Raw genomic sequence first — 57,671 nt, 5'->3', positions numbered from 1 at the left:
CAAATTGGAGTGGACTCCTCAGAGTTTTGGTATTTTATAAGGAACAATATAGAAAGGTTTTCTGAGGTGGCCAAGTGGTGGAAAATATGCAAATCTGATATAGAGCCTGTGATTCTTGATAAGGAGCTTATAAAAATTGCGTTCAATGCATTGCCCCAAGGTGATTGTAATGAAAACACGTTGTCAGAATGGGTCAAAACTATTCGACAAACAGTGGATATAAAGGCAAAAAACCTATTTACGCAGTTGCGTTCAGCTTTAACAGGAACAGAAACAGGACCAGAGCTCGCTAAACTATTAATTTTTATCGGCAAAGAAAATATCATTGCAAGGTTAAAAGAAAAGTGAAAACTAAAGAATTATAGCTAATGCAATCCCTACGTCATACCGCGATTCATTCGCGGTATCCCTTAGCCGCTAACAAGCAGCGGGATGACGATTGTCAGGGTGTCATCCAAGTAGCCTCTTTCTTGTCATCCCAGTGCCCAGACACTGGGATGACAAAAAAAGGAGCACTGGAATGACAGCAATCTACGTCATACCGCGATTCATTCGCGGTATCTCAGCCGCTAACAAGAGATCCCGCTAACAAGCAGCGGGATGACGGTTGTCGTTTAGCCATAAACATTAAGAAATTTACCAAATAAAAAAAAGGCAAAAGAAGCCCCGTGGTTATTATCCGCTTTAAAATATTGGCGTTTTTTATGTTTTAAACGCTTGACAAGCGAGATTCAGCCGCTTTTAATTGCAACTAACTTACGCTGCAAATGTTTAAGAAATTTACTAAGCAGAAAAAAAGACAAAGAACCCCCGAGTTAGCTAGTCTTTTACTATCTCTGTCGAGTATTGGCATTTTTTGATGTCTTGTAACGCTTTATAAGCGCGTTCAGCTTATTTAGATAAAAATCTAGATGTAGATGAAGTTTTGTAAAGACATACAGTATCTATATACTGCAAAAAATTGAACATAAGACGCCGATACATTAAGTAATCCTTACCTTTTAATCTGCAGATTGGCGAAAGCAAATACAATAGCTTCACTATCATGATAAGGGAGCTGGCGGAGTTTGTCAAGTAAGTTTTTGTATTTTAATTTTAGAATTTTATAGGCTTTTGTTCTCATGAAAATTATGTTCTCATGAGTAAATTAATGTTATCCTTTTTTGTTGATCTAAAGTTTCTTATGTTCATACACTTACGTGTTCATAGTGTTTATTCGCTGCTTGAAAGCTCGGTTAAAATTGAGGAGCTGATCGGCCTTTGTTTGCGAAATAAAATGCCAGCGGTTGCAATTACTGATTCAGGTAACTTGTTTGGCTCACTTGAATTTGCAGAATATGCGGCAAGTAGGGGAATACAGCTAATAATAGGATGCAATATTATAGTTAAACATTCAGAACAAAATTTACCTATATTATTGCTTGCAAAAAATGAGCAAGGGTACACTAATTTAGTCACTTTGGTGAGTGAGTCTTTTAGAAAGCGCAAGAATAACAGCGATATTCCTTACGTTGATTTTGATGAGCTATTGAATTTAAGTACGGGTCTGATCGCTTTAACCGGTGGATGTTTGGCTCAACCATTGTTGGGGCAAGATAAAGAAACGGTTGAAAAACTGCTTTCAGCATTCAATGGTCATTTATATGTTGAATTGCAGCGTCATGGGCTGAATAAAGAGCTAGAGCTTGAAGAAGCTTTGATAGACTTTGCTTATCAGCGCAATATACCACTAGTTGCAACGAACGATGTGTTTTTTCCAAATAGGTCTGACTATGAGGCTTATGATATATTAACGTGTATATCGGAGGGGAGTTATGCCCTGGAGAATAACAGAAAGAAGTTAACTACCGAGCATTACTTCAAGTCTGTGGCAGAAATGGAGGAGCTGTTCAGCGACATTCCCGAAGCAATTCATAACACTTTAGTGATAGCTAAGCGGTGCTCTTACATGCCAAGAAGCAGGCAGCCTATTTTGCCTAAATTTCCTTGTCGAGAAAATAAAACTGAGAATGAAGAACTGAGGGAGCAGGCAGTTGCAGGATTAGAATTCCGTATTGCGAATGAGACAGACATAGACCTTAAACAATACTACGATCGGCTGAATTACGAACTGAGTGTGATAACTTCGATGAACTACGCTGGCTACTTTTTGATAGTTTCTGATTTCATTCGTTGGAGCAAAGCAAATGGCATTCCAGTTGGTCCAGGAAGAGGCTCTGGTGCTGGATCAATTGTTGCTTGGGGCTTGCAGATTACAGACCTTGATCCAATAAAGTTTGGCCTAATATTTGAAAGATTTTTGAATCCTGATCGTGTATCGATGCCTGACTTTGATATCGATTTCTGCCAAGAGAAAAGGGACCTGGTTATTGATTATGTTCAGAAAAAGTACGGTTATGTTGCTCAAATAATCACTTTTGGTAAATTGCAGGCAAGGGCAGTATTGCGTGATGTTGGTAGAGTATTGCAAATGCCTTACTCTCAAGTGGATAAAATATCTAAAATGGTTCCATTTAATCCAGTAAATCCTGTAACTTTATCACAAGCGATAGAGTTTGATCAAAACCTGCAGAAAGAGCGGGATAGTGATGAGGTAATTGCAAAGCTTCTTGATATATCTCTTAAGCTTGAAGGAATATATCGTCACGTTTCAACTCATGCTGCTGGAATTGTAATATGTGATCAAAAGTTGGAAAATTTTGTTCCTGTGTACTACGATCCAAATTCGGCTCTGCCAATCACTCAATACAGCATGAAATATGTGGAGAAAGCTGGGCTAATAAAATTTGATTTTCTTGGACTTGGTACGCTAACGCTAATAGATCATGTGTGTCGTTTAATTAATCGTGATGGAAAAAAGATTGATATTTCTTCAGTTCCTTTGAATGACCAAAAAACCTATGAGATACTCTCAAGCGGTGATTCAATTGGAGTGTTTCAGCTTGAAAGTTCGGGAATGAGAGAAGCTTTAATTAAACTAAAACCGGACTGTATTGAGGATATTATCGCTTTAATTTCCCTTTATCGTCCAGGACCTATGGATAACATTCCAACTTACGTTGCAAGAAAGCATGGACTTGAGAAGCCAGATTATATTCATCCGTTACTTGAAGGAGTGTTAAAAGAAACATTTGGGGTAATAATTTACCAAGAACAAGTGATGGAAATAGCCCGTATTCTTTCCGGGTATAGCTTAGCGGAAGCAGATCTGCTAAGACGTGCCATGGGTAAGAAAATTAAGGAAGAGATGGATAAACAACGTGAACTTTTCATCCAAGGGGCAACGAAGAATGGCGTTGATTATGACAGGGCAAGTTATATCTTTGACCTTGTTGCAAAATTTGCTGGTTATGGGTTCAATAAATCTCATGCTGCAGCATATGCGGTTATATCTTATCAAACGGCTTACCTTAAAGCTAATTATCCATTAGAATTTTTTACAGCACTAATGAATCTGAATATTGATGATAGAGATAAACTGAATTTATTTTATCATGCAGCAAAGTTTAGTGGCGTTACCGTTCTTTCACCTGATATAAACAAGTCTCAAGCTGAATTCTCAATAGAGGATGAACGCATACGTTATGGTATTGCTGCCTTGAGGAATGTTGGTTTTTCTATAGCGGAAGGAATAGTGAACGTACGTTCAAGCGCTTGTAAGGACATATGGGAATTCATTCAAAATTCAGGTCATATAATAAATAAGAGAGCGCTAGAAAGCCTGATTAAATCCGGAGCATTCGATAGCGTGCATAAGAACAGAAAGCAGCTATATGAGTCAATGGACACGCTGATTTACTTTGCAAATAAAAACAAACAGGATAGAGAATCAAGTCAAGCTGCTTTGTTTGGTAGTCTTGATGTCCTCAAACCGAAACTTGAGAATGTGGAAGATTTTGATGAAGAGGAAAAATTAGAACATGAGTTATTTTCACTAGGATTTTATTTAACTAATCATCCGCTTGAAAAATTTAGAACTCTTCTGGAAAAGTTAAATATTGGGTTTATCGGAGAAAATAGAACAGCAAAAACTGCTGGGGTAATATTAAATGCACGTATGAGAACTTCAGAGCGTGGAAGGTTTGTTATCCTCACACTTTCTGATCCCCATAACGTTTCTGAAATAGCATTCTATAATAATGAAATAATAGAAGAAAAAAGAGATTTATTTTCACCAGGAACATTTGTGATAATTGATCTTGAAGCTTCGGAAAATACAACAAGATTAGCAGGCAAGGATATATCTGAGTTTACAAAAAGAGTCACTTCTACAATAAAAGAATTAGTTCTCACCACTGAGTGCACGGATTCGCAAAAAGCCGCTATGGAATTAAACACAATATTGAAAGATGAAGGCAGAACCAAAATAATGCTAAAACTTCTTCTCGAAAAACATAAAGTGAGCATCTTATTACCAGGTGCATACTCAATTGCTCCTCAAGTAATTTATGAAATATCTAATTTAAGCTGGATTAAAGGCGTAGAAATTAATACAAATAACTTGCTTATATAAAAAAGCTTTATATAATGAAATATTTAATCGGTATTAAAGGAAGATATAGTGAATCTTTATGAATTTACTTTTATAGCACAACAAGGATTGTTACAGCAAGAAGTAGAGGAGATGGTCCAAGAGCTAGCTGTTTCATTGAAAAATATTAAAGCAGATATTATGTTCCAGCAAATCAGGGATATTCTGAAAAAAGGAAATGACAAGCTTACAAAACAAGAGTTAGAAGTGCGTGCTGAGGACATTAAAGAAAGTCTAGTTGCTTACTCTGATTTCTTGGAAGATCTTACAAAAATTTTATGGGTTGAATTAGAAGAAGATCTTTCAAATTTGAAAGAAGTGAAGTCAAAAATCGATAAAGAGTTGAAAGATGACCTAAAAGATTTAGGAATAACGCAAGATTTTACAAAATTTCTAGGAGGCAGTACTAAAAGTGCGTTTATCCATAACGCAGTAAATGCTTTGAAGAGAAATATTTCAGAACATCTAATAAAGATTTTTCAAGATATTTTGAAAGATTTTAGAATAAACGGTCCAACTCAATCGAGCAAAGCGTTGGAAATGCTTTTGAAAAACATTGAAGCATCAGGATTAATCAAGTATGAACATTGGGGTCTTTTGGGTTTTGCATATCACAAAAATAAAATGAAGAGCGGTCATTATTGTATAATGTGCATAAGTTCTACTGCAAGCATTCTGGATGAATTTATGCGTAGAATGAAACTTAATGAGAACGTTATTCGCCACTTTCCTGTGCAGGTTGATAAAATTTTTGAAGGTAAATCTCATATGATGAATAAACAAATTGAGGAGCAAAGCGCATAATGATGAAAAGACGAAATAGTTTTAATAATTCTTACGTATCTGTAAATAATAGGACTGGCTTTAGGCGTTCTAAAGTTTGCCCTCTTGCTGCGTCTAAAGATGAAGACATAGATTATAAGAATATAGATTTATTATCCAAGTTTACCTCTGACTATGGTAGGATATTACCTAGAAGATTAACAGGCGTATGTGCAAAAAAACAAAGGAAGTTACGCTTAGCGATCATAAGGGCACGTTTTTTAGCTCTTATTCCTTACTGTACTAAAAAAGTTTAGGTAATTTATGTTGATAATTTTAAAGGAAAATATAAGGACTTTAGGTAAGCTTGGTGAAGTTGTCAAAGTTAAACCAGGTTATGCACGTAATTTTCTTTTTCCACAAAGAAAAGCGGTGAAAGCTACCAAGGAAAATTTAACAAAGCTAGAGGAGCAACGTTTATTACTGGAAGAAGAGAATATAAAAAGATTAAATGTAGCAAAAGAGCTTGCGTTGTCACTACATGATAAGTTTGTGGTATTAATAAAGCAAGCTTCAGAGGATGGTAAAATTTTTGGTTCTGTAACAACACGTGAAATTGCGAAAATTTTACTACAAGAAGGACATGTGATAGATCACCGTAGTTTATCTTTTGGTGGAGTAAGCATCAAAAACTTGGGTGAATACCAAGTAAACGTAGAATTACATAGTGAAGTAGTAGTACCAATTACTATATACGTCGTGAAATCCGAAACAGATGCAAATGAGCTAAGGCAAGTAAAATTGCAAAATCAGAAGTCTGAGCAACAAGAGGCAGAGCAAGATGCGAATAAAGAAGCTACTGATGGTGATGATAGCTGATCAAAGATGATCCCTTGTTATAGTCGTAAAGAAATGTCTGCCATGGCTAAGCTGGTGTCATCCCAGTGCTTCCCTCATGTCATCCCAGTGCGTGACACTGGGATCCAGTTTATTTCATCATGGACATTATTTTATGCTTCTAGAATCCGTTGTCCATTGAATAATTTGCAAATACTTTTATATCTGGATTCCAGTGTCACGCACTGGAATGACACCATTATTGGAATAAATCAAAAATGATTCCCCGCTATAGCAGAAAAGAAATGTCTTCCATTTGGGAGGAAAATAATAAATTTAATATATGGCTTAAAATAGAAAAATTAGCGTGTGAAGCTCAAGCAAAGTTAGGAGTGATTCCGAATAATATTGCTGAGAACCTCTCTGGTGCTATTGAATTTGATGTTGAATGTATCAACGAAATTGAATCCATTGTAAAACATGATGTTATAGCTTTTCTGACATATATTGCTAAAAAAGCGGGAGTTGATGTTCGTTATCTTCATTATGGAATGACAAGTTCTGATGTTTTGGATACATGCCTTGCGGTGCAACTGAAAGAGTCCTGTGATATTTTGCTCGAGAATCTAAAAAATTTACTTGCAGCATTGAAAAAAAAAGCTGAGGACTATAAAGATATTGTTTGTGTTGGACGCAGTCACGGAATGCATGCAGAACCAACAACTCTTGGAATAAAATTTGCCAGATTTTATGCTGAATTTAAACGCAATTATCAGAGATTAATTAGCGCGCAAAAAGAGATCTCAATTTGTAAAATATCAGGTGCAGTAGGCAATTTTGCAAATGTTGATCCGTTTGTTGAAGAATATGTAGCGAAAGAAACGGGACTCATACCTGAAACCATATCATCTCAAATCATTCCTCGTGATAGACATGCCATGTTCTTTTCAGTTTTGGGAGTAATTGCAAGTTCAATAGAAAATGTTGCTGTTGAAATTCGTCATTTGCAAAGAACTGAAATCGGCGAAATTTCTGAGCATTTTTCCACTGGGCAGAAGGGAAGCTCTGCTATGCCACACAAATGTAATCCTATTTTAAGTGAAAATCTGACTGGACTCTCACGTTTAATACGCAGTTATGTTTTTCCTGCGTTAGAAAATGTTGCATTGTGGCACGAACGTGATATATCACACTCGTCTGTGGAAAGATGCATTGCTCCTGATGCTTGTATAACAATGGATTTTGCTTTAGTGCGATTAACAGATTTGATAGATAAATTGGTGATCAATAAGGAAAACATTGAAAAGAACTTAAATTCTTCAAAAGGTTTAGTTTTCTCACAGCGTGTATTGCTTGAGTTAGTAAATAGTGGTTTGGCGAGGGAAGAGGCGTATAAAATTGTTCAGAGCAATGCAATGAAAGTGAAACAAAACAACAGTGATTTTCTGGCCGAATTGAAACAAGATAAACCCTTACTTAAGGTTATTAACTCGGAAAAACTTGAATCTTTGTTTGATTTGAAGTATTATACGAAACATATAGATCGTGTGTATAATAAGGTTTTTAATTAGGCTGAGTAGCTCAGTTGGTAGAGCAGGAGGATCATAATCTCTTGGTCGGGGGTTCAAGTCCCTCCTCAGCCACTCGAACTAAACTATGTTTAGCAAAGCAGTGCTATTGGTGAAACCCAGTGTCAGTTACTTGGAATGAGTTGTATATCCACTCAGGTGAGGAGACAATGGATAAGAGATTGTGAAAAGGGTTTAGCTTTTGGCCTATGATCTCTTTAAATGACAGAATTTCACTACAAAACTTAACTTTCTTCTATGCAGTTAGCTAAGTCAAGAAAGGTGAATCTATCTCTTGTTGTAAACGCAAGATCGACCACTTTACAATATTGTTCTTTATTCCAACTGAGGTGCTCTGGTAAGTGTGGAATTGATAGATCTTCAAATATTTTTTGCAGGTGTTTTGCAGGTAGTAAATTTTGCTTAATTAAACTGGAAATATTATGCCATTCTTTACAAATAATCTCTTGGATTTTTTGCTGCATAATTTGCTTCTGTTCAAAAGTTCTTACAAATTCGATATTATCAAAGCACTGAGTTATATGTTTTACATCTAAAGTGGTCGGTTTGATAATCGGGTTTTGTATTGATAATATCTTTTCCTGCAAATTAGCCATGGTAATCGTCGTAACAGCAATTTTTTCGCCATGTAGTAAGGAATGATCTCTTGTTACCATTTCCATTGCGTGAGCTATCATATGCTCTCCTTGGCTTGCAGAATAGCTGCCTTTTGATATTACCATTCCAAGTCCTGAAATTAGTAGAACTTCCATAAGTAATAGGACCACTTTTCTACTTCTTTTAGTAAGCGCCGTATACTCTCTTAGCAAAATTTGCTCCAAATCGCGAACAAGTGTAAAAGGTAATTCATTGTATTCTGTGCTAAGCAACAAATGAGATAGTAGCCAGTCAGCCTGAACTGTTGAACGACAAATGAAATCTGCAAATCCGCTTAATGTGAGGCGCAGTGGCGCATTGGCAAGTATGTCTATATCTATATATATTGCTCTTGGAAGATGTGCTTTGAACGATTTTTTATATCCATTTACTAATATTGAAGCATTTGCGGATGTATATCCATTCATAGAAGCGGCTGTTGGAAAGGATATATAATCTTTTTTCTCGAGGTAGCTTGCATATTTGCAGATATCGTTAACGGTGCCGCTACCAAATGCAACTATTAAGTCACTGTCTTTTACTTTGTTTCTCACTAGATTTACGGTTTCAAGAGAGGCAGCTCTGCTTGGTGTCATTTCTCTACTTGATGTCATCCCAGCGCGTGACACTGGAATGGCAGGTGGGGTTGGAATAATTAAATGAGAAATTTTATTAAATACGTTTTTGTTTAAAAGTTTTGCTGTATTTTCATCTGCAACTAGAAAGATGTCATTTCCGTGTTGTGTGCATATTTCATAGATATCATCAGCAAGGTGGTAATCTGTTATTACTTCCCTTAGAAAAGTTTGTTCGGTTTGATGTAATATTTGTTTTAAATAGTGCATAGAGTGTGTACAATATAGCAGTATAAGTATTTTAAGATTGACATGAAAATTGACCCTGTAGAGCTAACTAGGAAATTGATCTCTTTTGAGAGTATAACACCAGAAGACAGCGGGGCAATAGAGTATATAGCAACAATCTTCAAGAAGAGCGGCTTTGATTGTGAGATTTTAGAATTTGGTGATAAAGTTAAAAATCTTTATGCGAAATATATAAATGGAGTACCAAATTTGTGCTTTGCTGGGCACGTTGATGTTGTACCACCGGGTCAGTTAAAAGATTGGGCATTTGGTCCATTTAAACCAGAAGTGAGGGATGGAATGCTATATGGAAGAGGGGCCGCTGATATGAAAAGCGGAGTAGCTGCATTTATTGCTGCTATGGTAAATTTGATTGCAGAGAAGTTTCAGTTCAATGGTTCAATAAGTGCATTGATTACCAGTGCTGAAGAAAGCATGGAAGAATATGGAACAAAGGCAGTTTTGGAATGGATGAAAAATAAGCAGAAAAAGATAGATTTTTGTGTGGTTGGCGAACCAACCAGTAGTGAGAAATTAGGTGATACCATAAAAATAGGCAGAAGAGGTTCTGTAACATTTGAATTAATTTGCCATGGAAAACAAGGGCACGTTGCCTACCCAGACCTAGCAGACAATCCAATATATAAGGTAATATCGATATTGAGTAAGGTAAAAAATACTACTTTTGATCATGGTAATAAATATTTTCAGCCTTCACATTGCGAAGTTACTACTATCGATGTTGGAAATAATACTAGCAATCTAATACCTGGCTCAGCAACTACACGTTTTAACATTCGATATAACAATGAACAAACACCGGGTGGCTTATATAAGCTGATTGATGAAATATGCTCCAGTGTAACTAACGATTATAAACTTTCTATGCATAGCAGCAGGGACGTTTTCCTCTCTACTCCCGATAGAAATACTGATATTATGCTTGATGCAATAAGTAAGGTTACCAACATTGATGCTATACTTAGCACAAGTGGTGGCACATCTGACGCTGCGTTTATCAAAGATGTTTGTCCAGTGATTGAATTTGGTATAATCAACAAAACTGCACATCAGATAAACGAATGCGTATCAGTAAACGATATACACAAGTTAACAGCTATATATAAGGAATTTATAGAAAATTATTTCAATCCCACTAATAAAATATTGAATCAGGTCAACGTAGTTAGTAATATATCTAGTGGTCCATTGTTAGCTTAGATGTAATCAGATCTCTTGCATAACTGTTGTTTGAATAATAACTTGTATCATTCCAGCAAAATGTGTCAAGTAAGTTTTTTCGTTTCTATAGCTACTTGGATGACAAAAAAAGAAATACTAGACTTTATACCTTTTGCACTCAAATTCACATAAATCATGAATTATGCACGTTTCACACGAAGGTTTCTGTGCTTTGCAAACATATCTACCATGCAAAACTAGCCAATGATGAGCATAAAGCAGGTATTTTTTGGGAACCACATTTAAAAGAGATTGTTCTGTTTTAAACACATCTTTTTCTTTCACAAGCCCGATTCTATTGCTCACTCTAAAAACGTGAGTATCAACTGCCAATGTTGGAATGCCAAGCCCCGAATTTAAGAACACATTAGCGCTCTTTCTTCCCACTCCCGGCAAAGACACCAAATCATCGAAATCAGTAGGCACTTTGCTATTGTACCTCTCAATCAATATTTTGCTGAGCCCGATTATGTTTTTTGCTTTGGAATTATATAAACCAATACTGCTTATGCATTTTCTTAGCTCACTCTGCCCAAAACTCAGCATTTTTTCTGGCGTATCAGTGATACTAAATAGCTCCTTTGTAATTTTATTAACGCTTATATCAGTTGTTCGCGCTGATAGAACTATCGCAACTAATAACGTAAAATCATTGGTATAATTCAGCTCTATTTTTGGTGCAGGATTTGATTGCTTGAATTTTTCAAATATCAGTTCTACTTTTTTTGAGTCCATGCATAGAGCTAAAAGCTTATACTACACTGGTTGCTGTGCAAATTCAATTCCTTTAGGCTTAGATAGTCCTTCAGCATTAACATCAGACATATCAGTTTTTACCTCATCAAAATTCCTCTCAGCAAATTCGCTTGCCACTTCCGCAAAACACTTTTTAATAAGAGGCATAACAATTGGCATTAACAGTTTTCGTGGATCATACCATCCTAACAGGTCAGTTTCCTTTTGTACCCTATCTCTTGGATCCTCTTCTAGTAAATCTTTTGTGTGCTTTTCAGCATATATTTCACAGCCTTTTGAGAAAACAGGAGCTAACATTTCAATTAATACTGCCAATAACAATAGTGAACCAAGTATGGTTCCACCAACAGTTAATCTATTAGCAATGAAATTTGTTGTAAGTAGATAAACAGAAAAAGCAGCTAAAGGATAGTTGATAAGAAGCTTACTGCCTAGCGCGATATAGTTCATTTTACTTATGAATTCATCAGTGGAAATTTCTGAATTTTTATACTTTTCCATATAATAATTCACTAATAAACCAAAGGCTCTACTAATAGCGATGTTAAATGCTATGATCCACCATGAAAAATAGCAACCTATAGTAACTGTAGTTAACAGGCCTAAGGGTAGAACACTAAGAGTCCGAATAAATAGTAAGGCATTTTTACGTTCTATAAATCTTAACGCTAATTCTTTTTTATCCTCATCTACTAGGTTCTTTTTTTCCTTTAGAGGAGAAATATAAAGAAATAGCCGTATACTAGGTTTTGATAAGCGTTTATTAAGCTCGCCAGGGTCTGACGGCCTAAAAAAACTGCCATAAATATCTCCTGAAAAACAGTATTCCACATCCTCTTCAAACGCACTATCATTCTTTTTTAATATAGAAGTCAATTCATCAAAATCTTTACCTATAGCTTCTTCACCAATCCCTAGTGTATCAAACAGCTTCTTTCTATAATGAAATTCACGTGCTGTTAAACGTCCATTACTTTCAGCACCAACACTGACTTTAACACAAGGATTTCCTGACTCTAAAGGTTCAATGTACTTTTTTAGCTCTTGATAAGCTTTATAAATCTGATCAAATCTATTTTTGTCTCCACCTTTGTCAGGATGGTTTACAAGTATCAATTTATTATATTGTTTTTTCAGAAACTTGCTAAGAGCTTGATAATCCTTACCTACAATTTGTTCAGCTTTTATCTCTAGTACGTTAAACAGATCATTATTATCATAAAACTCCTGACCAGTTAGAGGTTGTCCGGAAACAAGTAAAAGGCTATAATATCTGAAATTTTAGTACGGGGTAAAGATGAGAAAAAAGTATCCAACAGATCTAAGCGAAAGGGAATGGGCAAGAATAGAAAAACACTTCAGAGTATCATACAAGAAAGGAGGAAGGCCGCAAAAGTATAGCAAAAAAGAAATATTAGAAGCAATTTTCTATGTATTGCGTACAGGGTGTCAATGGCGGTATTTACCAAATGATTTTCCGCTATGGAAGACTGTGTATGAGCAGTTCAGGCAATGGAAGAAGCAGGGAATTTTTGAGAAAATGAATTATGAAATTACAAAATATAGTAGAAGAAAAATAGGAAGGAATGAGCAGCCGAGTGCCTGTATAGTAGATAGTCAATCTGTAAAGACTACAGAAAAGGGGGGATCAAAGGCTATGATGGAAGTAAAAAAGTAAAGGGTAGAAAAAGGCATATAATTACAGACACTCAGGGTTTTATACTAGGTTGTTACGTAGGCGCTGCTAACGAAAATGATAGAGATGGTATTAAAATAGCATTAAACAATATGAGAACAAAATATACTAAAGTTAAAAAAATGTGGGCTGACATGGGATACCAAGGAAGAAATTTAAAGAATCACATAAAGGAAGAATATGACATAGATATTGAAATTGTTAAAAGGCCTCCATGTAGATTTTGGGTGCACAAAGATACGCCACCTGAGCTACTACCAACAAGAGAACAAGGGTTTAAAGTACAGCCAAGAAGATGGGTTGTAGAAAGGACTTTTGCTTGGGTTAATAGGAATAGAAGGCTATCGAAGGAGTATGATTTACTCACAACATCCACTGAGAATTTCATATACCTAGCTATGAGTAGGGTTATGTTAAAGAGGGAATATGCTTGAATTTACTAGTTTCCCGACAACCTCTTATAGCATTTCTCATAATAGTCCGAATAGGTCATAGGAAGGCAGAATCAACAGCACGACGAAAGGATTCGAATAGAGGAATGTTTTTCCTGGCTCTGTTTTTTATAGCAAACCAATGATGCTCAATTTTGTTAAAATCTGGAGAATAAGGCGGCAGATACAAAATTTCTGCACCGACTCCTTTAGCGAGCTTGATAAGCTTATCAGACTTATGAAAAGTAGCATTATCAAGAATGACAGTTTGTCCAGGTTCTAAGATCGGTGCCAAAAATTGCTCAAACCATCCATTAAAAATATCCATATTACAGTGGCCTTCAAATGTTAATGGAGCAACTATCTTTCTTCTACTTAAGGCTGCAACCATGCTGATTCGTTGAGTTTTTTTTCCAGATTTTAGGGCATAAAATCGCTGTCCTTTCTGGCAATACCCATATGGATAGTCCTCCGTGTTATCAATCCCAGACTCATCTATATACACTAAGTTTTCTGGTTCTTTTGTTGCTATAATTTTTAAGAATTCAGCACGTTTTTCTTCGTTCCTTTCCTTGTATCCATATGTCTTTTTTTGCGCGTAAATCCAATTTTTCTGAGAGCTCGGTGGATCGTTTGGATACTAACGTTGCCCCAAAGTTTAGCCATTTCCGACAGAGTTTTTCTACCGTGTTTTTTAGCAAATTCGATAAACTTATTCCAGTCGATAATTTTCTGATTGTAACCTCCATTACCGAGTTTTTTTGACTGAAAGTCGCCTGTTTCTTTTTTTCTTTGCTGCCACTCCCACAAAGTAGTTCGTCCAATTTTAAATCTTGCTGCCACTGCTTCTCTGCTTTCCCCTTCGTCTAGTGCTTCCATTGCTTTTTTTCTTAAATCATAACTATATGCTGCCGGCATCCAACCTCCTTATCGCCATCTATCCTTAATCTTATCATATCCGGACTTCTGTGGAAAGAGCTATACTTTAGTGATTGTACTTATTTTACTAAATTTTTTAGTATCGGCTTTACATTTATCATCGCAAAATTGTGCTCTGCATGCAGGAGAGTATAATTCTGCTATGCTTCTCTCAAGCTTTGCTGAAAGCCCTCTAATTTCAACAATAAATCTTCCACTACTTAATGTCACTTTACCAAAAATTCCTGAATGTAGATTCATTGTTCCCTGGGTCAAGTCTTTATAATTCACAAGAAATATTTCAATATTTGCAAAGTCGTACTTTCCTGATAAAACATCTTCTTCTTTAATATCAGCACTATTTAATATCCCTTCAATTTCTAGATTATCAGTTTTCAAATCGCTGTTTAATATTATACTACTGGCTGTAAATCCACTTGAAGATTTATAGAGTATATTATCAATATTTAAATCTTCATCATAGTCAGTGAATCCCATTACTTCTCCACCTGCGAGCTTTAATTTCCAGCACGTAGCGGTGGTAAGTAATTCTCCAGCTAAATGATTTTTTAGTGTGGTTTGCATAGGGGCCTCCTGCTTAATTGATTAAATTTGAAAGTAGCTATACGGCCAGTAGAATAAGGGCAGTGTGTTCTTTTCTCATCATCTAAGTAGCCATAAAGCGTCATTCCGGTGACCATAGGGTGTCATTCCAGTGCTTGACACTGGAATCCAGGAAATTTTGCTTGTAAGTAAGCAAACTGATTTGGTGAGCATAAAAAGTGGCTGATCTTATGCTGAATAAACGCTTTTGATGAAGTTGCATGGAAAGCTGGATCCCAGTGTCTGGGCACTGGGATGACATCCTTCTTGGTGGAGTGTCCTCAAATCACAATGTTCGTACAGTTGTGTGTCACGCACTGGGATGACAGGAGAGAGGAACCATATGTTTATTTGATCGACAAATAAACACTAACAGACAAGAATACACCACAGTTAACTGTGGTGTGTACTGGCTGGTTAGAAAGAAAACTTCACACCAGTAAGAAGGAGAATTCCTTGGTTAGAAGGTACATCAGCATCAGACTCATCTTTCAGCTTACCTGTTTCGTTAGTCATAAAATAATGGAGAGCTGCGTAAGGAACAAATTTGCTCTTACTGCATGCAGGAGACAGATCATATTGAACGCCAAGTGCACCATCATGAAGCATATCTTTGTCATTCATTCTGCTGCCAAAATACGTCAAACTTGTGTAGATATTCTCATGTTGATACCCAGCTCCTACAGTCCAATACATGGTATCTATACTATCTTTACCAAATTGAGCTTTCAGCCCTTCCACTCTTTTGCCATCAGTAGCATCTTTACTATCAATTTCCGTATAGGTATCACCAATTAATTTTTTAATACCCTTCGGTTGACCAGATTTGCCCAAGTATGCAAAAGAGGCAGCAAACTTTACGCCTTGATCTTCATTAATCTTATAATCAGCGCTTACACCAAAATTAACACCCATCAGGTCATTATACTCCACAAATTCCTTATAAAGATGCTTATCTTTACTTGGTTGCTTTGGAAAGCCATATTCACCAACTGCAGAAGTTTTAACTTTTATGTTATGTTTATCAAAGTCATATTCATATGATGCACCAGCACTTACTATGTGCTCATAGTCTGGGCCGACATGCTTTATCGTTTCCTTATGTTCTATCTTACCGCCTTTATCTTCTGAAACTGTTTCTTTTACAGTAAACAAACCACTATCATAACGAGGTGAGTAGCTGATACCAAATCTTGCGCCCATATAATTTGGCGAGTAGTAAGCAACTCTAAATGGCAGTGTAGTCATAACGCCTTTGTTATATTCCCCTGCCATGCGGAAAGAGAATTTTTCACTTTCACTCGAAAAACTTTCAGTGTAAAGACGTGGTGTTACATAAAATGGAAAGCTAGCAGCGCTTCCTTCTAAGTTCACTTTTCTGAACCAGTCACTATCTGCAGCTCCGTCAACAGTCGCAATTCTTGTTGCATCAAGCCTCATCAGAGCCTCAGGACCAAATTGGTAACCAAGCTTCACGTCACCATATTTTGAGTTAACAAACACATGCGCACTTCTGCCTTTTGCAGCATAAACACCCTGTGAAGCTCCCTTACCTTCGGTCACTGGAACATGAAACTGCACGTCAGCACCATAAAGAAGACCTAAATCTTCATTCTTATTTTCTGCTCTGAGGTGCAATATCGCGTCAGCAATCATACCCATATCGTTGCTGTAATCACCAATATTTCCTATTCCTTCATAGAATATTGGATTTGCTCCTCTTGTTATATCTGGAGTGGCATTATAATACTCTGTAGATCTGTTTGGCATAACGTTATAACGTTTATAATCTGCGCCACTTGGTCCAGCTTTGCCATAACCTTGAGAATCAACAACACCACCAAAAGTTATTCTTAAATTACTTTGCCCTTGATTGGTATCGATAATATCAACTCCACCAACTGAAACAACAGGGCTTGCCTTACCTTTTTCCTCTGTATTTTTGTTAACAACTTTTATATCCTTCTTTACATCTTTAGCTTCAACTTTAGCATTCTTAGTTTTAGAACGCTTAGTTTTTGAAACTTTACCTTTTTCTATATTAGAATTCTTAGCGTTTAGAGCTTTCGCTTTTGAATCCTCTATAAGCTTTGCTTTTTTCTCATTTGCTAGCCTGATCTCCTCTTTTTTCTTCTGCTCGGCTGCTAATCTTAGCTCCTCTTTTTTCTTAAGCTCTTCAGCTTTTTTTCTTGGATCAGCATTACATATTCTGTCCATCTTTTCTTTCAGTTTTTTATTTGATGTTTTCATAACTTCCACTTTTCCAGAAGTTTTTGTGCTCTCTTGCTTTTTTATTTCCTTCATACTCTCATCAGGAAAGTCAGCTGCAAAACTGCTGAAAGAACATAAAGTTAATAAAGAAACTAGAGCAGTTCTAGTATACATAGACTTTTTCATGAAGTGCCCCCAAAAAATTTCGAAATCATATCTTAAATGTAAATAGTATAAAAATGTTGAAAATTCAACTTAAAGCAACCTTATAACGAAAATAAAAGTAAAATGCAATACCTTAAAAGCAACTTTCTTAATATGCTCAACGTGTATATTAACCAAAATTTAGTACAGAGGTTCGCTTGTTAGTGCATTATAACTCGACTATTTATTCTATGGAAGTAAAATTTTTCCACCACAAGTTATTTGCCATTCTTCTTTAAATTTCTTTAGGTATTCTTTTTTTTCGCACTCTAAAAGCAGCTCTTCCACACTTTTGTTGTAGCTTTCAGTAGTAATCCTTCCCTGATGATGCATGAACCTTAAGTAAATCAAATAAGTGTTAATTACATCTGTTTCACAATAATCTCGAATCTCTTGTATCTTGCCGCTATCGTATAAGTCCATAACTTGTGACCCATCAACTCCAATCTTACCAGGAAGATTAAATGCTGCACAAACTTCGTTCATTTTTACTCTCGCAGAAGCTCCAAAATCAGAGAGGGATTCAAGCAAATCACAATGCCAATCACTGCTATATCTCTGATTGTAACTATTCCACTTATCGCCAGCTTTATGAAAATATTCTGCTTGAATGCCATGGACCATAGCACGATACTTCAGCACTGGTATATCAAAAGTGCGTCCGTTGAACGAAACTAATCTTGGCTTTTTCTCTGATATGTAGTTAAAAAATCCTTTCACTAGCTCCTTTTCACTGGAATTTAGTGTGCCTCCAGATCTTATTTCTTGCAGTGTGAACACCTCATAACCACTCTGGTAGCTTATATTGCAAAGTAAAAAACTAATAACTACAACAAGGTGAAAAGGCTGACGCAGAAAAGAGTTTTGCCCGTTTGTTATTTCAAGATGATATTTTGTTAATGCATCCCTCTTCTCTTCTACACTACTATCATCACTAATATTGAGTAAATTTTTGCAGGAATTTACATCTGGTATAGTTTCAATATCAAATACCAATAAAGAATTAAGCATTGCCTATATACTCCTCCGGACGGTCGATCCAAGGTCGCACTTTCACAAATAAAAAGAGGTGTACCTTGCACTCAAATAATTTTTCTAGTTCAGCACGCGCTTCGATATTAATTTTTTTAATATTACTGCCATCTTTTCCTAGTACTATTTTTTTATGACTATCTTTCAACACAAATATGATCTGTTTGATGACTAAACTCTTATCTTTTTTTTCCTCAAATTGTTCAGTTATAACAGCTGTAGAGTATGGCAATTCTTCACGCAAGTTCAAGAATAATTTTTCTCTCGTAATTTCTGCTGATAAAAAATTTGTCGAGGAATCGGTTATTTGATCTTCTTCATAAAACCAGGGGCTCACCGATGCAACTTCAGACAAGTAATTCATCAAATCAGAAAGTCCATCATTCTTTAATGCTGATATCATAAAAACCTTTTCAAATTTATAAAGCAAATTCAGATGCTCATGCGCCATCTTTAATTCAGGCCTTTTTACCAAATCAGTTTTATTGATAACCAAAATGCATCTGCCTTTTGTGCGCTGCAGCCGCATAAATATAGTCTTAATTCTTTCTATATTTTTCAAATAATTGCTTACATCAACAAGCAACAAAGTGATTTCACTATCCTTAACTGCCGACCATGCAGATTTGACTAAAGCTTTTTCAAGTTTTGTTTCTGCTGAGAAAATTCCTGGGGAGTCAGTAAAGACAATTTGTGTGTTGTTGCATGTTGCAACACCCCTTATTTGCGTCCTTGTTGTTTGCACTTTAGGGGTGACAATTGCAATTTTCTTGCCTATGATGCTGTTAATTAATGTAGACTTCCCAGCATTTGGTAAGCCAGCTATGGTTACAAATAAGCATTTTTGTTCTTTCACAAAGAAAATTATAAAGAAAACTGAATGCCCGCGTCAAGCTACTTATATGACAAGAAGGATGACAGAACCCTTTTTGGTTAGCATGCAAAAAGGAAAAAAACTTATTCTACAAATTAAAAATACAATATACTCAAAAACTTTTCAGAAAATCCATAGGAGGGTTTGCTAATGAAGGCTCTTGAGTTGACGCCATTGCCTGAACGACTGCTTGATTTAAGGGTAACGTTTTAACCATAAGGTCACTAACTCCTTAATATGTGTGTTCATAATTTGATTTTCCACGAAAGACATAATAGCAATAACCAGTGTAAGTTAAAATGATTGGTAAAAGCGGTATTATAACAATGAGCATTAAAGATAAACTTGGCCCAGAAGCAGCTGCATCCAGAATGGTATATTGAAAAGGTATAATCCATGGGTAGATACTAATTCCTAAACCTAAATATCCCATAAAAAAAATAGCAATACTGAGAAAGAATGGACGGTACTCCCGTTTAGTATTCTGAAGATCAAACCACAGCATGAAAAATAGCCAAGATGTGAGTAATGGAATAGAAAATAAATAATAAAAATTTGGCATGCTAAACCAAAAGTTTTTAATACGTTCATTTAAAAATGGTGTCACTACACTCACTAGTCCCATGAAAATACCTACAAAACCAAGCGTATAAGAAGCAACCTTGCGTGCCCATTCTTGTGTTATATTTTCTGTCTTCATTATGAGCCATGTAGAACCTAAAAGTGCATATCCAAATATCACAGCAATGCCTGTCATTACACTAAAAGCACTTGCCCAATCAAATTGGCCACCAGAAAAGTTGCGTCCGTTTACTTCTACACCATGTATAAATGCACCTAAAATCATGCCTTGGCAAAATGCAGCACCAAGTGACCCAAAATGAAAGGCATAATCCCATAATCGCCTGTATTTTCCTTCTGCCTTAAAACGAAACTCAAAGGATACTCCGCGCACTATAAGGCCAAGCAGCATAATAATGATTGGAATATAAAAAGCAGGCATTAATATTGAATATGCAAGAGGAAAAGCAGCAAACAACCCTCCACCACCCAATACCAACCATGTTTCGTTTCCATCCCAAAATGGTGCAATTGAGCTTATCATGTGATCACGGCATTTATCTGACGGTGCAAAAGGAAGTAAAATACCAATACCTAAATCAAACCCATCCATTAAAATATACAGTAAAACAGCTATGGCAATTAGTAATCCCCAGATTAGGGGTAAATTAATTAAGGAAGAAAAATCAAACATGATTGTTGTCCTTTCCAGATGTACCAGCATCAATCACTGAAGCTCCAATACCGTGTTTATAAAATTGCTCTTCTTCTTTAATGACAGGAATTCCTTTGTATATAAGTTTCAGAATATAGTAACTACCTGCTCCAAATATAAGGGTATACATAACGATAAATGCAATCAAAGACCATGCAACCTGAGGACCGGTAATCGCAGATGAAAATGATTCAATTGTGCGCATAATTCCATATACAGTGTAAGGTTGACGGCCAATTTCAGTAGTAAACCAACCTGCAAGTAACGCTATGAACCCAGACGGCATCATTGATATCCACCATCCATGTAAGAAACAACTTTGGAATAATTTGCCACGAAGATACTGTATAACACTTACTGACCCAATTATGATCATTAAAATTCCAACTCCAACCATTATACGGAAGGACCAGAATACCCATACTACAGGTGGTCTATCTTCTTTTTTCCATTCCTTTAATCCTTTTACTTCTCCTAAAAAATCATGTGTTAAGATCAAGCTGGCAAGATTAGGAATTTTTATCTCGTAGTGATTAATTTCATTTTGCTGATCCGGATAAGCAAATAAAAGTAAGCCAGCCCCTTTTTCGGTTTCCCATATACCTTCCATTGCAGCAATCTTAGCAGGTTGATGCTTTAGTGTATTTAATCCATGCCTATCTCCCATGAACAGCTGAAATGGTGCAGCTAAAGCTACCATAATGGTTGCCATACCAAGCATAATTCTTGCTTGAGGAGCATGTCGTTTTCTCCAAAGATAAAATGCTCCTACACCACCAACCACAAAAGCTGTTGTAAGATAGGCTGCTGTTACCATATGAATAAAGCGATAAGGGAAAGAAGGATTAAAAATAATCTCTAACCAATTGGTTGGATATAGGAGACCATTCTCACCAATCGTGAATCCAGCGGGTGTTTGCATCCAACTGTTGGCCGCAATAATCCAAAAAGCTGAAATAAGCGTTCCCACTGCAACAATACAAGTAGAGGCAAAGTGCATACGAGAACTTACTCTATTCCATCCAAATAGCATAATACTCAAAAAAGATGCCTCCAGAAAAAAGGCTGTTAAAACCTCAAAGGAAAATAGAGGGCCGAGAACATTGGCTATGCGGTCAGAAAAAATCGACCAATTGGTACCAAGTTGATATGACATTACAACTCCAGATACCACTCCCATGCCAAAAGCAACGGCAAAAATCTTGATCCAGAATTTATAAACATCACGGAAACGTGTATCACCAGTCTTAAGCCAACACCATTCCAAAAAGGCTAGAAAACTTGCAAGCCCGATCGTGAAAGCAGGAAATATAATGTGAAAGCCTATTGTGAAGGCAAACTGAATTCGAGCTAATAATAAAGGATCAAATTTAAACATTTTACCTAATACCCATGTATTACAAATAATAGCCAAATCTGCCTATAATTCAATCCATTTTTTCACAAAATTGACCTTACCCAGAAAAAGTAGAGAGAAAGTTAAGACGTTTTTGTCATGAGAATAAATTGTGCAGGAATACAACTGTTCTCCCTTGTCATACCCTCACGGTATCTCTAGATCCCGCTAACACGTAGCGGAATGACGAATTACTTAACCATCATTACACCGTCATACCGCGATTCATTCGCGGTATCTCAAAGCATAGATCCCGCTAACACGTAGCGGGATGACGGTTGTTGTTTAGCTATAAATATTAAGAAATTTACCAAATGAAAAAAAAGGCAAAAGAAGCCCTGGGGTTATTATCCGCTTTAAAATATTGGCGTTTTTTATGTTTTAAACGCTTGACAAGCGAGATTCAGCCGCTTTTAATTGCAACTAACTTACGCTGCAAATGTTTAAGAAATTTACTAAGCAGAAAAAAAGACAAAGAATCCCCGAGTTAGCTAGTCTTTTACTATCTCTGTCGAGTATTGGCATTTTTTGATGTCTTGTAACGCTTTATAAGCGCGTTCAGCTTATTTAGATAAAAACCTAGATGTAGATGAAGTTTTGTAAAGACATACAGTATCTATATAGTGCAAAAAATTGAACATAAGAAGCCGATACATTAAGTAATCCTTACCTTTTAATCTGCAGATTGGCGAAAGCAAATACAATAGCTTCAGTTTCATGATAAGGGGGTTGGCGAGGGGTGTCAAGTAACTTTTGCATTTAATCCATTTCTATGGCTTATATAATAATCGTTATTGTAGTATAATTTAGAATAATGCAATAGATACCTAAATGTTTTAGCTATTAATTATATGTTGCACAAAAGCATATATTGCCCTACCATCCAAGTAGGTTAGAAATAAAGAGGTTTTTATGAGTTTTACTTTACCTGAATTACCATACGATAAAACAGCTTTGGAGCCTTATATATCTGCAAAAACCTTAGATTTTCATTATGATAAGCACCATAAAGGATATTTAAATAAACTCAATGAGCTAGTTGAAAATACGGATTATCAACATGTAAAAATTGAGGAATTAATAACAAAAGTGCATGGTAATAGCGGCAACTTGCCTATATTTAATAATGCAGCACAAGTTTGGAACCATACTTTTTATTGGAATTCAATGAAAAAAAATGGTGGTGGTAAGCCTAAAGATGGTAGTCTTCTAGCAAAAAAAATTCAAGACGATATCGGTGGCTTTGATAAATTTTATGAAGAATTTTCGAGTCATGGAGTAAGCCAGTTTGGCAGTGGATGGGTATGGTTAGTGCTCGAAAAAGGTAGGTTAGGAAAGCTCAAAATCACCAAGACTCCAAATGCAGATTTCCCAATAATTTATGGCCAAGTGCCACTACTCACTATGGATGTGTGGGAGCACGCCTATTATTTAGATTGTCAAAACCGTAGAATTGACTACATAAAAGTTTTCCTTGATCATTTGATTAATTGGGATTTTGCAGAAGAGAACTTAGAAGAATATATGAGATGAATATACCCCGGGTAACAAAATTAGATAATGGTCTGCGCATAATAACTGAGCAGGTGCGTGATATTGATTCCGTAGCTTTAAGCATACGAGTTGGTGTTGGCAGTAGAGCAGAAAGTGCAAAGCAAAATGGAATATCCCATTTTTTAGAACACATGGCTTTCAAAGGGACGAAGACAAGAACTGCCTTTGAAATTGCAAAAGCTTTTGATGACATAGGTGGAGTTTTCAACGCTAGCACCGGTAGGGAAAGCACCACCTATTATGCAAAAGTCCTCAAGAAAGACATAAAAACTGGTATTGATATATTAATAGATATATTGATGGATTCCACGTTTCCAGAAGATGAATTGGAACGTGAGAAGGGTGTTGTAATACAAGAGATTTTTCAAACTAATGATTCACCAAGTGACATTATTTTCGACAAATATTTTGAGGCAGCTTATAAAGACCAACCATTTGGTAGGTCAATCTTAGGCACGCAAAATACTGTAAAATCTTTTACTCGAGGAGATCTAGATAATTACATAAATGAGCATTACTTTGGTGAGAATATGCTATTTGCCGTTGCAGGAAATGTTGAACATGAAGAAGTTGTTGCATTAACCAAAGATTTTCTCTCAAAGATTCATTCTAAAAAGCTGAAAAAAAGCCAAAATGCGAGCTGTACTGGTGGTGAGTATTTAGAACATCGTAAATTAGATCAGGTACACTTGCTAATTGGTCTACCTAGTGTTTCTCGCCATGACGATAAATATCACACGTTTCAAGTGCTTGATTCTATATTAGGGAGCGGAATGTCATCACGTTTATTTCAGGAAGTAAGGGAAAAGCAGGGATTAGCTTACTCTGTTTATTCATTTAATTCCAGCTATACTAATACAGGAATGTTTTCCATTTTTGCTGGTACAGACAGTAGTAACTTAGATAAGCTTTTAAAATCTATAACGACAGAGTTGAAGAAGTTGTCTACAGATGATCTGAAGGAAGAAGAAGTAAATAGAGTGAAAGAGCGAGTAAAATCCCAAATTTTAATGTCACGCGAAAGTGTTAGCTCACGTGCTGAAACATTGGGACACTACTACGGTAACTATAATAGGTACATCAGTAAAAATGAATTAATAGAAAAAATTAGTGCAGTTACCACTGCTAACGTAAAAAAAGCAGCAGAAGAATTGTTATCTCAGCATGAAAAAACCACTCTAGCTGCAATTGGAGAAATTGAATCATTGCCAAGTTACGATAAAGTGGTTTCTATGCTTAAAGCTTAGTGTACTTTAATTATGTTGCTTAAGCTCACTAAAAAGTTCAATGAACGGTTGCAAAATCCTTTCTATAAAAAGTTTGCTTTCTGGTTCATCGCGTATATTACTTATCAGTTTATTCAAAGTTTTCTCGCTGTTTCGTAAAAATAAATAGCTTTCTACTGCTTGCACACCAGACAAGACAGTCAAAATTCCTCCTATCACTAGACAAGCAGCTATAGCAGGTACGGTACCCACTGCAATTGCAGTTGCGATTAATGATAACCCAGCTAAGAATGTAACGGCTGAAACGCAAAACGCTATTTGATGTTTTTCTTTATTGTTAACCATAAATACCTCACAAAAACTATATTTTTAACATACCAGTGTTGTCATGTATTGTCAAGTTTTTAAAGAAGATTAAAAAATGCAACGCACATGTGCAAAAAACGCTAACTATGGATTAGCCAAGGAAGAAAGAGTAGGAAGAGGAAGGCTTTTTCTGTTTTAGGGAATATAAAATAAGCGTAGAAAAATATGAACTAGGTGTATAATTCACAGTGTAGTGGTGTCTCACTAATCCAATTATTTTTCTCCCGATCTAGCCTATCATCTAATATAGCCTGCCTTATTGATGCCATTAACTTATTCATAAAGAAAATATTATGAATGGTAACGAGCGTGTAAGCCAGGAGCTCTTTAGCTTTCAGTAAATGGTGTATATAAGCTCTTGAATGTTTTCTGCAGGTAAAACATAAACAGTCACTTTCAATTGGGTTGTTGTCCAGCTCAAATCGTTGATTCCGCAAATTAATATGCTCTTTGCACTTTGAAGAAATAGAATTTCTGTTTTTTACTTTAACAAGTGCGCCACCATGCCTTGCTAAGCGGGTTGGATGCACGCAATCAAACGTGTCAATTCCAAGCTCTACTCCGCGAAAGATGTCCACAATTCCACCAATACCAAGCAAATGAGTAGGCCTGTCTTTTTTCAGGTGGTCCATAGTGAAAGAAACTACATCATGCATCTGCTCTTTACTTTGACCAAGTGATCCACCTATTGCTTGACCAAAAAATGGCAAATCGTTGATAAAATCACAACTTTCTCTACGTAAATCTTGATACACTCCGCCTTGACTAATTCCATACAGTGCCTGCTTGCCATTATTGTTTTTTTCAAATTCATTTAAAGAACGTTCAGCCCATCTGTGGCTCATGAGCATTGATTTTGCTGTGTATTCTTTGCTTACGTGAAATGGAGTGCATTCATCTAAAACTAGGATTAAATCTGCACCTAATTTCTGTTGAATTTGTACAGATTTTTCAGGAGTTAAGCAATAAATTTTACCATTAATGTAAGAACGGAAAATTGCCCCATCCTCATTAATTTTGATCAAAGTTTTTTGTTTTTTTCTTATTCCTTTTATCTCTTCCGAAACTGATCCGTGGCCTAAGCTAAATATCTGATATCCACCTGAGTCAGTTAGCATTGGCCCATTCCATCCTATCATCTTGCGCAAACCACCAAGTTTTGCAACAGTATTCTCTCCTGGTTGAAGCATTAGGTGATAGGTGTTGGAAAGTATGATTTGGGTACCAGCTTCACTTATTCTTTCAATATCTGCAGCTTTAATTGCAGCTTTTGTTGCGCAGAATATAAAAGCGGGGGTTTCTACGCTTCCATTTGGAGTTTTAATTGTTCCAACTCTTGCAGAACCTGATTGCTTGATTCTCTTGAATGAAAATTCTTCTTTCATCTATTTGCCTGAAAGTTCTGTTATGATGTTTTCTACTTTCTCAGGAGTAAGATTTTCATAGAAGTCATTATTGATCTGCACAACGGGAGCATTAACGCATGCACCTAGGCATTCAACTTCTTTTAAAGTGAACAAATTATCTTTAGTAGTCTCACCGATATTGATTCCAAGTTTTTTTTTAAAGGTATTTAAAACTTCTTCACTATTGCACAACCAGCAAGGAGTTGTTCTACAAATTTGTATTAGATATTTGCCTACTGGTTTTAAATTATACATGGTGTAAAAATTTGCCACTTCATATACACGAATATGTGGAATATGCAGCATATCAGCAACATAACGCATAGCAGATTCAGAAACCCATCCGCATTGCTCTTGAACCAGATATAGTAAAGGCATAACAGCACTACCTTCTCTACCTTTGGGATACATCTCTATAAACTTTCCCGCTTTCTTGAGGTTTTCTGATGTAAAACTAAACTGCTCTTCTTTTTCTATCATTCATGAGACTCGTGTAAACTTTAACAGATTATACCTGTAGAACCAATGATTGCAATTGTTGGTTTTTTGAGAAATAGCATAAAGCTTCTTAGCCCTCTTCAAGCTTATATTTACCTTTTAGTATAAAATATTATATTAATTTTTTAATTTTAGTTAAAATTTTCATTGACATTAACACACAGGAGTAATCATAATAGCATTTTATTAATATTTTAAATAAAATTATGTCTATATTAAGAAGATTGCTCGGGATCAACTCAAATACACCGGAAATTAAAGAAGCGATAGGTTTTAATCCAACAAACGTAGAATTAATTGAGGGGAATGGAGTTGCTTACGGACTCAGCTATCAAGATAATGGTAATGGGAGCAGTAAAGTAAAATTACTTATTAGTCCATTATATCAATCAAAAACATACGAATGTGGTACAAATATCAGCGTAGCAAATGAATTCAAAGATCAATTATCTCTCACATTAATAGAAGATTCAGCTGAAATAGATAAAGTTGGAGTTATCTTTCCTGAAGAAGGAATTAGCGAAGAAGGAGAAAAATGCGTTAAAGGCTTATCTTTTAACACTTACGGAATTAAACAATCAGTTAATACTCCTTCAGTTGAACATTTAGATAAAAGAAAATTACAAAAGAATATTGATAATAATAGTCTTGCAAATGTGGGCAATAGTTACTTTCAACCAAGAGCAGTGAAAGTTGGTAATGGTGACGTAATTGTAATCGCCCATAACTTAAAGGATCAAACTTTAGTTTCTTGGTACTTAAAGTCAAGCGAGAGCGGAAAATTTAAGGTATTGACTGGAGAAAAAGGTGTTACAGAAAGAAAATTGTTCAATTTTGATAATCAGGGGCAATTGGCATTAAATGGAAACACGATGCTTTATTCGCAAGTGAGCAAAAGGATTACTAAGGAAAATCAAGAGGTGAGAAAAACACGTATTTTTAAATTTGATATGGCTAAAGTGATTCAGGGTCTGAAGGATAGAGTTAATGGCTTTTTACTTGGTAATCGAAAAGGTCAAATAGATAATAAAGCACTATCTCTTTCTAGAGAACATGAAATAAGCTTTTTGCAGTATGTTGAACAAACGGAAGGAAATGATCTAGTTGCTTTTCTTGAAAATGACCAATCAGCTAATGAGCAGAGGTTACATATAGCAACTCTACTTAAAAATGGATCAGTGTCAGATTTTCCTATCTATCAATTTACAGATCCTATAGAGCAATTATATATTAAAGGCAACGGTCAGGGTGGTTTTATCGTAACTGCGGTAAGTGGAGAAAATATTGTAACTTTTAATCAAAACGGCTCTGGAAAATCTTCTGAAGCAACAATAATACCGGCAAATAGCATCAAAACTCTCAGTGATTTTGTTAATATCATTAACGGTCGATTAACGCCAGATATTATTTCTAGTAGTACCGTGGCTCCTATAACTGTTGCAGAAACGGTTGTGACTTCTAAGAAGACGCCGACTGCTGCAATTACTAGCACAGCAGAAACCGACGCTGTGAAGACTACTAAATTGACAACGGAAGCCGTTGCACCTACTTCTACAATGAATAAACCTTCAACAGAGTCAACGACTCAAACAAGTACAGTAACAGTGGAGCCAACAACAGCAACAAAAACAACTGCTACTTCACAAGCAACCACGATTACTGCAACGTCAACTAATGTGCCTTCGGAAACTGAAATAAGTACTGTAAAACCTACAGCAGCGACTGGTGCGTCGACTTCTACGATGAGTAAACCTTCAACAGAGTCAACGACTCAAACAAGTACAGTAACAGTGAAGCCAACAACAGAAGCCGTTGCACCTACTTCTACAACGAATAAACCTTCAACAGGGTCAACGACTCAAACAAGCACAGTAACAGTGGAGCCAACTGCGCCAACAACAAGCTCAGAGAAAACTACACAAACAGTATTTAGTATACCAAGTACTAGAACAAAAGAGTCAACAACTCCTATATTCACCACGACTTTACTTCCTCAGTCTACTTCTTCACCACAACCTACTCAACTTGCTATAGGGTCTAATAAGGCAGGAATGATAGGGGGATCTTTGGTTGGAGCAATAGGTATTGTTGGAATTATAGGATTCATAGCATATAGATATGTTAAGGGTCGTAATGCTGCTCCTGTATTAGAACTAACTGATTTGGGTTATAGAAGGCGATCATCTTCAAGTAGCGATGAAGAAATTTTTACCACTGGTAACAGAATGCGAACTATATATCAATCTGAAACAGTGCTAAATAGTATATCAGTAGAAAGTAGTAGTCGATCAAGAAGTAGCTCATCGTCTTCAAGCGGTGGACCAGGCTCTTGACTAACTGAAGCGGAGTCTAAAAGTGAAAAAAGCTTATCTTGGGATAGTGATGATGTGCCGGAATATCACCTTTAGCTATTTGTCTAAATGTTTTTAATATGTCTCCTGTTAGGAAATTGTCTTTTGCTTTTGTGATTTTCATGTTAAAGTATAATTCCTAGGTGAAATAAGTAGCTGCTGTTGTGTGATAAACATAGCAGAGGAAAGTCCGGGCTCCAAGGAAAAATAGTGACGGGTAATGCCCGCCGGAGGTAACTCCAGTTATAGGGCTACAGAAAATTACCGCCTAAAATATTTTTAGGTAAGGGTGAAAAGGTGTGGTAAGAGCACACCATGGCAATGGCAACATTGGTAGTCGAGTAACCAACACTAGGAGCAAGATTAAATAGAAGTAGATTTTATGTTTTCCTCATATCTACTCGGGTAAATCGCATGCGGTAAATGGTAACATTTACTCCAGATAAATAGCTACATAAACAGAACTCGGCTTATATTTCACCTAGGCGTTCACATGATACGTGCGATATAAGCCATGCTATATTTAAATGTGTAGGCATTTCATGCGTTGTCCTTCACTTGTTCTGCTTGATAGCCATCACTACTTTCGCCTACATTAACATTAGAATATTCATCATCATCAATATACTCTTTCAGAACATACCCTCTGCCCCAAACGGTTTCTATGTGGCTTTTTCCATCATTTGCACTTTCAAGTTTCTTACGTAATTTGCACATAAAAACATCAACTATCTTGTTATCTGAAGGTTCATCCAAGCCATTGTAAAGATGATTTAAGAACATTTCTTTTGTTAGTACTGTTCCTTTACGCAGTGCTAGCAATTCTATCATAGAATACTCTTTATTAGTAAGGTGAACCGTTTTACCTTTCACCTCAACAACCCTGTGATCAAAATTGATATTTATATTACCAATCTTTATCACCGATTCAGGATGGCCTTTAGTACGACGCACTATGGCCTTAATTCGAGCTAATAACTCGCTTTTATGAAATGGCTTGGTTAAGTAATCATCGGCACCATACCCGAGTCCTTTAGCTTTGTGATTGACAGCGGATATGCATGAAAGTATTAAGACAGGAACTTTGATTTTTGCACTTCTTAGTCTTAACAATATATCATATCCGTCAATATCACCAGGTAAGTGTATATCTAAAATAACTAGGTCATAGTAATCTCCGTTTGAGGAAACCATATTATTGTTATAATCTTGTGCAGAAGTAACAACGTCACAGAAGTGTCCATCAGAAGTTAAGGCGTTAACTACAGTCTTTGCACTTACTTGATCATCTTCAATTAATAATATACGCATATTTTACACCCCATAAATAATTTATAATTTTAGTAATATATATAACTAAGGAAAGTAATAAATCAAATTTTTATTAACAAATGATCAAAATTACACTTATTAATTAATAGTAAATATATTGTTCCAAAGTTATATAAATAGATCTAAAATATAATAGACATACCATGATAGTAATAATATTTTTAGTAAATATTGAATTAAAGTTACTATTATTAAAAGAATACTTCGGTTAATAAATATTTAACTATTCTATATGTCTGTGTTATATTTTTAATTTACTTATCCTACTATTTTAAAGTATAAGTAATATTTTCAGGAATATTGTGTGGCAATATCAATTTTAGGTGCTGGTGCATGGGGTACAGCAATCGCAATTTCATTAGGTAGTAAGAAAGATGTGATTTTGTGGACTCACAATGAAACTACATTTGAATCAATCAACGGGAAAAGAGAAAGTGACAAGCTACCCGGTTGTCGAATTTCTGATAATGTGTCAGTAAAATTGGCTATTGAAGACATAATTAATGCTTCAGTAACAATCCTCGCTGTTCCCACTCAGTCTCTGAGGAAGGTATGTCAGCAATTGCATAATTGTAATCTGAAAAAAGATGTAGCAATAATTTTAGCTTGTAAGGGAATAGAAAAGTCTACATTAAAATTACCTAGTGAAATAGTAAATGAAATTTTACCTAACAATCCTATTGCTATTTTTTCAGGTCCTAGCTTTGCTGTAGAAGTTGCAAGAAAATTACCCTATTCAATGGTTCTTGCATGCCAAAATAACACATTAGGTTCAAAGCTAGTATCAGAGCTGCAACAAGAAAATGTTAAATTGGAGTTTAGTAACGACATTATAGGAGTACAGATTTGTGCAGCGTTAAAGAACGTTTTTGCTATAGCGTGTGGGATTGTTCTAGGTAGTAAACTTGGGTTTAATGCTCATGCAGCATTGATTACGAAAAGTATGAGCGAAATTAAGGCTTTATACTCAGCAAAAATTGGTGACGGTAGTGTGGATATAAATACACTACTTGGGCCAGCATGTCTGGGTGACCTAATTATGACATGCACATCCTTGAATTCAAGAAACTTATCTTTTGGGTTTAAAATAGGTAATAGTGACAATGGCTTTAATGTTCAGCAGATTTTGTCAGAAGGCAAGTCAGTGATTGAAGGTTTTAGCACTGCTGAGTCCATATTTAATTTAGCAGGAAAGCTAAAGATAAAAATGCCTATATGTGAAGCGGTCTATAGATTATTGTATGAAAGCGCCTCTATAGAGGATACTCTTTCTGTTCTTATAAGTTAATTTTGTATTTGGATATATTGTGAAATTTTTATATAAATTAATATCAACGTGGTGGCTGTCTGGAACAGTAAAAAAAATGCCAGGTACTGTGGGTAGTTTGGCTTCTTTTCCGCTTGTTCCTGTAATCCTGAGCAACAAAATTTTAGGTGCAGCAATTATTTCTTTTTTATTCTTAATTGGATTATGGTCTACAGGTAATTATATAAAACATTACAAGACTTCATGTGATCCAAAAGAGGTAGTAATTGACGAAGTGGTTGGTCAATTGCTGACGATACTTTTAGTTTCGATATTGTTAAGCCAAGAGATGGATTGTTCTTCATTGTTGTTGTGCTTTTTTTCTTTTAGGTTTTTTGATATAATAAAAACGTGGCCTATAAATTTAATCGATAAAAATACCAAAGGTCCTTTAGGTATTATGCTAGATGACGTTATAGCTGCAATTTTAGCCTGTGTTCTTATAGGAGCCTTTTATTGTTTATTGTTGGTGTATGCAGGATAAAAAAATTTATTATTCAAGCTTAATTGTTCAAAATCTAAAGGATTATATACTGTACACAGCGAATTTATCTGAGTGGGAAGTACACGATGAATTTGATAACATCATATTTACAATAAATGGTACCAGGGAGTCATTATTTAATTTTGTGTTCTGTGGAGATCAATGTACCGAGCTTTCTATACAAAAAACTCTAGATTATCTCAGAACAAGAGATATAGAAGCAACATGGGTAATAAATTCACATATGAAAATAAGAGATATTTTAGAAAAGTGTGAAATAAAACACGTTAGCACACCAAAAAAAGCTTTACTTAATATGAAAAATTACTTTTTACCTGCTGATGTTATTCCAAACTTGAGGTTAAATGCTGTGAATGGTAGCAACCTCTTAGAACAGTTAGATCTACACACTTCTAAAATTTTTTATCATGGCGTTGGAATTGTCAGCACATTTTTTCGCGGATTATCAAATTATGATGATAAGAACTCAAGATTAAGATTTTTTCTTGTAACACTAAATAATGAAATTATTGGGGCATGCGGTCTTTATGTTCAAGATAGCGTAGCTGGTTTTTATAGTGATGGAGTTTTACCAATTTACAGGAATCGTGGAATAGGTACCCAAATGGTTTTAGAAAGAATAAAGATAGCTAAACAGCTTGAATGCAAATATATAGTAGCACATTGTATGAAATCTTCTGTGAACCTTTATAAGAGATTGGGCTTTCAAATGTTAGGCAATCTTTACTTATATACCTCTTCAGCATAATTCTGAGCGGTTACAAATTTTTACATTTGTTTTAAAAGTGCTATGTTTTTTTTGTATGAAGTGGTTTTAATATTGATTCTAATATTATTCTTTCTCTCTTATTCTAAATTAAAAATTAGTAATAAGATTAAGAACTTACAGCATCAAAATGTTATCATAAATAATTTAATTGATACTGTGAATGATGGGTTTTATATTTGGGATGCAAAAAAACGTATAGAAAAGTTCTCTCCCAATTTACTAATTTTGCTTAATACTGTTTTTTACTCATTTAATGAGTTTGTGAATTTTTTTGAGCAATCAGAAAGCTTAATCAAAAATTTTGTTGAGGCAAAGGAAATAAATAAATCTTTTACTCTAGATTTAAAGTCAAAAGACAGTGAGGTTTATTGCATATGTTACGGTAGAAGCATAATAGATGATTCTAACAATGTGATAGGTGTGCTGTTATGGATAAGGAATGTCTCAGACTGTAAGATAAAGGCTAACGGACTTGAGTTAGAAAATAGTAAGCTTACACAGGAAGTGGAGAGCTATAAAAACGTTTTCAACTCTTTACCATTTCCAATACTAAGATATAACAAGAGTAGAAAGGTGGAATTTTATAACTTGTTTTATGATAAATATGTAGATGGTTCTAAGAAATTTGCTATTACCGGTAGCGCTCATAGCACAAAACCAGTAAGACATGTCATAACTTATAAGAACGAACCTAAGGTTTTCGATTTTGTTAAAATTCCAATACAAGGTTCTGGTAGCATAGTAATGTATGGGAAAGATGTTAGTGATGCAGAGAAATTATATACTGAATTAAACAGTTATTTAGCTACACAGAAAAATTTGCTTGAGAGGTTACCGGTTGCTATAGTAATATATAGTAAGAATCAAAAGCTAAAATTTTATAATAATGCTTTTATAAAAACCTTTCAATTTGACCCAAAATTTTTGGCATCTTACCCAACTTATCACGAAGTTATGCTTTACCTCTTCGAATCTAAAAAGCTTTTAGAAAAAGAGGATTTTCAAACTATTAGTAACCAAAGACATGAGTTGTTCAAAAAATTATTTGAATCGTACGATGATACGATGCACTTCACAAACGGAAAAGCGTTCAGGGTATTAACAATACCCTACGCTTCGGAAGGTTTGCTGTTCTCTTACGAAGAATGCAAAAGATAATACTTAAACTCCTTCTCTCTCTACCATGAGCTGTTTTACTTTCGCTATTGCTCTTGCTGGATTAAGTCCTTTAGGACAAGTTTTTGTGCAATTCATTATTGTATGACAACGATACAACTTGAATGGGTCGTTTAAAACATCAAGTCTTTCACCTGTCTTATTATCACGGCTGTCAGCAATCCATCTGTAAGCTTGTAATAGTATTGCTGGTCCTAAAAATTTATCACTATTCCACCAGTAGCTTGGGCAACCAGTCGAACAGCAAGCACATAATATACAGTCGGACAAGCCATCTAATTTTTTTCTATCTTCAGAAGATTGAGAGTATTCTTTATTTGGTAGGGCAGGCTTATCTGCTTGTAACCAAGGTTTAATTGATTTGTATTGCTCATAAAATTGGCTCAAATCCGAGACTAGGTCCTTTATTACATACATGTGAGGTAATGGATATATTTTTACGTCACCTTTTATATCATGTATAGATCTAGTACATGCAAGAGTATTGGTTCCGTCAATATTCATGGCACAAGATCCACATATGCCTTCTCTACAAGAACGTCTGAAAGTTAAAGTCGAATCTATTTCATCCTTTATTTTTATTAATGCATCAAGTACCATAGGGCCACAACTATCCATATCAATAAAAAATGTGTCTATTCTAGGGTTTTTCTCGTCATCAGCAGACCAACGGTAAATTTGAAATCTTCTGATGTTTTTTGCTCTAGCAGGAATAGGATAAATTTTGCCCTTTTGATTAATTTTAGAATTCTTTGGCAAAGAAAACTGAACCATATCACTTACCTTTTATTGTTTATAGCTAAAACCCTTTGTAGATAACATATTTTATTATCATCTACTATATTTTTATTAAATTCCTTTTAAATCGCACACATATTGTAGCCAAGCGAAGCTAAAATCTCTCTTTCTAGATTTTTCATTATAATTTCTTCATCTTTTTTTTGGTGATCATAACCAAGTAAATGCAGTAATCCATGCACTAACATGTGTGCAATGTGAGCAAGAATGGGTATATAATACTCATGCGATTCTCTTTTTATTGTGTCTATTGAAATTGCTATGTCTCCTAAATCGCACTCATTAGACAATTGTTCATACGGAAATGATAGTACGTTAGTTGGCTTATCCATTTCTCTAAATTTTAAATTAAGTTGATGTAGCAAGTCATCATCAGCCAGAGCTATTGATATATTTGGTTTATAGTGGTCTATTTTTAATTCTTTTAGAGAAGCATTGATGACACCTAATACAAAATTTTTAGGATTTTCTATAATGCTGCACCATTTCTTGTCAAGAATATTTACTTCTAACATGAGTGACACATCAGTAAGGGTGTCATGCAAATAGCTGACACTGGAATCCAAAAAAGAAGAGTTATAGACCCTTGTGTCATGTACACAACTGTACGAATATTGTACACTAGAAGGATGTCATCCCAGTGTCTAGGCACTGGGATCCAGGAATTTTGATTAGACATCAAGTTAGTGAATATAAAAGTAGCTAATCTTATATTAAAACACAACGGCTTTAATGTGGTTGCATTAAGGCTGGATTCCAGTGTCAAGCACTGGAATGACACCTTTGTGTTTGATGCAAAATCGGCTATAACGTTTAATGCACTGCCTTCGAGACAAATATTCATACAGCTGTGCGTTGTGTGCTGAGATGACATCATTTAGGAACTGAAATGACAGGTATTACACATCACTCATCCTTATTATTTCATTCCATTCAATTTCCGAAACTGGGGCAATTGATAAACGTGGTTGTTTTAATATAGTCATATTTTTCAAAAGTGGGTTTTGTTTTATATTATTTAACGTTACTTGGTTATTTAAAGGTTTCAAAAACTTTACATTCACTAATCCGAACTTGGGATCATTAACATGATAATACTCTTTAAATACTTCAACGATTCCAAGTATTGCTTTCTCTTTACCTGTATGATAAAAAAACGCAAGATCGCTTGCTTTCATAATTTTCATGTAATTTTGAGCTTGATAATTGCGCACACCATCCCACTCAACTACCTGCTCCTTTTCCATTTTTTGCCATGAGTATTCACTTGGCTCTGACTTAAGTAGCCAAAATTGCATTATTTTTTTCTTCTTAAGTAAGCTGGTATATCATAGATATTGCTGCCCCACTTAGCTCCTTCGCTTACCTGTTCAGCTGGTTTTGTTTCCAGTGTTTTGTCTTGTGTACTTTCACTTTGACTATATGGCCACTTAAATTTCTCTTTCTCTGAGTCTTCGCTCTGACTTATAGGTGAAGTTTCTGATTTATTATTGCGACCATCAATGCCAGTTGCAAGAACAGAAACTCTAACTCTTCCCTCCATCGCTTGATCAAAAGTAGCACCAAATATTATATTTGCATTTTCATCTACTTCTTCACGCACTCTATTGGCTGCAGCATCAACTTCAAACAGAGTCATATCTCCGCCACCAGTAATGTTAATTAATATTCCTTGCGCACCTTTCATTGATACATTGTCAAGCAATGGATTGGATATTGCAGCTTCTGCAGCACTAATTGCTCTATCTTCTCCTTCTGCCTCTCCGGTGCCAATCATCGCTTTGCCCATCTCGCTCATTACTGTTTCTATATCAGCGAAGTCAAGATTAATAAGCCCTGGCATGACCATCAAGTCAGTTACTCCTCTGATGCCAATATGCAGAACATTGTCAGCAAGTTTAAATGCATCAGAAAATGTAGTTTTTTCATTTGCAATTCTAAATAAATTCTGATTTGGAATGACAATAAGTGTATCCACGTATTTTTGCAGTTCTTCAAGTCCAAGCTCTGCAATGCGCATACGGCGCACACCTTCAAAACCGAACGGTTTAGTTACAACTCCAACAGTCAATATCTTTTTTTCTTTTGGCGCTCTATCCTTAACTGCGGCTCTTGCTTCTCTGGCTGCTTTTGCAATTACCGGTGCAGCACCGGTTCCAGTACCACCGCCCATTCCTGCTGTGATGAAAAGCATATGACTATCTTTTATATGCTCCATAATCTCATCAATTGATTCTTCTGCTGCACCTTTGCCAACATCAGGCAAAGCACCAGCACCAAGACCCTTAGTTAAATTAATGCCAAGCTGAATTTTTTTATCACATAACGACTTTTCTAGTGCTTGAGCGTCGGTATTTGCGACAACAAAATTCACTCCTTGCAAATTAGATTGGATCATGTTATTCACAGCATTTCCACCAGCACCACCCACTCCCACAACGGTAATCCTTGGGTGTAATATAGGTAACTCCGGCAGACTAAGATCAATAGACATTTAAATTACTCAAATTTAGCGAATTCACTTGATAATAAGTTACTGCTTTTTTAATAATATGCAAATACCTTTCACTTCTATAGGCGTAAACAGTAAACGGGATTTACTTATTCTCAATAACATTTAAAATAACAGATAATAACTTTATATTTTTAGAAGGTATCATTCTACTGATGCAAAAAAATAGAAAATGTTTATAAAAAGGGACAGAGACTATCCCTTTTTATTCTGTTTAAGCTACTTTATTATGCTTTTGCTGGTACCAATCCAACTGCTACCGCAACATCATTCAAGGATGTTGATGCATCACTAACAATAAATTTTAGCTTATCATTATCAATTTTAGGCTTATCACCATCTTTTTCACAGACCTTAAGAATCTCTTTTTTCACTGCATCAATTTGATTTGCCTTACTACTATTCTTATATGCATACACAGGTGCAGCTATTAAAGCCGCCACCGCAGCAACAACTATCAAACTAGCAACTAGCGGATGAGCAACTGCAAATGTAGACATTGCAGTAATAGCAGGACTAACGAGTGTTGCAGCTTTTGTTCCAACTGTACCAACGAAAGCCGCATAAGCTGGGCTCAAAAAATAAGCAGCTGTAAGCGAAATTGCTGCTGCAATTGCTACAAAAGTCGCGGCCGCTTTGTATGGATTTTCTTTTACAAGATTCCAACCTTGCACAGGAACTTCTTTAGTTGCTGACCAAAGGCCCTCTTGACTATATTTCTGTTTTATTACTTCTCTTGCCATAACTCTACTCCTTAAATAGAATATTAAAATTTCATTAAGAATAATATATAGTAAAAAAAAGCTGCCTGTCAAGTAATTTAATTTATTAGTATAATCTGATTCTGTAATTCAGCGCTTCAGCAATGTGTGCTCTTTTTACTTCTTCACTTTTTGCAAGATCTGCAATAGTTCTTGCAACTTTTAATACGCGTGTGTAGCCTCGATTGGAAATGTAATTTTCTTTCAGTACGTATTTTAGCAATTCTAACCCTGCCTGATCTGGTTCAGTAAATTTATTAAATGCTTCACCGCTTACTTCTGAATTGCAACGAATATTTAATTCACTATAGCGCTCAGTTTGAACTTTTCTTGCTGCTATCACTCTTTCTCTTATAATTTTAGTACTTTCTCCCTCCACAGAGATTTCAGGAGAGAGTATGCTAACGTTTGGCATTTCAATGCATATGTCTATTCTATCAAGCAATGGGCCTGATATTTTGTTTTTGTAATCTGTGCCACACTTTGGAGCTTTGTTGCACGATCTGCTTGCATCACCTAAATAACCGCACCTGCAAGGGTTCATTGCAGCAATCAGTTGAAAATTTGCAGGGTAGGTTATGTGAGCATTTGCCCTTGCAACGGTAACTTTTCTATCTTCAAGTGGTTGGCGCAGAGAATCAAGCACAAGTCTTGGAAATTCTGGCAACTCATCAAGGAATAACACGCCATTGTGAGCCATGGTAATTTCTCCAGGTTTTGCATTCTTTCCTCCCCCTATCATCGCTGGCATAGAGCATGAATGATGAGGTTCACGAAAGGGACGAGTTACTTTGAATATTTCATTACCAGTTTTTGTTATGCTGGAAATAATATTAACATCAATCATCTCCTGTTCGGTTAAATCAGGCAGCAATCCTATAAAGCGCTTAGCAAGCATTGATTTTCCAGTACCAGGAGGGCCAACAAGAAGCATATTATGCCCACCTGCTGCTGCAATTTCAGCTGCTCTTTTTGCAACAACTTGGCCTTTAATATCCTTCATATCGGGAACCAATCTTTTTTCTTTGGGTGCATCACTATATTTAAAAATTACTGGCTGAGTTAATTGTTCACCCTTAAAGTGTCTGATAATATCAGTTAATTTCTCTATAGCTAGAATTGAAACATTCTTTACCCATGAAGCCTCTACTCCATTTCCCCTTGGGCAAATTACTCCTTTATTTGCCTGTTTTGCATTGATCGCTGTTGGCAGCACTCCTGAAACTGGAATAACTCTGCCATCAAGGGCAAGCTCACCCATAATGATATAAGACTGAACTTTTTCAACTGCTATCACATTCATTACAACAAGTAGTCCAATAGCAATAGCCAAGTCATAATGACTGCCTTCTTTCAGCAAATCCGCAGGGGAGAGATTAACTGTAATTCTTTTTGGAGGTAGCAGTAGATTGATTGAATTTAACGCTGCTCTGATGCGTTCTTTGGATTCCGCAACAGTTTTATCTGGCAATCCAACAATATTAAAAGCTGGAATACCATTTGCCATATGAATTTGTGCATTGACATTTACTGTGCTAATTCCCTGAAGCGCAACGGTATTTATATTTGCAATCATAATATATTATATAAAATTGTTAATACAATATATTAAAGAAGCGATGAAGTAAAGGCTACAGCAATTAAAGATGGCTTAACTTAGCAAAAAAGTGTAGTATTCTATCACTTTGCTGATTACAAATGTTTATAAGGATAATCACTTTTTTCTTACTATATTCAAGTACGGCTTTTTGTAGTGATTGTAATTTTAATTTACCATACTGTGGGCTCAGTTGTAATCTAGATCTATCATATAGAAATTTAAGTAATATAAAAAAATTATTGAATAACGACGATAAGTTTGTTGCGCTTACGTTTGATGATGGACCGTCTAACAATAGAGTAAACGATATTATTAATGTTCTGGAAAGCTATGAAGCAAAAGCAACATTTTTTGTGCTTGGTGAACGTATAAATGAAAAAACGTCTGAAATAGTAAAGAAAATTCATGAATCAGGTCATGAGTTAGGCAATCACTCTTGGTCGCATAGGAAGTTGACATCACTTTCAAGTGAGGAACAATTGCAAGAATTGGAAAAGACAAATACAGCAATTAAAAATGCAATAAAACAAGATGTAAAATGGTTTCGTCCGCCATATGGATGTTATGACGATAATCTGATTGAAAATACTGATCAATTAAATATGTATTCAATATTATGGACAGTTGATTCGCTAGATTGGCAAGGTGATAAGCCAGAAACTTTAGTTGAAAGAGTTTTAAGTAATGTACATAATGGAGCAGTTATACTGTTTCATGATCACAATAACAGGTCAAACACAATTGAAGCTTTACCTCATATTATTAAAATACTAAAAAAATCAGGTTATAAGTTTGTGACCTTAAGTGAGTGGGAAAAAAGGGTTTGTAATACGGTAAAAGCCAGAAGTGTAACAATAAAAGAGGGGAAAAAAGTGTGTTTTGAAGGAATGTTATGTGGACAAAAAACAAAGTCTTTAACCGCAGAGCATTCATATTAGGTGGTATTCAGCTTACCATTTCTGCGGTTTTTAGTTGCAGGTTATATAATTTACAAATACGAAACAGACAAAAGTACGAAGCACTATCTAATAGTAATAGAATAAGAGTTGCTACTATTATGCCTAAGCGGGGCAAAATTTTAGATAGGAATAGCATTGAACTTGCGATGAACAAAATTTCGTATGTTGTTTTGTTTGATGGTTCTGGTAAGGAAGTTGATTTGCAGACATTATCAGAAGTCGAGTCTAAAATAGCAAAATCGTCAGAAAAAATAACTGCTCTTTATAAACGTTATTACCCGTTTGGTTCAATGTGTTCTCATGTAATCGGATATACAAAAAGACAGCAAGGCATAAGCGAAGTAGGAATCAGCGGTATTGAATATACATATGATCATATATTGAAAGGCAAGTCAGGAAAATCTGAGCAGGAAATAAATTCTAAAAAACGCGTCATAAAAGAATTATCAAGCATACCACAACAAGACGGACAAGATGTACAACTGACAATTGATATTAATCTGCAAGAGAAAACCGCAGAGGTATTTAAAGATCACCAAGGCTCCGCAGTGGTAATTGATGTAAATAATGGAGAAATTTTAGCATTATATAATTCACCTTCTTACGATAATAATCTTTTTGCTAGCAGGCTATCAAATGAGACTTGGGAGAGCTTGAATGCTCCTTCATTGCCGCTCGTGAATCGTGCGTTATCATATCAAATTCCACCTGGTTCAATATTTAAAGTAATAGTTGCGCTTGCGGGTTTAAAAGACGGGATAATAACACCAGAAGAGAAATTCTCGTGCAAGGGCTATATGAAAATAGGTGAGCGGAAATTTCGTTGTCTGAAAAGCAAAGTCCATGGGTATGTATCTTTAAATGAGGCAATGGCATTATCATGCAACACTTACTTTTATAATATAGGGAAAAAAATAAGTGTAGACTCTCTAGTAGAAATGGCCAGAAAATTTGGTATTGGAAGTGGGCCACTGATTGGAACGTTTAAAGAAGAAGCTCCAGGGTTGTTGCCAGATAGAGATTGGCGTACACGAAAGCTATATTCGCAGTGGTATTTAGGTGACACTATCAACTTAGTTATAGGACAAGGGTATATGCTTACAACACCACTACAGCTTGCAGTTCTTGCAGCGAGGATTGCAACAGGAAAAGAGGTAATTCCCCGCATTAAGATGAATGAAACGATACAAGATTTTCCCGATATTGATGTGGATTGTGAGCATCTTAGCATAGTTCGAAAAGCTATGTTTGATGTGGTGAATTCTAAAACTGGAACCTATAAGAAAGGGCTAAGCGGTATACAAATTGCTGGCAAAACCGGTACACCAGAAATAAACTCTAAGGGCGAAAGTCATAAGTTATTTATCGCCTATGGCCCTTACCATAACCCGCGCTATGCAATCTCTGTGTTTATAGAACACGGCAAAGCCCCACGCCAAGATGTTGCAATTGCTAATGAGATATTTCAGTATATGCTTGAAACTATGAGTATTAAACTTCTTGCATAACCATATAACAAACTTTTATTGGGAATAGAAACGAAAAAACTTACTTGACACCCTTCGCCAGCGCCCTTATCATGATAGTGAAGCTATTGTATTTGCTTTCGCCAATCTGCAGATTAAAAGGTAAGGATTACTTAATGTATCGGCTTCTTATGTTCAATTTTTTGCAGTATATAGATACTGTATGTCTTTACAAAACTTCATCTACATCTAGGTTTTTATCTAAATAAGCTGAACGCGCTTATAAAGCGTTACAAGACATCAAAAAATGCCAATACTCGACAGAGATAGTAAAAGACTAGCTAACTCGGGGATTCTTTGTCTTTTTTTCTGCTTAGTAAATTTCTTAAACATTTGCAGCGTAAGTTAGTTGCAATTAAAAGCGGCTGAATCTCGCTTGTCAAGCGTTTAAAACATAAAAAACGCCAATATTTTAAAGCGGATAATAACCCCAGGGCTTCTTTTGCCTTTTTTTTCATTTGGTAAATTTCTTAATATTTATAGCTAAACAACAACCGTCATCCCGCTACGTGTTAGCGGGATCTATGCTTTGAGATACCGCGAATGAATCGCGGTATGACGGTGTAGATGATGGTTAAGTAATTCGTCATCCCGCTGCTTGTTAGCGGGATCTATGTTAAGGTATAGTAGGGGATCTATGTTAAGAGATACCGCGAATGAATCGCGGTATGACGGTGTAATGATGGTTAAGTAATTCGTCATCCCGCTACGTGTTAGCGGGATCTATGTTAAGAGATACCGCGAATGAATCGCGGTATGACGGTTAAGTAGGGTGTCATTCCAGTGCTCCTTTTTTTGTCATCCCAGCGTCACGCGTTGGTTTCAACATTATATCATGAACTTTCTAAAATTCATTGAACTGTGCTTTCAAACGGTAGTGCCGGGGTGTGAGTATAACGATTATCAGTATATAAAAGTCATAGCAGACAGGCTGGAAGCAGCGAGCGCTGGTGAAGTGAAACGAATAATATTCAATATGCCTCCGCGCTCGATGAAGTCCATGTGCATAAGCGTTGCGTGGCCCGCATGGATACTGGGAAACCAACCAACTGCGAGAATAATAGTTGCAAGTTATTCTCAGCAGCTCAGCGAAAAGCACTCGCTCGACACCAGGTGCGTGATGCAGTCTAGTTGGTATAGAGCGCTATTTCCAGAGATAGAACTATCCAAAGACCAGAATACCAAATATAAATTTCAAACAGTGCAGAGAGGATACAGAATCGCAACATCAGTTGGTGGAACACTAACTGGTGAAGGTGGTGATTTTATCATTGTGGACGATCCGCTCAGTTCTGCTCAAGCTTTGAGTGAAACGCTTAGAAAGCGTGCCACAAACTGGTTTGATCAGACTTTAGTAACCAGGCTGAACGATAGAAAAAAAGGAGTCATCGTTCTTGTAATGCACAGGCTACACCAGGAGGACTTAACTGGACACCTTCTCTCCAAGCCAAAAAACATATGGCATCATATTTGTTTGCCAATGATTTCTGAAAATAAGCAGGTTATTTATTCAATCAAAAAGCCAATGCCTCCCGTTCCTATCATCCGAGTAGCTCAGCACTGTGCGACCAGGCGATTATATAATAAACCAGCGTCACCTGTAAGGATATTATATTCAAGAGAAGAAGGTCAGTTGCTATATCCCCTCGATGGAGGAAAAGAAGAAGTTGAGACGATAAAAGTTGAACTTGGGAGTTATGCTTTTGCTGCGCAATATCAACAAAACCCTCTGCCGCTTTCAAGTGGTATAGTCAAACGAGAGTGGCTAAAGCGCTATAAAAATGTTCCTGATAATCTCTCGCATGTAACACAAAGTTGGGATACTGCGGTTTCAACAAGCGACATGAGCAACTTTAGTGTCTGCACCACCTGGGCAAAAATAGATAATAAATTCTATTTACTTGATGTATATCGCGCAAAGCTTGAGTATCCAAAGCTTAAAGAACAGGTTTTGTCACTAGCTGCAAGATGGACGCCACACGCAATTTTAATCGAAGCAAAAACAAGTGGTCAACAATTGGTGCAAGAGCTAAAGACAAACAGTGATTTACCGATTATTGAAATAGTGCCACATGATGACAAGCTCACTCGATTTCATCAAATTGTTCCGATTATAGAGTCTGGCAAGGTTTTTCTGCCACATCAAGCAGTATGGCTGAACGATTTTGAGTATGAGATTTTAATGTTTCCTGAAACTCGACATGATGATCAAGTAGATAGTACCGTGCAATATCTCCAGTGGGTGAGAAACAGTACCTCCAGGGTTGCAGCTATACGAGCATTGTGATTTGAGTCTACCAGTACTGGGATGACAGCTAGGAGACAACCGTCATCCCGCTGCTTGTTAGCGGCTGAGATACCGCAGCGGTATGACGGTTCGCGGCGGCATAGTAATTCATCATCCCGCTGCTTGTTAGCGGAATCTATGCTGAGATATCGCGGCGGTATGACGTAGGGAAACCTTTCTTGGGTTAGCTATATCAATAGCATTGCTTTAAAAAGAGTGCCCATATTTTCAGTCAACCTTAAGAATTCACTAAAGATCCTATTCTTTTGTTCATCACTTGCGTTTTTCATTAAAGCCTGGGTTCTTTCTTTTATGCCAAAAAGATATAAAAATTCCCTTTGAGTTAAAATCTCACAATCTACATGCTTTAATGAATCTCTTAACGCTTGAAAGTTCACAAGTGCGGTAATATCACTATTACCAACATTCTCAAGAAAATTAGCATACTTATGTTGTTTTATCGATTGCAAAGTGCTCTTATATGCGGGGTATACATAACCGTAATCTACAATCAAAGCAGCTCCTTTATTATTATATATCTTCTTCTCAAGTTTTTTTAATATTTCAACCCCAACTGAACATATTTCCACCACTGCACCATTAAAAAATTTTCCATTTGTCATCTGAGTAGCTGACACTGGAATCCATGATTCTTTTTTTCTGGATTCCAGTGTCACGCACTGGCATGACACCAAGAGACTGCCATCATCTTGTTTTGTCACCATATTTTCATACCACCCCTCATCATGATATACAAACTGATCTATCGGAAGAGCGTCAAAGAACTCATTTGCTAAAAAAATGGTTGGTTGTTCTGGTAGGTTGTCAATATTTTTGTGCCAATTAACATCTAAGCTTTTTAATTTTTCCTTTTGTATCTTCCGTAAAGTAGGGCTTATTTCAACTAAGTGGATCAACATTGAATTAAAAAAGCTGCTGTATTTTTTAGTGACTCTTATTATATCGTGAATGAGTGTTCCTTTGCCTGGCCCAAGTTCAACTAGAGAAAATTTTGATGGCTTTCCTAATTTTTCCCATGTATGCATTATCCAAACTGCAATTACTTCACCAAATAATTGGCTGATCTCAGGTGCGGTAGTAAAATCACCATCCTTACCAAGCGGTAATTTACTTGTATAATAGCCGTATTTTTCATGGTACAAAACGGCATTCATGAAATCACTGATGGATATTGATCCTTGACTTTTGTCAATTAATTCGTGTATATAAGTGAGCATGTTATTAATAAATGTTTAACTATAGCGTGCCATAATATAAAATAGTAGAGTATTTATATATATAGTATAAACTTAAGTTTGTGAGTAATAGTGCTTGAGTTATGGACGACAAAAACACCGATTATGTTGCCCTTATACCTCAAGATGATAGTATTGAATACAAATTTGAAGAAGCTGTCAATTTTATAGAAAACAAGGTTATAAATGCTGATGGGCTAACTTTAGCGGAAGTGTTTCAAGTGCTAGTTCAAATGCTAAATGGTGATCTAGAGTTGGTAAAAAAAGTACTAGCATGTGCTAATATTATGGCAAAGCATGGAATGAAGGTAGCAAAAGAGTCGCAGTTAAGCAGAGCTGATGTTCGCCGAGCTTTGGAAGGTAGAGAAAGTGTTGTCAATAGACAAGATTTTATAAAGAAACCACCTCTTCCACCTGCTATAAAATCGACCAAAAAGAAAAGTAGAGGTCTTTAGATGGCTGAATCTATAAAAAAATTTACTGTACAATGTGACTTCAAAGGACAAAGTTCACCTTTTGCAATATACATAGGAAATCCAAAAAGTGATGCTCATCCAATTCATCATCAAGATTCCTGGCTTGTAAAAGAACGTGGAGGAAATATCCCTAATAAAGTAAAAGAAAGTCTGCAAAAATTATATAAATTATCTCAAGAAAATGGAGTCTCTTTCTCAGAGTTATGCGCGTATGCCATTACTGTGGTTAGTAATAATGATAAAAAAAGTGACGACAAGGAGTAAGATAGTTTAATCCCTCAATATTTCATTTATAGAGATTTTCGATCTCGTCTTTTCATCCACTTTTTTTACTATGACTGCACAATAGGTTGAAATATTATTTTTAGATGGAATAGACCCTGGTACCACTACAGAATAAGGTGGCACTTCGCCGTAAAATACCTTGCTAGTTTCTCTATCAATAATCTTTGTTGATGCCCCAATAAACACGCCTATGCCAAGGACTGATCCTTCTCTCACTACCACACCCTCGGCCACTTCGCTACGTGCTCCAATAAAGCAATTATCTTCTATAATGACAGGTGAAGCTTGAATAGGCTCAAGAACTCCACCTATTCCCACTCCACCGGAAATATGACAGTTTTTTCCTATTTGCGCACAGCTACCAATCGTTGACCAGGTATCTATCATTGTTCCTGAATCAACATATGCACCAACGTTGATAAAACTTGGCATTAGAACAACATTTGTACCTATATAAGCAGATCGGCGAACAAAACACCCAGGAACTGCTCTAATTTTTAACCGGCGAAATTTCTCCTCATTCCATTCACTAAACTTGTTACCGATCTTATCAAACCAGCAATTGGTATTGTCTATTATTTTGCTTTCTTCAGTGAGAAAATGTAATAATATTGCTTGCTTTATCCACTTATGTACTACCCATTCTCCACTTGATAGCTTTTCTGCTACTCTAATTTTGCCACTATCAAGGAGCTCAATTACCTCTTTAATTGCTATTCTTGCTGTTTTCTTTAGATTACAGTCATTAAATTTTTCTCTATTTTTCCAAATATCTTTTATCTCACTCTGTGTTTTTTTTAGTTGCAAACCTTCCATTTGTTATATATATATTGATATTAAATTTGTAGCTCGTATCATTTGGGCTTGTTACTACTTATATGTAAGTGCTATGAAAATACAATGTAATAGTTGTACTAAAACTTACTCAGTATCTCCTAAGCAAATAGGTGCATCTGGAAGAAAGGTAAAATGTACGAACTGCAATCACATATGGCATGAATATCTAGAAGAAGTGTCAAACAAACAGCACTCTGCTAATATACAGGAAAAAAAAGTTAGTGGAAGGAATTTTTTACAAAATCTAGCATTTACCACTCTAGCTTTTGCAACAGCTACAGGGTTATGCGTCGTAATTGCTAACGGCATCTTTCCTAGAGAGATGAACAAAGCATACAAAACGATCAGTTCATATAAGGATTCAATAAGCTATAAATTAGGGTACAAAAAAGAACAAACAGAAAGTCCAAATGTAAAAAAACTTGCTGTAAATAAGTTTTATCAAGACTACCTTTTTTTATCTAATTTAAGATCTAGTTAAATAGGCATACCGATATCGGTCTCTAGCTACTCAGATGGTGCTTAGGGTGACAGAGTTTTAAAAATAAGTTATTTTTTAGCAAAAAAGGCAGCTCATGAGTATTAAAATTGCACCTTCTATACTTTCAGCAGATTTTGCAAAATTAGGGGAAGAAGTAAGAAAAATTAGCGATTTAGGTGTGGATTACATACACATAGACGTTATGGATGGGAATTTCGTTCCAAATATTACAATTGGTCCTAGCGTTGTTTCTGCAATACGTAAATATAGCAATCTTCCTTTTGATGTGCATTTAATGGTCAAATCTCCTGGTAACCACATTGAAAGCTTTATAAATGCTGGTGCTGATATTATCACTGTACATGCAGAAGCAGAGACACACCTTGAGAGGTTGATAAGAAAGATAAAGTCATACAAAAATGTAAACGACGAAAAAAAACCGATTCAAGTTGGAGTTTCAATTGTTCCTTCAACTTCTCCAAGTGTGCTTGAATATATAATACATGAGCTAGATATTGTGCTGATTATGACAGTCAACCCTGGCTTTGGAGGGCAGGAATTCATTCATTCACAGTTGAACAAGATATCTACTATAAAAAAAATGATACAAGAGCGTAACCTTAAAACACAAATTTCAGTAGATGGTGGAATTAACTTTTTTAACGCAGCTGATATAATAAAAGCAGGTGCAGATATTTTAGTTGCGGGATCGGCGATATTCAAGGCTGAAGATATTAAGAAGGCCATAAACTATCTTAAAAATCCATCGTAGTAATCCTATATAGCTAAAGTGGCTTAGGTTTACCTACAATTTGAAAAACAACAAATTCGTCATTCCGCTACTCGTTAGCGGAATCTATGCTGAGATACCGCGGCGGTATGACGTAGAAAAACCTTTCTTGGGTTGTATCAGTTCAGGAGAGTGGTTTAAGAAACAATAGATAGAAGGTTTTGGAAAGCCCATTTGTTTCCATGTTAAGTATAACGAAATTATCCGTTCAAGTTCCCCACTTCGATTGGGTAAAATATGAATTTTTGCGATAAACGACATAATGCCGTATCTGCTGTTCAGCATGGTTGTTTGTCAGCGGAATGTTTTCTGGGTCATCTAAAAAATTCCACATTATTCTTTCAGATTTCAAAATATTTTTTGCAACTCGAGAAGCTCCAATTGCTTCAGGTAAGCGGCTTCAAGTAATATAGCTCTTTTTACAATAATCCGAACAGACCGTAATATGCTACTGGCCTGCTATAGCCATAAACACATATCTTATCGCATTCGGACTATTATAAGAAAGGCTATACCTTGTACGTTTTCGCAACTTTCTGGCACGTCTGGTAAATCTAAAAACATCTATCTCATTTTTTAGCAAGGCCTTTTTTAGTGCAAATAATTCAGTGGCTACGTTTCTTAAGTAACAGCCCAGAACTTTAACTTCAACTATGTGCTAATCTTTCAAAATCTCTTGATAAATGTGCCCAACAGATTTGCCTGTTCTTATCGGCAAAGTAGTTGTATGCTGCGTACCTGTCGTAAGCTATTGCGATTGCAGAACTTACTATTTTGTAAAACCTTCATTCCTCTTGACTCTGTCAATTTTATAAAACTTGCTGTATTACTGGCAAACATCCAGCACCAACCAAGTTTACCTTTGTTATAATGGCTCGTTTCATCGATATGCAGAACTTCACTTTTACTTACTTCTTGCTCGATTTGCTCATATGCTTCTTGGCATTTTTCTGCAACTCTAGCCTCGCTATTTGACACGCTACCAACACTGATGTCCAGGTTGAAAATATTTTTTATAATATTTGCTACTTCTCTTTTCGAGTTCTTGTAAAATCCGCTCAGCGCCGCGATTGTTGACTTAACTTTTGGACCAAATGTATCCGCAGTAACACCTTCTGGTAGCCTGCTACTTTTTCTTTTTCCACACTTGCAACAGCGGCCATTGGTATTCCACAACATAAGGCTTAATTTCTGGCAAATCAACTTTTTGATGAATGTATGGCTCTTTCGATATCGCAATTTCTCCTCCGCACTCGCAAGAACTCTATTTTCACCACTTCATCTGCCTCCATTTTAGGGCGATACTTTCCTTCATGCCCAATCTGTGCCCCTATTTTCCTGTCACTTTTTTTCTTTTTCTTCTTTAGCTTGTATAACTCTTTTGAGCTCGGTATCGATGAATTTTGTGAATTCAGACCTAGTCTTTCTTTCAATTCAGCATTTTCGATTCTTAGCGCCTTATTCTCAGATCTAAAATTTTCGTTTTCTATCTCTAACCTCTTTATCTCTGCTTTTAGTTGCTCTATCTCTATTTTAAAGCTTTCACAGAGCTTGAGAAGACTAGCTAGTAGATCAGACATATTTACCACACATACTACTTATTATATTATGTTTTTAGCACTCCTTGTCTACTTTTTATTTTACCGCTCCGCTGAACGGATACCTTTTTTTTACTGTTTGAGTATGTAAGGATTATGACGACCTATCCCAAACCTCAACTATATCCTCACTAAACTCTATTATCTTTGTTTTTTTAAACTGATAACAGTTGTTAATGAATTGAATCCCTAAATCTCCTACAAAAGGAGTGGCATCATTGCCTAAAATTTTACCACTGCGGCATATTATCAACCTGTCGATTAAATTACACTTTAATAGTTCTGTGATTAACACTCCTCCACCTTCAACTAATAACCTTGTTATACCGATTTCTGAAACAAGTTTTAATGCCATGTCCTTTAGGCAGGCTTTGCCTGCATCGTTTGAATTGACTTTCAAGTAGTTAATGTTTTTTATTTTTTTCTCTACTTCTTTATTTGTGATGACCCAAGTTATTACTTTGTCTGCAGTCTTTGCAATGTTATGCTCTTCCTTTAATCTCCCTTGACTATCTATAATTAGCCTTATTGGCGATCTACTTCCGAGTCCTGGTAATCTGCAAGTTAAGAGTGGATCATCATTAATAAGAGTATTGCTGCCGATCATAATTGCATCATATTTCGTTCTGAGCTCATGCACCCAGTTTCTCGTATTTTCACTTGTTATCCATTTGCTATCGCCTGTAAATGTTGCGATTTTTCCGTCAAGAGTTGTTGCGACTTTGCAAGCTATAAATGGTCTATGTAATTCTTTAGTGGTGAAAAAACCGACATTCAGTTCTTCTGCTTCTTTTTGCATAATACCTTGCTCAACTTCAATTCCTGCTTCTTTCAGAGCTTTAATGCCTCCACCTGAAACTCTACTATCTGGGTCAATAGTTGCAATTACTACTCTTTTTATGCCAGCTTTTATGATTTTTGCAGTGCAAGGCCCCGTGACTCCGTGATGACAACATGGCTCAAGAGTGATATATATAGTTGCGCCATGAGTTGAATCTTTAGCGTTTTGCAAAGCGACTACCTCCGCATGCGGACGCCCACCAATCCCTGTGTATCCCTCACTAACAATTGTACCATCCTTTACAATAACACACCCGACAGCAGGATTTGGTTCAACATTTCCAAGATTTTTTTCTGCAAGCCTTAATGCAATTGACATGAAATGATCATCAGTCATTAGAAAGAAGTCATTTCGTATGAGGTATCAAAAATTCTTCTGTGCTCGTGTATAGCAAATCTATCTGTCATACCTGAGATATAGTCACATATTATTACTGAACGCTGAGATTCACAAGCGAGTTTGCTCCACTCTGTGGGAAGTAATCCTGGGTTTTCATAAAAACATTGAAAGAGTTCCTGTATTATGCGTTTTGCTTTGTTCATCGTTCTACTCAGTTTATAGCTTCTGTATATTTTCTCCATGTTGAATCTTTTCATTTCTTTTGTAGCATTCGCAACTTCTGGTGAAAATGTGACTAGCATTTTATTTAGACTTCTTACGTCTTCTACGCTTTTTATTTTGTGATCTTCAATATTTCTTTCAGTCTGAGAAACAACATCACTTATCATAGTTCCTATAGTTCCACTCAGTGATTCATGTATGAGTTTGCTCTGAGGCAATTCTGAATATCTGCTCCTTATGTCTTTAAACATTTTTTCAATTAAAGGAACATTCAGCAAATCTTCGATGGTTACTAAATTCGCCCTGAGTGCATCATCAAGATCGTGAACACTGTAAGCAATATCATCGGCAATTGAAGCAACTTGCGCTTCAATGCTTGAAAATTCTTCAAGTTTTAGATCATATTTTTTGTTGTATTCTAATAACAGCTGATTATTTGTAGAAGACTCCGCGTTTTGACCAAGCAAGGGACCGTTATGTTTTGCAACTCCTTCAATCACCTCCCAACTTAGATTCATACCATCAAAATCAGCATGTTTTTGTGCGAGGTAAGTTAAAATCCTTATAGCTTGAACATTATGATCAAACTCATACTTCTCGTTATCAAGATTCAAATCTTGAACTGATTTCTTTAGAGCATCTTCACCTGCATGACCAAATGGAGGATGACCAAGATCATGTGCGAGCGCTATGCATTCAGTGATATCCTCATTTAAGCCAAGTCTACGCGCAATGGACCTTGCAATTTGTGCAACTTCAAGGCTATGAGTAAGCCGAGTGCGATAGTAGTCGTGCTCATAATTGATAAAAACTTGTGTTTTGTACTCCAATTTTCTAAACGCATTAGAGTGAATGATACGGTCCCTATCACGCTGAAAGCAGCTGCGATTCTCATCTTCTGGCTCTTTGAAGTATCTCCCTTTTGTTTTGCTTGGAAAACATGCATAATTTAATAGAAAATTATTGTTTGACATGTAAAATTTCTACTATAATAAGTTATCAATAATAAACGGTGGTTACTATGTCAACAAATTACAACATCAACTTAACTGATAATGCACTAAAAAAAATCCACTCTCTTGCAGAGCAGGAAGGGGATAAGAGTTCCATTTTACGGGTTGCAGTTTCAGGTGGTGGATGTTCTGGCTTCAAATACAATTTTCTTATGGATCAAATGAATAAAAATCTATCTTTGGATGATGAAGACGATGATTACGATGATGAGTTTGATGACGAAGACGAAGATGATGACTATGAAGAAAGTGAGGACTATGGAAGCCACTCCAGTTTTAGCGAAAAAGGTAAAGATATAGTAATTAATGATGAAAATGGAAACCCTGTATTAATGGTTGATAATTGTTCAGCAAAATTTTTAAATAACTCAGTTATAGATTATACTGAGGATCTCAGTGGTTCTGGTTTTCAAATAAAGAATGCCTTTGCTAAGTCTCAATGTGGTTGTGGTAACAGTTTTTCGGTTTAATTATTACTAAAACTTAGATGCCTTCTGGATCTTTTAAACATGGGTGGTAATGTAGCACTAGAACTAACTTCCGTAGATAAAAGCTTCAAGAACAATTCTGCTGTTGTAAAGGATATCAACTTAAGTGTCACAAGAGGGCAAGTAGTAGCGCTGATTGGCGATTCAGGTGCAGGGAAAACAACTATATTGCAAATCGCAGGCTTGTTGGACAAGCCAACTTCAGGTATAGTTACGATAGATGGAATAAATTGCACACAAGCCAGTAATAAGCATAAAACTCATGTAAGAAGAAATTTTCTTAGTTTTGTTTATCAATTTCACTATTTGTTACAAGAGTTATCGGTGTTGGAAAATATTATGCTTCCTCAACTCATTGCAGGAAAAAGCAAAGCTGAAGCAAAAAAAAATTCGCAAGCAATGTTGGAAAAATTTGGTCTGGAAAACAAAGCAAGTAGCATGTTATCTGAAGTTTCGGGTGGGGAAAGGCAGAGAGTTGCAATTGCAAGAAGCATTGTAAATTCTCCAAAGCTTTTACTTGCAGATGAGCCAACAGGAAATTTAGATCCAACAAATTCTTTTAAGGTGTTTTTACTGCTACATTCATACGTAAAGGAAAATAACAGCTCTATGCTTATAGTAACACACAATCATCTCCTTGCAGAAAAGGCAGACTGCATTTTCCAATTGAGAGATCGATCATTAGTGAAGTTGTGAATAGGAAAAATAGCACAATTTCTATGCCCTATACTTATCTAACCAATGATCATTAACAGAGTACAACTCGCATGAAATGCTTTCATTGCTTTTTATACACGGACTTTTTAACTTACGCTGTTTACTTAGGGAACACCCCGATAACATAAACACAGCTAAAACAAAAAATAATAGCTTTTTAAACATAACAAAACCTTTTCATTTATATTACTACACTCATTTCTCTTGTTTGTAAAGATTAGGCATATTCTTTTACCCTTACCTCTTTTTTGACCTTTTGAGAAGAAATAGTTGCACTATTCAAGCGCAGTTTTATATAATTGTCCACGATTTGAGTCACTTCCTCTTCTTTATCCTTTAGAAAGTGATTAGTATCATCTATTATATAGTATTTCATGTGATCACTTCTTACTGAATTTATCAACCTTTTTGCTAATTCTGTTACATCGCTTTCTTCTGAGATTGTATCATTACTGCTTTGTATTATAAGCCCAGAAACTGGACAGGGAGAAAGAAAAGAAAAATCGTACTTAGTTACCGGAAGAGAAAGAGCAATAAAACCCACTATCTCAGGGCGGCGCATTGTTAGCTGCATAGCCACCCATGCTCCAAAAGAAAAACCAGCGATCCAAATTGGAACATTGCTAGGATTATGTTCCTGAAGCCAATCAATGGCTACCGCAGCGTCAGTTAATTCTCCTATACCCTTATCAAAAGTTCCGGTAGATTTTCCCACACCACGAAAGTTAATTTTCAATGCAGAAAAATTGTTATCGATAAAAGACGTATATGTACTATGTACAATTTTACTATCCATATTACCACCATATTGAGGATGATGATGTAAAACCAGCACAACCGGCGCGTTGGCATCTTTGCTTTGGTGGTATTCACCTTCTATCTTTCTTGTTGCATTATTCAAAAAAACTTCAACCATGGTAACCCCTAATAAGAACCCGCTTGACAGGTATTAATGACGTGAGTTATTAATTATGTATTAATTTCGCTGTTTTTGCAATAAATTTTTTATCGTGTTAAAGCTAACGTACATAGTTATGGCTATAGTTGATGGTAAACTTATTTAAGTGACAGATGAGTCCATTCTCTTTAGAAAATAGTGGTTGCGTATATGCTGATTACAATGCAACTGCTCCAATTAGTGAAAATGTAAAAAAAAGTATATTTGAGGTCTTGTCAAAACAAACGCTCAATCCATCATCACTACATAAGAGAGGACAAGAAGCGAGGAAGATTCTTCAGGATGCAAGAGATAACGTACGTGGTGCTATTAGCGTTTCAAGTGATAAAGAAATAGTTTTTACGTCTGGTGCAACTGAAGCGAATAACCTTGTTATGAGAGGAATGAAAGGCTACCTGCATATAATTTCAGCTATAGAGCATCCTTCAATTCTTAATTCTGCATGTAATCCATATATAATATCTGTTAATCAGGAGGGCATTGTTGACTTTTTAGAGCTAGAAAAAATTCTAAGCGAACTTAAAGGAAACAAAGCAATAGTTTCAGTTATGATGGCAAATAACGAAACCGGAGTTATTCAACCTATTGAGGAAATGGCTAAAATAGTACACAAGTTTGGAGCAATTTGCCACACTGACACTGCTCAAAGTGTTGGGAAAATTAAAGTTAATATGGAAGATTTAGGAGTGGATTTACTCACTTTATCCGCCCATAAATTTGGCGGTGTAGCAGGCAGTGGAGTTTTAATATTCAATAAAGAACTTGCGATAGAACCTATTATAATAGGTGGTGGACAAGAGAAGGGATTTCGTGGTGGTACGGAAAATATTGTTGCGATTGCAGGCCTTTCTGCTGCACTGCAAAATATTCCAGACCTTCTATCAAAAATGGATGAAGTAAAGGAGCTACGTGATCAATTAGAGTGTGAATTATTAAATCTTGCCAGTGACATAAGAATCTTCGGTAAAAACTCTAAGAGGCTGCCAAACACAAGTTTTATTTATATGCCAGGAGTAAAGAGTGATGTGCAGCTTATGCATTTTGACTTGAATCATATTGCAGTTAGTAATGGCTCCGCATGTTCTTCTGGAAAAGTTGAGCCTTCCCATGTTTTGCTTGCAATGGGGGCAACAAAAGAGCAAGCAGAGTGTTCAATTAGAATCAGTATAGGTCCAGAAACTAAACCACAAGACATAAAAAAAATAGTGGATTGTTGGTATAATATCTACAAGCAGAACACCTTGGTATAGATAATACGTGGTATCATGCAGGCACTGGCCGAGCATTAGATGTAAAAAATTACTTTACAACCCCGCGGTATCTCTAGATCCCGCTAACAAGCAGCGGGATGACGGTTATTAGGCTAGCTGTCATCCAAGTAGCTGACACTGGTTCCTTTATGACGGCAGTGCCCCTATGGTGTCATTCCAGTGTCCTGACTACTTGGATCTAGCAAGCTTTGCTTGCAAATAAGTCTAATACGTGTCGCGTTTTATGCCAAAACACAATTGGAGTTACATGCAAAATAGATCCCAGACTGGGATGACAAAAAAAGAGCACTGGAATGACACCATTTGCTGTGCAATTTACCTTCAAAAATGAATGTTCATACAGCTATGGATTCATTCGCGGTATCTCACCATAGATCCCGCTGACAAGCAGCGGTATGACGGTTATCAGTAACATGAATTACTTTAGCTATGCAATCAGGCTTCCTAAAAACACTTTGTAGCCAATCAATTCTTGAGTATAAAAAGAATTCCTTTAATAATAAGGTATGCTAATCAGGAATTTAATAAAACAAGCAACTCAAGTAGGAAGCAGTGAAAATGCAATACGGTATGTCGAATATCTCTATCAATTTGAGAAGTTTAGAAACACATTAAACCTCACTTTATCACTAATAAAGCAAAACAGGCTCTCATTTGAAATATACCAAGAGGGATTAGTGGATATGGAAGAGGGAGTGTGTAAGACAATCAGGTCTTCCAGTGTAAATAGATATGTTATTGTACTGAGGAAGTCAAACCCATACATTATAGTGCATGAACTTTCACACATGGTTGAAAATGAACTGAACTTAAGTTTGGAACAGGAATTTCTCCATAAAGTTTACCAGGATATTGAGCAGAACCTAAAGCAAGCAAATATTCTTGTGCAGAAAATTATCGGCCAAGTTATATTTAAGGAGATACAGGCTTATCAAACTGCAAAATCACGCGCATCTGAATTATTTGCACGCTATTTTGAGCTATTTGCTTGGGCGCAGGAGGTTTACCCTAAAGATAAAGAATACTTAATCCGCACTCAAGACTTAAACAAAGTGTTCCTTGCTACTGACCAATGGAAAAAGAGCTACCTGGATCCACAAATAATGGAGAGAGTAGATAAAGAAATCAAGGAATACAGCAATAAAACTGTCTTTAAAGATGTAACCAAAGTGCAAAGCAGTTGGACTAATAAATTTTCTCCTGGGGGCAAAAAAATTAGCTCTATATTTGGAGATGATGATTAGCTTATAGTGCAGGTTTTCCTACGTCATGCCGCCGCGAACCGTCATACCGCGATTCATTCTTTTGGT

General features: G+C 36.0%; 57 protein-coding genes, 1 tRNA gene, 1 other RNA gene and 1 pseudogene (1 of these 60 only partly in view). 33 read left to right on the top strand and 27 right to left on the bottom strand.

Translation table 11 applies throughout. The features are described 5' to 3' along the window. The 9 genes from gltX to AAGD90_RS05675 form a co-directional block, all read left to right on the top strand. Positions 1-348 carry the end of a glutamate--tRNA ligase gene (gene gltX, locus AAGD90_RS05715; RefSeq protein WP_015589198.1) on the top strand. 975 nt of this gene lie to the left of the window's left edge, so 348 of the gene's 1,323 nt are visible here — the last part of the coding sequence; its start codon lies off the left edge, out of view; the stop codon is at positions 346-348. Positions 349-368: 20 nt separating this feature from the next. Then, positions 369-524 (top strand): hypothetical protein, encoded by a 156-nt coding sequence (locus AAGD90_RS05710; protein ID WP_265014298.1) that lies wholly within the window; start codon positions 369-371, stop codon positions 522-524. 659 nt (positions 525-1,183) lie between these two features. Continuing rightward, entirely contained in the window at positions 1,184-4,513 is a 3,330-nt protein-coding gene (gene dnaE / locus AAGD90_RS05705; RefSeq protein WP_341822190.1) for a DNA polymerase III subunit alpha, read from the top strand. A 48-nt stretch (positions 4,514-4,561) separates the two neighbouring features. After that, positions 4,562-5,335 (top strand): 30S ribosomal protein S6, encoded by a 774-nt coding sequence (locus tag AAGD90_RS05700; protein WP_341821806.1) that lies wholly within the window; start codon positions 4,562-4,564, stop codon positions 5,333-5,335. Continuing rightward, the gene (gene rpsR, locus AAGD90_RS05695) at positions 5,335-5,610 is read left to right on the top strand and encodes a 30S ribosomal protein S18 (RefSeq protein WP_007548890.1); all 276 of its coding nucleotides are present in this window, start codon (positions 5,335-5,337) and stop codon (positions 5,608-5,610) included. The genes AAGD90_RS05700 and rpsR overlap by 1 nt, the downstream gene beginning before the upstream one ends. Before the next feature lie 7 nt (positions 5,611-5,617). Then, the gene (gene rplI / locus AAGD90_RS05690; protein WP_006279792.1) at positions 5,618-6,172 is read left to right on the top strand and encodes a 50S ribosomal protein L9; all 555 of its coding nucleotides are present in this window, start codon (positions 5,618-5,620) and stop codon (positions 6,170-6,172) included. Between the two features lie 54 nt (positions 6,173-6,226). Beyond that, the gene (locus AAGD90_RS05685) at positions 6,227-6,412 is read left to right on the top strand and encodes a hypothetical protein (protein WP_341821805.1); all 186 of its coding nucleotides are present in this window, start codon (positions 6,227-6,229) and stop codon (positions 6,410-6,412) included. Beyond that, positions 6,409-7,701: an adenylosuccinate lyase gene (purB, locus tag AAGD90_RS05680; protein ID WP_341821803.1), complete on the top strand. Its 1,293-nt coding sequence runs from the start codon at positions 6,409-6,411 to the stop codon at positions 7,699-7,701. Before AAGD90_RS05685 ends, purB begins: the two co-directional genes overlap by 4 nt. After that, a tRNA-Met gene (locus AAGD90_RS05675) sits at positions 7,701-7,773 on the top strand. The genes purB and AAGD90_RS05675 overlap by 1 nt, the downstream gene beginning before the upstream one ends. 170 nt (positions 7,774-7,943) lie before the next feature. Here AAGD90_RS05675 and AAGD90_RS05670 read toward each other — a convergent pair. Beyond that, entirely contained in the window at positions 7,944-9,200 is a 1,257-nt protein-coding gene (locus AAGD90_RS05670; RefSeq protein ID WP_264329664.1) for an iron-containing alcohol dehydrogenase, read from the bottom strand. A gap of 42 nt (positions 9,201-9,242) precedes the next feature. Here AAGD90_RS05670 and dapE point away from each other — a divergent pair, with 42 nt between their 5' ends. Then, positions 9,243-10,439 (top strand): succinyl-diaminopimelate desuccinylase, encoded by a 1,197-nt coding sequence (dapE, locus tag AAGD90_RS05665; protein WP_010082500.1) that lies wholly within the window; start codon positions 9,243-9,245, stop codon positions 10,437-10,439. 117 nt (positions 10,440-10,556) lie between these two features. Here the strand turns inward: dapE and nth are convergent, their stop codons facing one another. Further along, entirely contained in the window at positions 10,557-11,195 is a 639-nt protein-coding gene (gene nth / locus AAGD90_RS05660) for an endonuclease III (RefSeq protein ID WP_209472633.1), read from the bottom strand. A gap of 21 nt (positions 11,196-11,216) precedes the next feature. Beyond that, positions 11,217-12,422: a molecular chaperone DnaJ gene (locus tag AAGD90_RS05655; protein WP_406722039.1), complete on the bottom strand. Its 1,206-nt coding sequence runs from the start codon at positions 12,420-12,422 to the stop codon at positions 11,217-11,219. 91 nt (positions 12,423-12,513) lie between these two features. Between AAGD90_RS05655 and AAGD90_RS05650 the strand changes: the two genes are divergently transcribed. Then, positions 12,514-13,346, top strand: a protein-coding gene (locus AAGD90_RS05650; protein ID WP_341821644.1) for an IS5-like element ISWpi1 family transposase whose coding sequence is annotated in 2 segments (ribosomal slippage) — positions 12,514-12,883 and positions 12,883-13,346 — 834 coding nt in all. Because the reading frame shifts where the segments join, the coding sequence is not laid out codon by codon here. Positions 13,347-13,401: 55 nt separating this feature from the next. Here AAGD90_RS05650 and AAGD90_RS05645 read toward each other — a convergent pair. The 7 genes from AAGD90_RS05645 to AAGD90_RS05615 form a co-directional block, all read right to left on the bottom strand. Further along, positions 13,402-14,261 (bottom strand): IS630 family transposase gene (locus tag AAGD90_RS05645; protein ID WP_156518142.1). Its coding sequence is split into 2 segments (ribosomal slippage): positions 13,402-13,937 and positions 13,937-14,261, totalling 861 coding nucleotides; the frame shifts between segments, so codons are not numbered across the junction. Between the two features lie 60 nt (positions 14,262-14,321). Then, the gene (locus tag AAGD90_RS05640) at positions 14,322-14,846 is read right to left on the bottom strand and encodes a DUF2163 domain-containing protein (protein WP_341821801.1); all 525 of its coding nucleotides are present in this window, start codon (positions 14,844-14,846) and stop codon (positions 14,322-14,324) included. Positions 14,847-15,281: 435 nt separating this feature from the next. Further along, entirely contained in the window at positions 15,282-17,261 is a 1,980-nt protein-coding gene (locus tag AAGD90_RS05635; RefSeq protein WP_341821800.1) for a porin, read from the bottom strand. A 207-nt stretch (positions 17,262-17,468) separates the two neighbouring features. Next, entirely contained in the window at positions 17,469-18,290 is an 822-nt protein-coding gene (locus AAGD90_RS05630) for a 3'-5' exonuclease (RefSeq protein WP_006279435.1), read from the bottom strand. Next, complete coding sequence (gene era, locus AAGD90_RS05625; RefSeq protein ID WP_341821799.1) at positions 18,283-19,167, bottom strand: GTPase Era; 885 nt, start codon at positions 19,165-19,167, stop codon at positions 18,283-18,285. Before era ends, AAGD90_RS05630 begins: the two co-directional genes overlap by 8 nt. A 250-nt stretch (positions 19,168-19,417) precedes the next feature. Further along, positions 19,418-20,440: a cytochrome d ubiquinol oxidase subunit II gene (cydB, locus tag AAGD90_RS05620; protein ID WP_010962802.1), complete on the bottom strand. Its 1,023-nt coding sequence runs from the start codon at positions 20,438-20,440 to the stop codon at positions 19,418-19,420. Next, the gene (locus AAGD90_RS05615; protein WP_006280502.1) at positions 20,433-21,839 is read right to left on the bottom strand and encodes a cytochrome ubiquinol oxidase subunit I; all 1,407 of its coding nucleotides are present in this window, start codon (positions 21,837-21,839) and stop codon (positions 20,433-20,435) included. Before AAGD90_RS05615 ends, cydB begins: the two co-directional genes overlap by 8 nt. Positions 21,840-22,171: 332 nt before the next feature. On the opposite strand from AAGD90_RS05615, the gene AAGD90_RS05610 reads away from it, so the two are divergent. From AAGD90_RS05610 to AAGD90_RS05600, 3 genes are all read left to right on the top strand, one after another. Beyond that, the gene (locus tag AAGD90_RS05610; protein ID WP_179945710.1) at positions 22,172-22,348 is read left to right on the top strand and encodes a hypothetical protein; all 177 of its coding nucleotides are present in this window, start codon (positions 22,172-22,174) and stop codon (positions 22,346-22,348) included. A 421-nt stretch (positions 22,349-22,769) separates the two neighbouring features. Continuing rightward, complete coding sequence (locus tag AAGD90_RS05605) at positions 22,770-23,390, top strand: superoxide dismutase (RefSeq protein WP_341821798.1); 621 nt, start codon at positions 22,770-22,772, stop codon at positions 23,388-23,390. Further along, positions 23,387-24,658: a pitrilysin family protein gene (locus tag AAGD90_RS05600; protein ID WP_341821797.1), complete on the top strand. Its 1,272-nt coding sequence runs from the start codon at positions 23,387-23,389 to the stop codon at positions 24,656-24,658. The genes AAGD90_RS05605 and AAGD90_RS05600 overlap by 4 nt, the downstream gene beginning before the upstream one ends. A 6-nt stretch (positions 24,659-24,664) precedes the next feature. On the opposite strand, the gene AAGD90_RS05595 is transcribed toward AAGD90_RS05600, so the two are convergent. The 3 genes from AAGD90_RS05595 to nuoE all read right to left on the bottom strand — a co-directional run bounded on the left by AAGD90_RS05595 (position 24,665) and on the right by nuoE (position 26,889). After that, positions 24,665-24,982, bottom strand: a complete 318-nt coding sequence (locus tag AAGD90_RS05595; protein ID WP_010082444.1) for a hypothetical protein — start codon at positions 24,980-24,982, stop codon at positions 24,665-24,667. Positions 24,983-25,173: 191 nt separating this feature from the next. Continuing rightward, positions 25,174-26,388 (bottom strand): tRNA guanosine(34) transglycosylase Tgt, encoded by a 1,215-nt coding sequence (gene tgt / locus AAGD90_RS05590; protein ID WP_010082445.1) that lies wholly within the window; start codon positions 26,386-26,388, stop codon positions 25,174-25,176. Then, the gene (gene nuoE / locus AAGD90_RS05585) at positions 26,389-26,889 is read right to left on the bottom strand and encodes an NADH-quinone oxidoreductase subunit NuoE (RefSeq protein ID WP_010962799.1); all 501 of its coding nucleotides are present in this window, start codon (positions 26,887-26,889) and stop codon (positions 26,389-26,391) included. It abuts the gene before it with no gap. 224 nt (positions 26,890-27,113) lie between these two features. Here nuoE and AAGD90_RS05580 point away from each other — a divergent pair, with 224 nt between their 5' ends. Further along, positions 27,114-29,240 (top strand): hypothetical protein, encoded by a 2,127-nt coding sequence (locus AAGD90_RS05580; protein WP_341821796.1) that lies wholly within the window; start codon positions 27,114-27,116, stop codon positions 29,238-29,240. 157 nt (positions 29,241-29,397) lie between these two features. Beyond that, an RNA gene (gene rnpB / locus AAGD90_RS05575) (RNase P RNA component class A) lies at positions 29,398-29,747 on the top strand. A 51-nt stretch (positions 29,748-29,798) separates the two neighbouring features. Here rnpB and AAGD90_RS05570 read toward each other — a convergent pair. Continuing rightward, a complete protein-coding gene (locus AAGD90_RS05570; protein ID WP_010962797.1) occupies positions 29,799-30,569 on the bottom strand; it encodes a response regulator transcription factor in 771 nt (256 codons plus the stop codon). Positions 30,570-30,894: 325 nt separating this feature from the next. Here AAGD90_RS05570 and AAGD90_RS05565 point away from each other — a divergent pair, with 325 nt between their 5' ends. From AAGD90_RS05565 to AAGD90_RS05550, 4 genes are read left to right on the top strand one after another with little or no spacing between them, the layout of a single operon-like run. Beyond that, complete coding sequence (locus tag AAGD90_RS05565) at positions 30,895-31,878, top strand: NAD(P)H-dependent glycerol-3-phosphate dehydrogenase (protein ID WP_010962796.1); 984 nt, start codon at positions 30,895-30,897, stop codon at positions 31,876-31,878. A 19-nt stretch (positions 31,879-31,897) separates the two neighbouring features. Beyond that, positions 31,898-32,380: a phosphatidylglycerophosphatase A gene (locus tag AAGD90_RS05560; RefSeq protein ID WP_341821794.1), complete on the top strand. Its 483-nt coding sequence runs from the start codon at positions 31,898-31,900 to the stop codon at positions 32,378-32,380. Then, positions 32,370-33,149 (top strand): GNAT family N-acetyltransferase, encoded by a 780-nt coding sequence (locus tag AAGD90_RS05555; RefSeq protein WP_341821793.1) that lies wholly within the window; start codon positions 32,370-32,372, stop codon positions 33,147-33,149. Before AAGD90_RS05560 ends, AAGD90_RS05555 begins: the two co-directional genes overlap by 11 nt. A 42-nt stretch (positions 33,150-33,191) precedes the next feature. Next, on the top strand, positions 33,192-34,328 hold the full coding sequence (locus AAGD90_RS05550; protein ID WP_341821792.1) for a hypothetical protein: 1,137 nt from the start codon (positions 33,192-33,194) through the stop codon (positions 34,326-34,328). Positions 34,329-34,331: 3 nt separating this feature from the next. Here AAGD90_RS05550 and AAGD90_RS05545 read toward each other — a convergent pair whose 3' ends face one another. Next, positions 34,332-35,120, bottom strand: a complete 789-nt coding sequence (locus AAGD90_RS05545; protein WP_010082472.1) for a succinate dehydrogenase iron-sulfur subunit — start codon at positions 35,118-35,120, stop codon at positions 34,332-34,334. 86 nt (positions 35,121-35,206) lie between these two features. Then, complete coding sequence (ybeY, locus tag AAGD90_RS05540) at positions 35,207-35,659, bottom strand: rRNA maturation RNase YbeY (protein ID WP_010082473.1); 453 nt, start codon at positions 35,657-35,659, stop codon at positions 35,207-35,209. A gap of 24 nt (positions 35,660-35,683) precedes the next feature. On the opposite strand from ybeY, the gene AAGD90_RS05535 reads away from it, so the two are divergent. Next, positions 35,684-35,815, top strand: coding sequence for a hypothetical protein (locus AAGD90_RS05535; protein WP_255322244.1), 132 nt, complete (start codon positions 35,684-35,686; stop codon positions 35,813-35,815). A 15-nt stretch (positions 35,816-35,830) separates the two neighbouring features. Beyond that, on the top strand, positions 35,831-36,010 hold the full coding sequence (locus AAGD90_RS05530) for a hypothetical protein (protein WP_022626337.1): 180 nt from the start codon (positions 35,831-35,833) through the stop codon (positions 36,008-36,010). A gap of 33 nt (positions 36,011-36,043) precedes the next feature. On the opposite strand, the gene AAGD90_RS05525 is transcribed toward AAGD90_RS05530, so the two are convergent. The 4 genes from AAGD90_RS05525 to AAGD90_RS05510 form a co-directional block, all read right to left on the bottom strand. Further along, positions 36,044-36,442: an EVE domain-containing protein gene (locus AAGD90_RS05525; RefSeq protein ID WP_007549395.1), complete on the bottom strand. Its 399-nt coding sequence runs from the start codon at positions 36,440-36,442 to the stop codon at positions 36,044-36,046. Next, entirely contained in the window at positions 36,442-37,638 is a 1,197-nt protein-coding gene (gene ftsZ / locus AAGD90_RS05520; protein ID WP_010962790.1) for a cell division protein FtsZ, read from the bottom strand. Before ftsZ ends, AAGD90_RS05525 begins: the two co-directional genes overlap by 1 nt. 245 nt (positions 37,639-37,883) lie before the next feature. Beyond that, positions 37,884-38,399 (bottom strand): hypothetical protein, encoded by a 516-nt coding sequence (locus tag AAGD90_RS05515; protein ID WP_341821791.1) that lies wholly within the window; start codon positions 38,397-38,399, stop codon positions 37,884-37,886. Positions 38,400-38,484: 85 nt separating this feature from the next. Then, a complete protein-coding gene (locus AAGD90_RS05510) occupies positions 38,485-39,993 on the bottom strand; it encodes a YifB family Mg chelatase-like AAA ATPase (RefSeq protein WP_341821790.1) in 1,509 nt (502 codons plus the stop codon). A gap of 122 nt (positions 39,994-40,115) precedes the next feature. Here AAGD90_RS05510 and AAGD90_RS05505 point away from each other — a divergent pair, with 122 nt between their 5' ends. Together AAGD90_RS05505 and AAGD90_RS05500 are read left to right on the top strand one after the other, a co-directional pair. Further along, positions 40,116-40,955 carry a polysaccharide deacetylase family protein gene (locus AAGD90_RS05505; RefSeq protein WP_010962787.1) on the top strand — a complete coding sequence of 280 codons (840 nt, stop codon included), beginning with the start codon at positions 40,116-40,118 and terminating at the stop codon, positions 40,953-40,955. Beyond that, positions 40,910-42,484, top strand: coding sequence for a penicillin-binding transpeptidase domain-containing protein (locus AAGD90_RS05500; RefSeq protein WP_209472678.1), 1,575 nt, complete (start codon positions 40,910-40,912; stop codon positions 42,482-42,484). Before AAGD90_RS05505 ends, AAGD90_RS05500 begins: the two co-directional genes overlap by 46 nt. Positions 42,485-42,783: 299 nt before the next feature. Here AAGD90_RS05500 and AAGD90_RS05495 read toward each other — a convergent pair whose 3' ends face one another. Then, positions 42,784-42,960, bottom strand: a complete 177-nt coding sequence (locus tag AAGD90_RS05495) for a hypothetical protein (RefSeq protein WP_179945710.1) — start codon at positions 42,958-42,960, stop codon at positions 42,784-42,786. A gap of 377 nt (positions 42,961-43,337) precedes the next feature. Here AAGD90_RS05495 and terL point away from each other — a divergent pair, with 377 nt between their 5' ends. Further along, complete coding sequence (terL, locus tag AAGD90_RS05490; RefSeq protein ID WP_341821789.1) at positions 43,338-44,789, top strand: phage terminase large subunit; 1,452 nt, start codon at positions 43,338-43,340, stop codon at positions 44,787-44,789. 188 nt (positions 44,790-44,977) lie between these two features. On the opposite strand, the gene AAGD90_RS05485 is transcribed toward terL, so the two are convergent. Further along, positions 44,978-46,027: a class I SAM-dependent methyltransferase gene (locus AAGD90_RS05485; RefSeq protein ID WP_264329519.1), complete on the bottom strand. Its 1,050-nt coding sequence runs from the start codon at positions 46,025-46,027 to the stop codon at positions 44,978-44,980. Between the two features lie 101 nt (positions 46,028-46,128). Here AAGD90_RS05485 and AAGD90_RS05480 point away from each other — a divergent pair, with 101 nt between their 5' ends. Together AAGD90_RS05480 and AAGD90_RS05475 are read left to right on the top strand one after the other, a co-directional pair. Further along, positions 46,129-46,500: a hypothetical protein gene (locus tag AAGD90_RS05480; RefSeq protein ID WP_022626336.1), complete on the top strand. Its 372-nt coding sequence runs from the start codon at positions 46,129-46,131 to the stop codon at positions 46,498-46,500. After that, on the top strand, positions 46,501-46,785 hold the full coding sequence (locus AAGD90_RS05475) for a DUF2610 domain-containing protein (RefSeq protein WP_010962783.1): 285 nt from the start codon (positions 46,501-46,503) through the stop codon (positions 46,783-46,785). A 6-nt stretch (positions 46,786-46,791) separates the two neighbouring features. Here AAGD90_RS05475 and dapD read toward each other — a convergent pair whose 3' ends face one another. Further along, positions 46,792-47,622 (bottom strand): 2,3,4,5-tetrahydropyridine-2,6-dicarboxylate N-succinyltransferase, encoded by an 831-nt coding sequence (gene dapD / locus AAGD90_RS05470; protein ID WP_264339475.1) that lies wholly within the window; start codon positions 47,620-47,622, stop codon positions 46,792-46,794. 73 nt (positions 47,623-47,695) lie between these two features. Here dapD and AAGD90_RS05465 point away from each other — a divergent pair, with 73 nt between their 5' ends. Together AAGD90_RS05465 and rpe are read left to right on the top strand one after the other, a co-directional pair. After that, positions 47,696-48,124: a zinc-ribbon domain-containing protein gene (locus tag AAGD90_RS05465; protein WP_341821788.1), complete on the top strand. Its 429-nt coding sequence runs from the start codon at positions 47,696-47,698 to the stop codon at positions 48,122-48,124. 94 nt (positions 48,125-48,218) lie between these two features. After that, entirely contained in the window at positions 48,219-48,896 is a 678-nt protein-coding gene (gene rpe, locus AAGD90_RS05460; protein ID WP_038198978.1) for a ribulose-phosphate 3-epimerase, read from the top strand. 155 nt (positions 48,897-49,051) lie between these two features. On the opposite strand, the pseudogene tnpC reads toward rpe, so the two are convergent. The 3 genes and pseudogenes from tnpC to AAGD90_RS05440 all read right to left on the bottom strand — a co-directional run bounded on the left by tnpC (position 49,052) and on the right by AAGD90_RS05440 (position 52,888). Beyond that, a pseudogene (tnpC, locus tag AAGD90_RS05450) lies at positions 49,052-50,494 on the bottom strand (IS66 family transposase). A 112-nt stretch (positions 50,495-50,606) separates the two neighbouring features. Next, positions 50,607-51,689, bottom strand: coding sequence for a bifunctional diaminohydroxyphosphoribosylaminopyrimidine deaminase/5-amino-6-(5-phosphoribosylamino)uracil reductase RibD (gene ribD / locus AAGD90_RS05445; RefSeq protein WP_341821787.1), 1,083 nt, complete (start codon positions 51,687-51,689; stop codon positions 50,607-50,609). Continuing rightward, positions 51,689-52,888 carry a deoxyguanosinetriphosphate triphosphohydrolase gene (locus AAGD90_RS05440; RefSeq protein WP_341821786.1) on the bottom strand — a complete coding sequence of 400 codons (1,200 nt, stop codon included), beginning with the start codon at positions 52,886-52,888 and terminating at the stop codon, positions 51,689-51,691. Before AAGD90_RS05440 ends, ribD begins: the two co-directional genes overlap by 1 nt. Positions 52,889-52,935: 47 nt before the next feature. On the opposite strand from AAGD90_RS05440, the gene AAGD90_RS05435 reads away from it, so the two are divergent. Together AAGD90_RS05435 and AAGD90_RS05430 are read left to right on the top strand one after the other, a co-directional pair. Next, the gene (locus tag AAGD90_RS05435; RefSeq protein WP_341821785.1) at positions 52,936-53,397 is read left to right on the top strand and encodes a heme biosynthesis protein HemY; all 462 of its coding nucleotides are present in this window, start codon (positions 52,936-52,938) and stop codon (positions 53,395-53,397) included. Between the two features lie 39 nt (positions 53,398-53,436). Beyond that, positions 53,437-54,111, top strand: a complete 675-nt coding sequence (locus AAGD90_RS05430) for an ABC transporter ATP-binding protein (RefSeq protein ID WP_341821783.1) — start codon at positions 53,437-53,439, stop codon at positions 54,109-54,111. Between the two features lie 238 nt (positions 54,112-54,349). On the opposite strand, the gene AAGD90_RS05420 is transcribed toward AAGD90_RS05430, so the two are convergent. Continuing rightward, the gene (locus AAGD90_RS05420; protein WP_209473125.1) at positions 54,350-55,048 is read right to left on the bottom strand and encodes an alpha/beta hydrolase; all 699 of its coding nucleotides are present in this window, start codon (positions 55,046-55,048) and stop codon (positions 54,350-54,352) included. 155 nt (positions 55,049-55,203) lie between these two features. On the opposite strand from AAGD90_RS05420, the gene AAGD90_RS05415 reads away from it, so the two are divergent. Beyond that, positions 55,204-56,340 (top strand): cysteine desulfurase family protein, encoded by a 1,137-nt coding sequence (locus tag AAGD90_RS05415; protein WP_341821782.1) that lies wholly within the window; start codon positions 55,204-55,206, stop codon positions 56,338-56,340. Between the two features lie 527 nt (positions 56,341-56,867). Continuing rightward, entirely contained in the window at positions 56,868-57,605 is a 738-nt protein-coding gene (locus AAGD90_RS05410; RefSeq protein ID WP_209473121.1) for a hypothetical protein, read from the top strand. Positions 57,606-57,671 lie beyond the last annotated feature (66 nt).

This window comes from Wolbachia endosymbiont (group A) of Ischnus inquisitorius (genome assembly GCF_964026985.1).
GTDB lineage: Bacteria > Pseudomonadota > Alphaproteobacteria > Rickettsiales > Anaplasmataceae > Wolbachia > Wolbachia pipientis.
This window is presented reverse-complemented; position numbering and strand designations above follow the sequence as displayed.

Bases quoted from the DNA above. Each gene is read 5' to 3' on its own strand.
- AAGD90_RS05710 (WP_265014298.1), top strand. From the start codon at position 369: ATGCAATCCCTACGTCATACCGCGATTCATTCGCGGTATCCCTTAGCC.
- dnaE (WP_341822190.1), top strand. From the start codon at position 1,184: ATGTTCATACACTTACGTGTTCATAGTGTTTATTCGCTGCTTGAAAGC.
- rpsR (WP_007548890.1), top strand. From the start codon at position 5,335: ATGATGAAAAGACGAAATAGTTTTAATAATTCTTACGTATCTGTAAAT.
- rplI (WP_006279792.1), top strand. From the start codon at position 5,618: ATGTTGATAATTTTAAAGGAAAATATAAGGACTTTAGGTAAGCTTGGT.
- purB (WP_341821803.1), top strand. From the start codon at position 6,409: ATGATTCCCCGCTATAGCAGAAAAGAAATGTCTTCCATTTGGGAGGAA.
- AAGD90_RS05670 (WP_264329664.1), bottom strand. From the start codon at position 9,200: ATGCACTATTTAAAACAAATATTACATCAAACCGAACAAACTTTTCTA.
- dapE (WP_010082500.1), top strand. From the start codon at position 9,243: ATGAAAATTGACCCTGTAGAGCTAACTAGGAAATTGATCTCTTTTGAG.
- nth (WP_209472633.1), bottom strand. From the start codon at position 11,195: ATGGACTCAAAAAAAGTAGAACTGATATTTGAAAAATTCAAGCAATCA.
- AAGD90_RS05640 (WP_341821801.1), bottom strand. From the start codon at position 14,846: ATGCAAACCACACTAAAAAATCATTTAGCTGGAGAATTACTTACCACC.
- AAGD90_RS05635 (WP_341821800.1), bottom strand. From the start codon at position 17,261: ATGAAAAAGTCTATGTATACTAGAACTGCTCTAGTTTCTTTATTAACT.
- AAGD90_RS05630 (WP_006279435.1), bottom strand. From the start codon at position 18,290: ATGCTTAATTCTTTATTGGTATTTGATATTGAAACTATACCAGATGTA.
- cydB (WP_010962802.1), bottom strand. From the start codon at position 20,440: ATGTTTGATTTTTCTTCCTTAATTAATTTACCCCTAATCTGGGGATTA.
- AAGD90_RS05615 (WP_006280502.1), bottom strand. From the start codon at position 21,839: ATGTTTAAATTTGATCCTTTATTATTAGCTCGAATTCAGTTTGCCTTC.
- AAGD90_RS05610 (WP_179945710.1), top strand. From the start codon at position 22,172: ATGAAAAAAAAGGCAAAAGAAGCCCTGGGGTTATTATCCGCTTTAAAA.
- AAGD90_RS05605 (WP_341821798.1), top strand. From the start codon at position 22,770: ATGAGTTTTACTTTACCTGAATTACCATACGATAAAACAGCTTTGGAG.
- AAGD90_RS05600 (WP_341821797.1), top strand. From the start codon at position 23,387: ATGAATATACCCCGGGTAACAAAATTAGATAATGGTCTGCGCATAATA.
- AAGD90_RS05595 (WP_010082444.1), bottom strand. From the start codon at position 24,982: ATGGTTAACAATAAAGAAAAACATCAAATAGCGTTTTGCGTTTCAGCC.
- tgt (WP_010082445.1), bottom strand. From the start codon at position 26,388: ATGAAAGAAGAATTTTCATTCAAGAGAATCAAGCAATCAGGTTCTGCA.
- nuoE (WP_010962799.1), bottom strand. From the start codon at position 26,889: ATGATAGAAAAAGAAGAGCAGTTTAGTTTTACATCAGAAAACCTCAAG.
- AAGD90_RS05580 (WP_341821796.1), top strand. From the start codon at position 27,114: ATGTCTATATTAAGAAGATTGCTCGGGATCAACTCAAATACACCGGAA.
- AAGD90_RS05570 (WP_010962797.1), bottom strand. From the start codon at position 30,569: ATGCGTATATTATTAATTGAAGATGATCAAGTAAGTGCAAAGACTGTA.
- AAGD90_RS05555 (WP_341821793.1), top strand. From the start codon at position 32,370: ATGCAGGATAAAAAAATTTATTATTCAAGCTTAATTGTTCAAAATCTA.
- AAGD90_RS05550 (WP_341821792.1), top strand. From the start codon at position 33,192: ATGTTTTTTTTGTATGAAGTGGTTTTAATATTGATTCTAATATTATTC.
- AAGD90_RS05545 (WP_010082472.1), bottom strand. From the start codon at position 35,120: ATGGTTCAGTTTTCTTTGCCAAAGAATTCTAAAATTAATCAAAAGGGC.
- ybeY (WP_010082473.1), bottom strand. From the start codon at position 35,659: ATGTTAGAAGTAAATATTCTTGACAAGAAATGGTGCAGCATTATAGAA.
- AAGD90_RS05535 (WP_255322244.1), top strand. From the start codon at position 35,684: ATGCAAATAGCTGACACTGGAATCCAAAAAAGAAGAGTTATAGACCCT.
- AAGD90_RS05525 (WP_007549395.1), bottom strand. From the start codon at position 36,442: ATGCAATTTTGGCTACTTAAGTCAGAGCCAAGTGAATACTCATGGCAA.
- ftsZ (WP_010962790.1), bottom strand. From the start codon at position 37,638: ATGTCTATTGATCTTAGTCTGCCGGAGTTACCTATATTACACCCAAGG.
- AAGD90_RS05515 (WP_341821791.1), bottom strand. From the start codon at position 38,399: ATGGCAAGAGAAGTAATAAAACAGAAATATAGTCAAGAGGGCCTTTGG.
- AAGD90_RS05510 (WP_341821790.1), bottom strand. From the start codon at position 39,993: ATGATTGCAAATATAAATACCGTTGCGCTTCAGGGAATTAGCACAGTA.
- AAGD90_RS05505 (WP_010962787.1), top strand. From the start codon at position 40,116: ATGTTTATAAGGATAATCACTTTTTTCTTACTATATTCAAGTACGGCT.
- AAGD90_RS05500 (WP_209472678.1), top strand. From the start codon at position 40,910: ATGTGGACAAAAAACAAAGTCTTTAACCGCAGAGCATTCATATTAGGT.
- AAGD90_RS05495 (WP_179945710.1), bottom strand. From the start codon at position 42,960: ATGAAAAAAAAGGCAAAAGAAGCCCTGGGGTTATTATCCGCTTTAAAA.
- terL (WP_341821789.1), top strand. From the start codon at position 43,338: ATGAACTTTCTAAAATTCATTGAACTGTGCTTTCAAACGGTAGTGCCG.
- AAGD90_RS05485 (WP_264329519.1), bottom strand. From the start codon at position 46,027: ATGCTCACTTATATACACGAATTAATTGACAAAAGTCAAGGATCAATA.
- AAGD90_RS05480 (WP_022626336.1), top strand. From the start codon at position 46,129: ATGGACGACAAAAACACCGATTATGTTGCCCTTATACCTCAAGATGAT.
- AAGD90_RS05475 (WP_010962783.1), top strand. From the start codon at position 46,501: ATGGCTGAATCTATAAAAAAATTTACTGTACAATGTGACTTCAAAGGA.
- dapD (WP_264339475.1), bottom strand. From the start codon at position 47,622: ATGGAAGGTTTGCAACTAAAAAAAACACAGAGTGAGATAAAAGATATT.
- AAGD90_RS05465 (WP_341821788.1), top strand. From the start codon at position 47,696: ATGAAAATACAATGTAATAGTTGTACTAAAACTTACTCAGTATCTCCT.
- rpe (WP_038198978.1), top strand. From the start codon at position 48,219: ATGAGTATTAAAATTGCACCTTCTATACTTTCAGCAGATTTTGCAAAA.
- ribD (WP_341821787.1), bottom strand. From the start codon at position 51,689: ATGACTGATGATCATTTCATGTCAATTGCATTAAGGCTTGCAGAAAAA.
- AAGD90_RS05440 (WP_341821786.1), bottom strand. From the start codon at position 52,888: ATGTCAAACAATAATTTTCTATTAAATTATGCATGTTTTCCAAGCAAA.
- AAGD90_RS05435 (WP_341821785.1), top strand. From the start codon at position 52,936: ATGTCAACAAATTACAACATCAACTTAACTGATAATGCACTAAAAAAA.
- AAGD90_RS05430 (WP_341821783.1), top strand. From the start codon at position 53,437: ATGGGTGGTAATGTAGCACTAGAACTAACTTCCGTAGATAAAAGCTTC.
- AAGD90_RS05420 (WP_209473125.1), bottom strand. From the start codon at position 55,048: ATGGTTGAAGTTTTTTTGAATAATGCAACAAGAAAGATAGAAGGTGAA.
- AAGD90_RS05415 (WP_341821782.1), top strand. From the start codon at position 55,204: ATGAGTCCATTCTCTTTAGAAAATAGTGGTTGCGTATATGCTGATTAC.
- AAGD90_RS05410 (WP_209473121.1), top strand. From the start codon at position 56,868: ATGCTAATCAGGAATTTAATAAAACAAGCAACTCAAGTAGGAAGCAGT.